Raw genomic sequence first — 46,997 nt, 5'->3', positions numbered from 1 at the left:
CTATCCGTATCTGCCACGGGCCAAGGTGGCGACGACGTCACCCTCCAGCTACATGTGCCTGACAACAGGTGCCTCGACATGACGGAGACACCACAGATCCTGCTGAACCACCAACTCAAAAAGCTGAAGCTGCCGACCATCCTGCGGGAATACGACAAGCAGGCCCGGCTCTGCGCTGCCGAAGGGAGAGATCACGTCCAGTTCCTGGCCCGTCTGATCGAGCTCGAACTCATCGACCGGGAACGGCGGATGATCGAGCGCCGGATCAAGGCAGCGCGGTTCCCTGCAACCAAAAGTCTCGACAGCTTCGACTTCACGGCGATCCCAAGCCTCAACAAGATGCAGGTGCTGGAACTGGCGCGCTGTGAATGGATCGACCGCTGCGAAAACGTCATCGCTCTCGGCCCCAGCGGCACTGGTAAGACCCACGTGGCGCTCGGCCTCGGTCTGGCCGCCTGCCAGAAAGGCCTGGCGGTTCGCTTCACAACCGCTGCCGCAATCGTCCACGAGTTGATGGAGGCCCGCGACGAGCGCCAGCTCCTGCGGCTGCAAAAGCAACTGGTGAAACAGAAGCTCCTGATCATCGACGAGCTGGGCTTCGTGCCCCTCAGCAAAACCGGCGCTGAGCTGCTGTTCGAACTGATCTCCCAAAGGTACGAACGCGGCTCCATCATGATCACCTCAAACCTGCCCTTCGATGAGTGGACGGAAACGTTCGGATCAGAGCGCCTCACCGGTGCCTTGCTCGACCGGCTGACCCACCATGTCAGCATCCTGGAGATGAACGGAGAAAGCTATCGTCTGGCACAGAGCAGGGCTCGGCAGAACTCCTAATACGCGGAAAAGATTGGTCCTGACGGACCAAGACGCCTTGGCAACCGCCAGCTATTTGGGAGCGCGTTTGCCAAGGCGTCGGCCACCCAAGCAATGGACGACTTTTGCTCCGCCCCGTGGCAGAATTTTACTCCGCCGTTGACACGCGAGGCTGCAGCGGGTTGGTATGAAATGGTTTTGGGCTTGAAAAGGTACGCCGAACTCGCCTCTTGGGCCGCGGACCCGATGGGTCCCTTGATAATGCAAGGGGGCGACGGATATCCCGCATTGTCGCTTTTTGAACGCGATTTCAAAGAAGTATCCCGCGACAGCACAGTTGCGTTCCGAGTTGAAGGCGGCACCTTTATCGATTTTCTCGATAGTATGGAATCTTTGGATTTGAAAACAAATACAGGTGGTACTTTAACCCGGCAAGATGTTGTCGATCATAATATGTCGTGGTCTCTTTACTTTCTCGATCCCGATAAGAACCGACTTGAGATTACGACCTATGACTATGAAGTGGTTGAAAAAGCGCTGGCCTGAATGGCAATGTCGTCCGTGATTTATGAAATCAGACTCTTCTTGAGTATGCGCTCGCAATGAATGTCAGCTTTGGCGGGTGCAGCCACAGCAGTCGAACAACCTAGTCAACGGCAGAGGCGGGCCGTTTTCGGAGTTAGGGTCTGTGCCGCTCCGGTAAGAACCCAAGGAGCTCATTCCATAGGAAATCAACACGGCAACTCAGAGTGGTTCTGTTATCGGCGGTTACGCCGTCCCAAGCTTAAGCGGTTTTTGCATCGTGGCACAAAGTGCGCCCACAAGCAGGACAGCAGCAGCCACGATGAGGCTATCTCCTATTTCTCCAGTTACATCGCCAATGATACCGGCCCCGATCGGGCCCAGAGCCTGTGAAACGGCGAACATCACTGTGAAAAAACTTATAGTTGCGCCCCAATCCCGTTGATCCACGTTCTGGCGGACGAAGCTGGTTACTGCAGTGGGCGGCATAAAGACCGAAAGCCCGAACACCAGCGCGGACATAATCAATCCATATCCGTTTGGAACGAAGATCGGCAGGGCTGAACCAAACGCGACCCCGGTCAGGATCAGTGCCAATGGCGTTCCAGAAGCAAATCGGGACAATACCCCGCGCCAAACAAAAGGAGACGCCATGATACTGAACCCAAGCACCATCCATGTTGAAGTGGTCAATAGTACACTGGAATTTTGCTCCTTCATCCAGACAGAAATAAAGGTGACGTACACAATATAACCCAATCCAAAGAGCGCGTATCCGCCGAGTTCGCCAAGCATTCTGCGGACCGGAGGGATGGAAGGAAGCGCAGCATCGTGCTTGGTTTCCTTCAACATTGTGGAAGCCCAAACCGAAAACGGGCAAATGACCAGGGCTGCAGACCCGACGCCGATCCACGCCCAGTCCCAAGATTGCGGCCCGAATACCTCTAACATGGTCGGAAGGGTTGCGCCGCATAGTGCGATACCCAATCCTCCGCCACCACCAAAGTACAAGGCGATGGCCAGCGCATTCCTTCGGGCACTGTCTTGGAACAACGATGCCGCCAGAACGCCGCCTGCCACAAAGGAAAGAGCGCCGAATAACCCCACTAAAAAACGACAAGCGGTTTGAAAAAAGAGGCCTTCATCAAACCCGGTCATCAAGAGACACACAGCGGTCGCCACTGTGCCACCCGCAAATAGCTGCGACGGCGAAGTACGCCGGATCAGGAAAAGTGTTAGGATTGAGCCCACAATGTAGCCAATTGAATTGGACGTGTTTAGCCAACCAGATTGGGTTAGATTCCAGCCGAGGCTACTTTTCATTGATGGTAAAATAAGACCATATGCAAAGCGACCAAAGGCATTGGACACGCTGACTCCGAGCGCAAGACCCAATAAGATGAGCCAAGGATTGGTTAGTTTTGTCGAGGTCATGAGTATCCCTTCAGGTTGAGCAAACACCGTGCCCTAGGGCGCTTGGAGGCGCAATCCCGGCAAATCCGACGCGGCCCTTTGTGATTAGCTCGGGCATCCACAGATTAGATATTGGCAATAGCTTGAGGTGCGGCTTGCGACCGCACTTGTGCGCTGCGCGAATCCATTTGATCCTCGACTTTCGAACCCAGCAACGGGCAGCATTGATGTGCCACAAAGCAACGAGATGCCTTCGCCTTCCAAGCACGTTGCAATTGTTGTCGTATAATGCTGACCTTGCTGAGCAAGACGCGTGCAATCTGCGCGCCTATCCGAAAGGACGTCTGATGGTCTATACCGGTCCCGCAAACTTGCCCTACGTGACGAACCCACTTTTGAACAAAGGCACTGCTTTTTCTCTGCATGAACGAAAAAAATTTGGGTTGATGGGCCTTCTGCCGCCGCACATTGAAACGCTCGATACTCAGATTGACCGTGCCTATGCCGCTTTCGAGCGCCAAGAAACCCAGCTGGACAAGCACATCTATCTACGCGGCTTGCAGGACGAGAACGAAGTTCTGTTTTACGCACTTTTGATACGGCACCTGTCCGAGATGATGCCGATTATTTATACACCGGTTGTGGGTGACGCCTGCAAGCAGTTCAGCGAGATTTACGATCACCCGCGCGGATTGATCATCCCGTTTCCCGAGCGTGATCGCATCGATGAAATGCTGGAAAATTCCATCTTGCTATCTGTCGAGGCCATTGTCGTCACCGACGGCGAACGGATATTGGGGTTGGGTGATCAAGGTGCCGGTGGGATGGGTATTCCGATCGGTAAACTGTCGCTCTATACCGCTGCTGGGGGAATTGACCCGTCTGTGACGCTCCCGGTGGTATTGGACGCTGGCACCAATAACCAGGAACGACTGGAAGATCCCCTCTATATCGGCTGGCGTCACGAGCGCATCAGCGGGGATGAATACTTCGAGTTTGTCGATCTTTTTGTAACGGCCGTAAAGCGCAAGTGGCCAGAGGTCTTGCTGCAATTCGAGGATTTTGCACAACAACACGCGGCTCCGCTGCTGGCGCGCTATCGCGATCAGCTATGCACTTTCAATGACGACATTCAGGGTACGGCGGCAGTAACGGCCGGCACCTTGCTGGCAGCTTCCGACGTCACTGATGTCCCGTTAAAGGACGCAACCATTGCGTTCCTTGGCGCAGGATCTGCAGGTGTGGGCATCGCCGAACAACTGGTGCAACTCATGGTCCGGCAAGGGTTATCTGAATCCGAGGCATGCAGTCGCATTTACCTGGTGGACCGAAATGGGCTGTTGACTGACGCAATGACAGACCTGCTGCCGTTTCAGAAGCGACTTGTACAGCCTGTCGACAAGGTGGGTGGATGGTCCGCAGGTAATATTTCGCTACTAGATGTGATCAACAAGGCCAAGCCCAACATATTGGTTGGTGTCAGCGGTCAGGCAGGTTTGTTCTCAGAAACGATCATTCGTGCGATGGCTGATCATAGTGAACATCCCGTCATTTTGCCTCTCTCGAACCCGACATCCCGGATTGAGGCTGTGCCTGCAGATATTCTGCGCTGGTCAGATGGGCGTGCCTTGGTTGCGACCGGCAGCCCGTTTGATCCGGTCACGATTGCTCGCAACACCCATTACATTGCCCAATGTAACAATTCCTATATTTTCCCGGGTATGGGATTGGGTGTGCTGGCGGCAGGTGCGCGACATGTCACTGATGGAATGTTCATGGCTGCCGCCGAAGCGCTGGCCGCGCTGTCACCTGCGAAATCGGATCGGACCGCCAGCCTTCTGCCCGATGTGAGTGACATTCGCCGAGTCAGTAAAGTCATCGCATATGCGGTGGGTAAGCAGGCACAGTTGGACAAGGTCGCGCCGGACACCAGCGAAGATGACCTGAAAGCTGCGATAGATAGGAAATTCTGGACCCCGCACTACGAGGAGATTGGCTAAAACAGGCACCTCTAGGGTGAGGACTCATAGCCAATAGATGATGGTTGCAGCGAGAGCGATTGTTGATAGGAGGACCTTTGGACACCTGTGGTATCGTGTTGCCACACACCTCCAGTCTAAAATCGGCAAACTGTCGAGCAGCCCCTTGCGTCGATTGGGTGGGTCGTGGCGATTTTGATTATCCCGATGATCGTCGCACCGGCAATGATGGGTCTAATGTACAGACTTGTTCTCCATGAATTTGCCGGAACAGTTCCTCACTATTTTTACAGCTGGCTGGGCTGGTCTCCCTCTTTTCTGGGACCTAAAAATGTGTTTGCTACGGTTGTCGTTGCAGAAACGTTCCAGTGGACACCCTTTGCATTTCTGCTCTTTATGACCGCTTTTCAGGCGATCCCACAAGAGATGCGCGAAGCTGCGGCTGTGGATGGCACCCGGCCATGGAGATTGTTCTGGAAACTAGAGCTACCTTTGATGATGCCCACTGTTTTTGTGGCGGTGTTTGTTAGGTTTATTGATGGGTTCAGGGTTTTCGACAACATCTACACACTTGTTGGGGCGGGTCCGGGTGGCTCTACGACCTCAATGTCGATTTACATTTACGAAACTTTTTTGCGCCGAGGAGAGATCGGGAAATCAATGGCGGCGGCAATTTTGCTATTCGCCTCGGCATTCATCGTTCTATCAGTTGCACAGTTTCTATTGCGGAGGGCTTCCCGATGAGACGCCGGATGGGGCCACGTTGGATTGTCTTTGCAGTAGCGGGATTTGTTTTGAACTTTCCGATCCTGTCTACATTGATGACCGCGTTCAAGGGGCCAAATGAGGTCAACCGAAACGCATCGCTTTGGGTCGAAGCCCCAACTCTGGAAAACTTTGCAACGGTGTTGACCATTAGCGACCGCCTGAATGTATATTACTACCTTTGGAATTCTCTCTCTGCCGTTCTCATCGGTGCAATTCTCCCGATGGTCGTCGCGTTTCCGCTTGCTTGGCCAATGGTGAGAAGAGGCTACGGTCGCAGTATTCTATTCCCGATTATTGTCAATCTCAGAGCGTTGCCTCTGATCGTTTTCGCAATTCCATTGTATATGATGTACGCGACACTGGGGCTTCTCGATACGCACCTTGGGCTTGGCTTGATTTTGGCGATCGTCAACCTTCCGCTTACTTTAATGCTTCTGGTCAATGCGATTGCTGATCTTCCGATTGAACTAGAAGAAGCCGCTCGCATGGACGGAGCGCGTACTGGTGGCCTATTGATCCGGGTTGTTCTGCCTCTTTGCCGCCCAGCCCTCATCACAACATTTGTGTTTGGTTTTATTACCGCTTGGAATGAGTTCCTATTTGGCCTCATGTTGACGACCAGCGAGGCCGTGCCAATGACGGTTGGCGCTTCATTGTTCTTTGCAACATCGGGCGGGGGGGTCCAGTGGGGTGTCGCCTCGGCAGTAATGATCGTTGCCGCTCTTCCACCACTTCTGCTTGGCCTTATCATGTATCGCCGGATCACCGGCTCGATGGTGGCTGGTGCTGTGAAAGGTTAGTCCATGTCCGAAATCCGTATCGAAAATCTACACAAATCCTTCGGAGCTCATGAGGTCATTCGTGATATATCTCTCACGATATCCGAGCAAGAAATCTGTATTTTCGTCGGGCCATCAGGTTGCGGAAAATCCACATTGCTCCGGCTGATCGCGGGATTGGAAGAAGCAACCTCTGGTAGCATCATGATTGGTGGCAAGGATGTAACTCACCTCGAACCCTACGACCGCAAGTTGTCGATGGTCTTTCAAAGTTATGCACTTTATCCGCACATGAACGTGCGAGACAATATTGCCTTTGCACTCCACACAGCAAAATTGCCAAAAGATCAGATTGCCGAAAAAGTTGCGGAGGCCGCGCGCATTCTTCGTCTAGAGGACTACCTAGATCGTAGACCCAACGCGCTTTCCGGCGGCCAGCGGCTACGCGTGGCAATTGGTCGTGCTATCGTTCGCGAGCCTGCCGCATTCCTGTTCGATGAACCTCTTTCAAATCTTGATGCGGCTCTTCGTGCCGACACCAGAGTGGAAATAGCTACTCTTCATCGATCCCTGAATGCGACATCAATTTACGTTACGCATGACCAAACAGAGGCGATGACTCTCGCCGACCGTATCGTCGTATTAAAGGATGGCCAGATCATGCAAACCGGGTCGCCAACCGAGCTATACGACAACCCCGCAAACGTTTTTGTCGCGCAATTTCTTGGTTCTCCGAAGATGAATATTTTGAATGTCCAACTTGGTGAAAATGTTATCACGATCCCGGGGCACAAGGAAATAATCTTTCCCGCAGAGGCCATGCCTCAAGATGTCCAACTGGGCGTAAGGCCTGAGGCCATTTCGCTTGTGGACCCAGATCAAGGGCAATTCACCGGAGTGGTCAAGTTGAATGAATATCATGGTGGCTCACGCACCGTTGTTGCTGATATCGGAGTGGAAAATCTGGTCACAGTGCAAGTTCCTGCCAATCAGTCGCCACATATCGGCGAGAAAATTAGACTAAAATGCAGCATTGAAAATTTCCACATTTTTCAGACCAATGGACAACGATTTCTGACAGACAGCGGCAAATTTCTTGAAGCAAAATTGAGCGATTTTGACAAGTGAGGGTTCTCATCGGTGGTGTCGCAAAGTCTCGGATTTCAGCTGCGTAGCCAGGCGCGTCGAGCCAGACCCCCGCACTTTCCCGAGACTCAGTCAGGATTAATCTCCTTCAAAGGCGGCAGCACCCGAAATCCGTGATCCTTTATGCCGTGTGTTCCTAAGTTCGCGATCTCGAAGAGATCATGGCAGAACGCGGCGTCGACTTGGATCATGCAACGCTTAACCGCTGGGTCAAGAAATATACGCGCACTATCGCTGCTGAAGCGCACCGTTGAAAGGTGCCACGGGGTTGTTCGTGGTGGATGGATGAAACCTTGTGAAAGCCATCTGCAACAACGGTTGGCCGGACAAGGTGTTATCGATAAAAGCGGATCGAACATAGCTGGTCTGTACAACATGAACTGGCTGCTCGTGATGTGCGACTGATGTTGGTTAATCTCTGTCCGGCGGACGAAACATCCTAACAACATCATTGAACAGGACCACCGTTTCACTAAGAAACTTACCCGACCTATGGAGACCTTCAAATCGATGAATTCAGCTTCGGCTACCTTGGCCGGGACTAAAGTCGCACATGTGGTCCGGGAAGGTCAGTTTGACCAGTCAGCGCGGTCTGGCTTCGCGCAGTTTGCGGCGCTCGCTGGATAAGTGTGTCCAGCGGAGGAGCTTCTTAGACATGCGGAAACCTTGCGATACTACCGCCGTAGGACACATTTTCAGGCGTTAACAGGGACTCCCTTTTACAGGTTACCGAACCCGACAGTTCGGCCATGTCCAGTGGCCTCTGTATCGGTTGGAAAAAGGATGCGGCGCGTGCCTTCTGTGAAGTTATCAAAAGACAAGTTCCAAACGGCACCCGGCCACATCAGTGAAATCTGGCCAGTGTGCCTGTAGACGGCGGTATAAAGCGTGCCGAACCCGGAACTAAACGCAGTGGAGTAAAGCGGTGGGCGCAGGAAAGCGTCGATGAACCGGTTCTCGCCCTCGGGATGCAGTGTGAGCCTCTGCAACAGGAAACGTTCGCGTTCTACCGTAGCGGTAAAGCGGGCATGGGTGGGCCATTCGACCTTTGACTGGTGGTTGGTGGCGACAGGCTGATCCGTGACTTCGGGCACGCGGTCCGGCGCCATGTAGACGGTTGCATATTTCCCTTTCGCGTCCAGCACGGTGACGTTGTAGCTCATGTGGCAAGGGATTCTGCACAGGCAGTCGACCGCTTCGGCAGTGGTCTCGCAAATTTGCAATACATACCGCAGGATCATGGGCACGCCAAAGCCAGGACCGACCTGCGTACGGCCGCCAAAGGTCAACGACACCATCAATCCGGCATCGTTGACGCCATCAAGCAGGCCCAGAATGCCATCGCTCATCCCGATCACGCCGCGTCCCAGCCACTGCGTTTTCAGGATCGCAGCATCGAAAGTTCGGGGGTGATAATCATAGTTGCGCACCAGAAATGGCGTGTCACCACGCCAGATCGCCTGACTGCAGCCCGAAAGGTATTTCGGCGGACAATACAGGCTGAGAAATCGCGCCTGGCTGTCACTGCCGCCCACAAGTTCGACCACTTCTTCGTAGAGCGGCATGATTTCGGGCATGTGCTCTAGCAGCGCGCGCAGGCATTCGCGATAAGTTGGGCGGGCAGAATAGCCCTCCTGCGCCCACCATTTACGGTAAGCGGGCCAGTATCCGGCAAACAGCCCGGCCAGTTTCGGGCCGGGCTGCGCCTCGTCTATTGAGCGAAAAACAAGCGCCATCGAACTTTCTACATGATTTTGAACGCGGGATCTTCCATCGGCTGTGCTGCAGGCAGTGGTTCAGCCGTATAGGCCGATGTGATGCCGTGAATCCACTTTTTCGACTTATCCGTCAACTTGAAGCCTTTGGTCATCGACCGTCCGCGTGTCACCAGAATACCCAGATCAGCGCCTTCATAACGATAATCGCCGACATTCGAAATGCGCAGGAAGAAGGCCTCATTCTCGCCAACCGCGCGGCGGTGATAGTCAAAACGATCAAACACGACGCGGCCGTCTTCAAGCATCTTATAGATGCCAGATTGTGGCGCTTGGGTGATGCGGTCAACGCTGTCATCGGTATGTTTGATCACCATCTGTGACCAACTGTCGATCATGTCCGGGTCAGCCCAGCGGGCGTTCAGCTCTTCGACATCCAGCTTGAAGGGTTTCTTCGAGAACTCGAGCAGGTGGAACAGGAACAGCGGCGCGTCCGCATGGGCAAAGGCCGCGTGGTTGGTCATCGAACTGGCTCCGGTGATGCGGGGGTTCAGCTCGCCCAACCAGAGCTCATCGGTTTTCTTGTCGATCAGGAAGTCCAACTCGAAATAGCCGCGATAGCCGGATTTGCGCAATTCCTCACCAAACTGAAAGGTCAGTTGCCGCGCCTGTTCGCGGGCCTTGGGCGGGAAGGCGGTCGAGAAGATTTCGTTCCCGCACCAGCCCCCGCGATACGGGGTGAGTTCGTTGAAGCCTACAAGCTCGGTCATCAGCGGACCAACGATAGTGCCTTCCGAAGTCGCACAGGCCTCAATCGCCGCGCCACGACAATCAATCCGCTTCATTATCTTGATTTCGCCCTCACCGACGATCTCGTGCTCATGCTTTTTGAAATCGGCCTCAGACTTGATGAAGAACGTCGTGTGGCCGCTGTCTCCGAATGCGGATTGCAGCACCAGATCATGGCCCAGCCCGGCCTTGTCGCAAATCTTGCGCAGGTGGTCATAGCTATTAACCACACTCAGCGTATTGGGCACCGACGGCACGCCCGCCTTGTTGCCGATGCGAACGGTTTCGATCTTGTTGTCACATTTCGTGCGCAACTTGGCCTTGGGGAACCACAATTGGCCACCCAATTCCTTGACCAGCTTCTCGGTGGTCTCGTCAAACATCAGGAACACGAATTTCGGCTTACCGCCGCGCCGCTTGATCAGGTCGATGACCTCTTTGTGCTGAAGCAGGTAGTTGTTGATATCCTCAATCGATTGGAACTCATCATGTGGCATTTCCGAGGGGACAAACACGTTCGGATGCCGCCCGTCGAAACAGTCCATGTAGCAGATATAGGTGAAATTCATCACCCATTCATCCAACCCTAACAGGTTGAAATTGGTCGCTGATACGAAATAAACCGGGTCCTTGTTGGTGTGGAAGTAGCGGCGAATTTCCGAGATGTTCTTCAGCACCTTCTTTGGCATGTTGTCCTCCCTGACCCCTTAGGGGTTCTTGATTGATTTCAAAGCGTCTTCGGTAAAAATGCGCAGGCCCAGATCGGCGCGGAAGCCGTGGATTTCCGACACGTCCAGTTCCTGCATGAATCTTAGAATTTCGGGGCTGATCACCTGACCCGGAACCAGAATGGGAAAGCCCGGCGGATAGGGGATCACGAAAGTGGCCGAAACGAGCTCTTCGCCCGCCTCCAGCCGACCGAGCATCTCTTTGTCCGGCTCGACGTAATCACAATTGTCCTCGTCATAAGACAGGAAAAACGCGGCACGGATGTCGCCTGCCTCGGTTCCCGTTTCACACCGAAACGCATCGTGGAAGCGGCTGAAATCGGGCAGCGGCGGAACGTTTTCCACCAGATTCTTGACCCGCCTGTCGAAGGCAAGCTTTTCCATTTTAGAAGCGTCGTCCATCAGATCGTCCAACTCTTTGGCGATCTCGACCAGCACTTCGATCAGGTAAGCCACGGAGCTGCGCGTTGTTCCAATATTGGTCATGAACAGCACGGTATTGCGTGAAGTCTTGTTGATCTGGATGCCGTATTTGTCCATCAGGATCTTGGTCTTGAAAGTATCGCCATCCCAGCCCGTTGCGCCCACATGCAGGGTGATCCGGGTGGCATCCAGTACGAACTCATCATTTGCCCAGCAATCCCAGACATCGGCCCACCCCTGATCCGGGTCGAAATAACTTGTCATGCCACTTTCGCGGTATTGCTCTGGGATCATGTCGCCCGCCGTGACCAGCCTGAAATACTTCTTCAGCAGCGGATGGGTCGACACCGCACGGCGGATCGCCATCGCGCTTTCGACCTGACGCTGGACAAATTCATACCCCTCGATCTCGACCTGCCTGCGCCCCACATCCAGCGAAGCGATGATCTGATAATTGGGCGACGTCGAAGTGTGGGTCATATAGGCTTCGTGAAAGGCCTCCTCCACCGCGCCTTTGAATTGCTGGTCGTTAACATGGATCATCGAGCCCTGCCGCAACGATGTCAGTGTCTTGTGGGTCGATTGGGTTGCATAGACCCGGACCCGCGCATCAGGCGGAGCTATCAATCGGGTATTGAGCCACATTTCGTCATCGGCGCCTTCCAGAGCCGCCTGCTGGGCCTTGTAAGCGCTGGCATGTTCGGGTGTCCGGAACTCTTCGCGCAGGATATTGGCCGACCTCATCGCGGTTCGGACGCGGGAATTGGGGGCAAATCTTGCGTAGGCGAACCAAGCCTCATCCCAGAGGAACACCAGGTCTTTCTTGATCGCCAGACATTCCTGCATCACCCGCTGGACGTTATAGACAATCCCGTCAAAGGTGCAGTTGGTCAGCAACACCATGCGCACCTGGTCAAGCTTACCCTCAGCGCGCAAGGTCAGTAGCTTATGCTTGACCTCGTGGATAGGCACCGCGCCGTACATCGAATATTCGTGCAGCGGATAGCTGTCCATATAGACCACGCTCGCGCCCGCCAGCACCATGCCGTAGTGATGCGATTTGTGGCAGTCGCGGTCGACCAACACGATATCGCCGGGTCTGACCAGCGCCTGCACCACGATCTTGTTGCAGGTCGAGGTCCCGTTGGTGGCGAAATATGTCTGTTTCGATCCGAATGCGCGGGCGGCGGCCTCCTGCGCCTCTTTGATCGGGCCGCGCGGTTCCAGTAGTGAATCCAATCCGCCTGACGTGGCCGAAGTTTCAGCCATGAAGATATTCGAGCCGTAGAACGCCCCCATATCCTGAATCCAATGGCTGCGACTGATCGACTTGCCGCGGCTGATCGGCATCGCATGAAAGACACCGGTGGGTTGCTTGGAGTATTCCTTGAGTGCGGTAAAAAATGGCGTCTTGTACCGCCGCTGCAAACCGCGCAGGATGTTGAGGTGCAATTCCAGAAAGTCTTCCTGATTGTAGAACACCCGCCGGCATAGACCCAGATCAAGCCCCGCGATATCTTCGGCCGAGCGGTCGGTGATCAGATAGGCATCCAGTTCCGGGCGCAACATGCCAATCCGGCGGCAGGTTTCGGGGCCGTATTCGGACGGTGTCAGTTTTCCAAGATCAGCACCTTCGCCGTAGAGGCTGATATAGCGGCCCAGAACGTTCGTTTCGTTCTTGGATTTCAGGCTCAGGCCGGGGCGGACGATGACGGCTTGCACATTTTGATTAAACAAGACACCAATCAGCGCATCTTCGACACTGGGTACGACGACAATTTCATAGATGAAGGGGTCTTCGCTGCGGCGCATGCGTTGCAGGCTGGATTGCAGGAACCTTTCCTGCTGCTCGTTGACGTTGTCGACGATCATTACCTCGAAATACGGGCGTCCCAATGCGCGGGCTTCATGGGTCTGGGTCGACTCGTCTTCGAATTCGTCCCCTTCCGTCTCATCCGCGATCAGTGGGATCGAACGGCGGCGATAGGCGCCAGAGGTCAGAGCGCGGGATACCCGGCGCACGGCAGTCGAAAAGTCGGTGAAATTCCCGTGTTCCAGCAGTCGGCGCAGATAGTCAAAAGCAGAGGCCCCAGGGAAGGCGAAATACATCTCGATCGGGGCCAGAGCCTGTAACAATTGCAGGGCCCTTGTGCGCTCTTTTTCACCGCCATCGTGGTAAAGTGCTTCGGCCGCTTCCCGTAGCGCGCTCCACCTGTCCGCCCTCAGTTGTGAAGCGCTGTAGTAATCTGAGATGGTAGGGAGCTTTTCGCTATCGGAAATGCCGTGCATGAAATCTGTGTCCTTTCTGCCGATACCGAAAAGCTGCCCCAGTATCAGTCTGTCCCTGAGCGCCCTTTGTAGAGATAAAGATTATCGGGCTTGGTTTCGGCGCTTTCGCTATATCCCAGCGCCGTTCTTGGGTCGGATGCGGCGACCCCGGCGACATCGCCTTTTTGCGGAATGCGCAGCGGCCCCAATGTGTGCAGATAGGCATCTGCCCCGCTGTTGCGGTCATAAACCGGGAAGTCTGCCTCGCGGTCGCGGAAGCTTTTCAGGACCTGCCCCAGACCTTTCAGGCCAACCTCGCGCTGACGGCGCACCTGATCGAGATCGATCTCGATGGGGAAAATATCTTCCTGTCCCGCCGACTGGTGCAACACGGTGGCTGAGGGGTCGACGACCAGCGAGCGGCCAACACCACCGGCAGCCAACCCGTTCACGTCGAACACGTAACACTGAAACTGCGCAGCAGTGGCCTTGGCGATGGACAGTTCCGCCTCGCGGTCGGTGGTGCCAGTCAGAACCGGGTGCAGCAGAACTTCTACCCCCTGACTGGTCAGGTGGCGGGTGGTCTCTGGGAACCAGATATCATAGCAAATCGACAGGCCGAACCGACCTACATCCGGAACATCGAAAATACAGAACTCGGTCCCGGATGAGATACCTTCCTCATAGGGTTTGAACGGGAACATCTTAGAGTATCTGGAGACAATCTCACCATCCGGATTAATCACCACGGCTGTGTTGAAAACCCGCCCATCCTCGAGTTTCTCAAACATCGAACCGGGGATCAGCCAGATACCATAGCGCCGCGCGGCGTCCTGAAAGCGCGGCAGGTCGTCATTAGGAAAAGGCTGGGCAAACCGATCGAGCGGGCCATAGGGGGCCAGTTCGCTGAACAGCGCCATCTGGGTCCAGGGAAACCGTGCCATCATCACATCGATCCGATGCAGCATCGCATCGACATTCGAATTCAGTGCGCCAACGTGCATCTGGATTCCGGTTATCGCAAAAGGGGTCATTTCGTTCTTCTTCTCATTTTCTTGCCGATTGCGATCGCCGTTGTGATCCGGCGTTCTTCATCGGAACATAAAACCGCGTGTCGGCGCAAGCCTGCTATCCACCGGCGGTTGATATATTGGGGCCAAGTCCCTCATCTGGCCTCTTCTTCGGTGGCGTCCTCGCCGAGTGTTTCCACAAAATCGATGTCATTGCGAACCCAGAAAAACCGGAACCCGCAACTGCGCAGCCATTTCTCCAGTCGGTCCAGGCTGGACCATTCCCGTCGCAATCCGCGCGTGGATTCGACCAGCGCCCATTGGCCATCGATCAGAAAGTAGACCGTCCAAGTGTTGGGATGCGCCGATTGGTTGGCAAATCCGCCGCTGACCACCTCGCGGGCGGTACGCACCGCGACCGGATAGTCTCCGATGCGGTTCTCGGCGGCCAGAACGGCCAGGTCGTTCTGGCGGATCGTGTAGGTCGGAAGGGGAGCGTCGGTCATGAATTGATTTTGCCTGTCATAGAACACGCCCACATCGGTACCCCACGATCCGTCCATTGTTCAACCTCTGACGGATCACGCGGCCTCGGTCTGCTCTGTGGTCTCAGCCGCCACGGCTGTGGCTTCGGAATCCTGATCCTGAATCGCGCGGAACATCGCTTTGCGGCGCTGGTTGATATCTTCGGATTTGAGGTTCTCGATGCGTGTCGCCAGCGTCCAGATATGTCCGAACGGGTCGGCAACGGTGGCACAACGCTCGCCCCAATAGGTGTCGTTTGCCTCGGCAATCAGGTTTGCGCCGTTTTTCAATGCAGTCGACAGGACAGCATCTACATCCTCAACATACATATACTGACCAACCGGCGTGATGGCACCCGAAACAGTGGGACCATGCGCACCCCATCCGGTCGTTACAAACAGCATCGAGTTGCCGATCTTGATGGCGGCAAAGCCAGGGACCTCATCCATGTCATAGGTCTGAACCTGTGCGCCAAAGGCGTTTTCATAGAACTTCAGCGCCGCAGGAACATCCGTAACGGCAAGCGATGCAGTGCAGGTGCGATACCCTCGGGGCAGGGTGGCAGGCTTCTTTTTCATATCCGAAATCTCCGAATAGGGCTGGGGTCGCCCAGTGAGACATGCAGGGAAATTCCTGCACTATGCACCATAGTGTGGATCAAGCTCCGGGATATTGCAACACTATGATGCATAGTGATGGCGTTTCTACCGGTTGCGGAGGGTTTTGGGTGGTCCACATTCTTGGGGCGCATCAGACCATCGGAGCCTATTGCGACTGACAAAAGTAATCCCACGCAAAACGCGCCTGTCATCAACCCTAGGCTTGCGATGGTCTGCGGAAAGGCAGGCCAAGTACGCTCCATCTTCTCGTCGGTCAGCCAGAATAGATTGCTCATGATATACCCATGAAACGCAGGGGCTCGAACCACGCAGCCGGATGCCAGTAACCAAACTGATGGGTCCAGAAATCTAAGTACCCAGACGCGACCCGATATCCATTTTCGACCATGCTTCGAGAAACCCGTGAAGATAATCTAGCAGGCCAGTCGCGGACACGGTGATCGGCGCATCCAGATGATTGTCCTCCAGCTTCAGATTGACGACGGCCAGACTGTCTTCTGGATCTGTCATCCGCCAACATTGGACCAGGCGAGGCTGTGCAGTTTTCCGGCCCGCACCAAATCGCCAAGCGTCACGACCGTTTCTGTAAATCTCGATGCCCTTGTCCCATGCGTGCGTGTAATAGACATCCGCTGTGTCGACAAAAGTCCCGCCGCGATCAGCAAAGAGATCCGGCTGACGGACCGTGTCTTTCTCGGGTGTTTCCGCCCCAAAGGTCATGGTGCCGGGCGCAAACCGCGACACAAAGGGGCCATTTCGCCCCAGTTTTTTGTAGGGCATGGGCAGAGCTCTGGCTTTTTGGGCGTTCATGTGGTGCGGCCACCGGCAAGTTTGCGGCGCAGAATCGGGATGATTGCCGCAAGATGAATACGTCGGATCCAGGATTTGGGCGGCTGGTATTCAGTATCCGTCAAAGAGGCGAGCCCCCAAAAGGGTCCGTGCGCCGGTAAGCCATATTCCTGCAGGAATGCCTCTTCTTCCATGAAGGCCTTGGATTTCCTTTCAAAAGGAAACGATAGTTGATCCGAACCGAACTGGGGATTTGGCTTGAGCATGTCTTGCTGCTGTTCTGCGAGAACTATGCCGCACGTAGCCGACTTGATTTGAGAGAAGGATACAGAGCGCGGCAACTCTGGGGCGGCGCATGCGCGCACTTGAGCGGTATTTGGGGCAGAAACTGTTCCTACGCCATGACTGGAAACATGTCCTGACATCGGAGGGAACCCGTTTGTTGGATCAACTCGCGGACCTCGAAACGCATCTGACCAAGATTGCCTCGCCTCGACCTTCGACGGCACAGCTGCTGGCCAAGATCTCGGCAGGCACCTGATCAACATGGCAATGCTCAACGTCGTTGGTCCGTGGGCCTGGCTGGTCGATGTGTTGGCCCGTATCGCTGGAATATCACAGAACCGGCTCGACGAATTGCCGCCGTGGGAATGGGATGCCTGCCGTCAAGCCGGAAACACGTGAATCATTACGGTGCTGATCGGATGCTTGCGTCATTCGAGTAAACCGCGGCATCTGTTTTATGAGTTCCAAGCTGACCTCGGAGCAAGTGCAGCATGCGCTCCGCCCAATATCAAACTGCTTCCGAGGACGGCCCAAGCCGACGGTTCACAATGACCAGCGATACTGCAGTGCATTTCTAACAGTGGACATTGGTTGGGGGCAGGACTCGTTCTTGCCTCATAGCTAGAAAATGACGGTTGCGGTGAGAGCGATTCGGACAGGAAGGCCTTCGGGCACCTGTCGTAACGGCTGGCGACATGTCGCCAGCCCTTTAGCCTACCGAACATGATTTCAATGCGATCACGGCGTTTGTTGCGCCGCTTGTCGTATGTCATGGGCGCCTTGTGTTGCTTACGCTTGGGATGCGGGCGCGTATCTCTCTGTTTCAAGGCATCTCGGAACCAGCCCGCATTGTAGCCTCAATCCCCGAGCAGCGACTCGACTTTGGCAAGCCGCTGAGCAGCGCTCGCGCCTCGTTGTAGTCGCTCGCCGGTCCGGCGGTGACAAAGAGGCTGAGCGGGCGACCGTGACTGTCACAGACGGCATGCAACTTTGTTCATTTCGGCAGCATGCTTTGTATGCGCCTGTCGGGCAATGGTTCATGACGCCTTTCCAAACGATGCCTCAGGCCGCACAGCGGAAAGCAATCGGTTCTGACCCTAGAACATTGCATTAGAGATGATACTTCAACGGGCGCAATTGCTTTGATTGTTGGGGTCCGCTTTGGGCGCTCCTGCGCGGACGGCCGATCCGGTCAAGGATTAATCACCCAACGGCTGCGGACCGGTTCTTCCGTGGTAAGCTGTTAATGATGCTCGAATTCGCCGCAGGTTTTCTTTGGTTTCATCGGTCATCTCCTGAGCTACGACCATGGCAAAGGCGTCGACAATAGCTAGATGTGCGTATCGGGATGCTGTTGGTTTGTAGATATCGCTGTCCTCGGGCAGGTCCGTCAGCAGAGAAATCTTTGAAACGTTCGACAGCCGGGTATCGGGTCGTGTGATACTTATAGTCGTCGCACCATAACCGTTGGCAACTTCGGCTGCTCCGACAATGGCGTCCGCTTCACCGCTGGCAGAGATAAGAAACAGAACATCTTCGGGGCCAAGTGCTGCCGCCCGCATTTGCAAGACGTAGCTGTCGTTGACGAAGAATGAGGGGATACCCAGTCGGAAAAAGCGGTTAGATGCCTCCTGAGCCACAAAGGAGGAGCCTCCGCCTATGCCCGAAAAAAGGATCTGCCTACGGTCCAGGCAGGCGTCTCTCGCGGCCTCTAGTTTCTCCGTATTGATCTGGCGTCGCATGATGTCCAGTGTCGCGAACACTGCCCCAAGGACCTGATCAACTGCCGCATCAGCGTCAGGATTTTGGTCGTTGGTGCCGCCATACAGATACTGTGCGCTTACGGCGATGTTTTGAGCCAGGCGAAGTTTGAAGTCCCGAAACCCTTCGCAGCCTAGGCTGCGGCAGAAACGTACCACTGTTGGCTTGCTGACCGAGCAGCGATCCGCGAGATCTCCGATTGTCATTGCGCTAATTTCGCTGAGGTTCTCCTTTACGTAATCCGCAACTTTTTGCTCTTGGACTGCCAGTTTAGTCTGTGAGTTATGAAGCGCTGGGATCAGATCTACGGCCCCAATCCTTCCCTTTTGAGGGGGCGCTTTGCTTGCTGGAAGGGGCGGTGTTTGGTTCGGCAAGCCGGTGGGTTTTGATTGTTCAGACATGAAACTTAGTTACACAATTTGATAAAATTGGGCAAGAAACTCTAGATAATCTCTAGATCTTGCCATCAATAAGAAACTTAGTTACACATATTTGTTGAAATCTGACTTCTAATCACCCATTGTGTAACTGGGTTACAGATTCGAGGCCTGGGGAGGACTAAGAATGTCAGACTGGTTTGCCGGTGCAAGTTCACGGATCAATTCAGTCGTCGAGGGCGTTGTCGCCGCTTTGATGCTAGCTTTGGTTCTGGACGTCTGGCTTGGCGTCATCGACCGTTACTATTTTCATTGGCAACTCCCCTGGCCAGAAGTATTGGCCCGTTATCTGATGATCTGGGCGGCGCTGCTCGCCGTTTCATCTGGAATCGCGCGCCGGGATCACATCGGTCTCACGGCATTTGTCATGCGGCTTCCGATCAGATTGCGACGCGCACTTCTGATCGCAATGGACGTGTTGGCGCTGGCTTTGTTTCTGTATGTGGCCTTTTTTGGGGTCAGCTTTGCTGAAAGCGGTGCGCCTCGGCAAGCGATGATCCTCACCATACCTTTGCTTATGAATTTTAAAGCCAGCAAATTTGAACCCACGCGGAATAAGGTATTCAGGTGTCGCACATGCTTCCCTAGGTGATGTCACATAAGTGGTGCTGCGAGGCCCCCCTTTTTGGTACATATGCTGGCCGTTACTTTCGCAGGTTGCCTGGGCGAGAGAGATAAAGGGAAACAGCGAGAGCAGAAAGCCGAGAGACTCTCTTCATAGTGTTAAACTACCTATGCGTGTGAAACTAGTTTTCACTCAACTTCAAACTTTTCTATTTAATGTCAACAGGTTCATGGGGCGGCGGTGAAAAAACCGTCGGTTGGCATCGATTGGAATGGCAGAGGGCATGCACCCGACCGCTTTGAGTTTGACGTGAAGTAAGATGGTAGCCTTTTTTAGCGAAACAGAACGGGGCAGCGCGTGGCCTTTGTGACATGTTCTGTCGCTAACTTTGAACCGAGATGGCGTAGGCTGCGTAGCCACAAAACACGTTTTGGTTCACGTTCAATTTCAAATAAGAACCGGAAGCTTTTGCAGGAAGCGACGACTATGGTTGGGCGAGGCTGTCGTGCGTGGGCACGCTTGTGTTGTATGGAATCGCGCTCGGGTCTACACTCCTAGGTGGTATTTTCACTTTTTTGCGACCCGTATTTTCGTCGCGGCAAGGTATCCAAGTGGATAGGGACGCCCGAAAAAAGCGCCAGATTCTGGTGCAAAGCCTTTTGAAAAGCGTCGAAGGCAGACTGCTGAGCATTCCCGGCGTGAAGACGGTGGCGGTGGGGTTGAAAATCAGGGACGGCAAGATGTCCGAAGACATCGTGCTGCGTATTGGGGTCGAGAAAAAGCGCCCGATAAGCGAACTATCGCCGGAAGAGGTGATCCCGTCCGAGATCGACGGAATCGAGACGGATGTCTTTGTGTGGACGCCGACCAAAGCGATGACCGACACCTCGCGGTATCGGCCGGTCCGGGGTGGTATTCAGATCGGCAATGGCACCGGCTCGGTCGGCACACTGGGATGCCTGGCGACGCAGAATTCTGGCGGCGCGACGGTCATTCTGAGCAATCATCATGTCATGTTCGCAGGAAAAAGTGCGACCGCCACGGGGATTGAAGTCGCCCAGCCGGATTTCAGCTGCTGCTGCTGCTGCCGGGCTGGCAAGGTTGGGGCGGTGCTGGCCGGGTCTATCGGCGGCACGGTTGATTGCGCAATTGCCTCGATTGATGCGGACATTCAGCATTTGCAGGAAGTGGTCGAGATCGGCGGTATTGCAGGAACGGACACGGCTGTGGTCGGGGATGCGGTTCGAAAGCGCGGGCGCACGACCGAATTGACGACCGGCACGGTGTCGATGATCAATTTTGCAACGACCAGTTCGGATTCTGGCCTGAGCTTCACCGATCAGATTTTCGTTACGCCGGATGCAGCGCATCCGAATTTCGTGGAAGGCGGAGATTCCGGTTCGGCGTTGTTGAATGAGGACAACAATGTGATTGGCCTGATCTGGGGGCAGAACGGCAATGCCGGTGTGGCCAACCCGATCGCCGATGTCGAAGCGGCGTTGGACATCACAGTGTTCGCGCAAAGCACCACTGCAGCGGCATTGCCTGCCGTGGCGATGATGCCGCAGCCGGGATCGGATGGTGTCATCCGAAGACGGGATTGGGAAGCGATGCTGTGGGCCGAAACCGACAGCCAGGACCCTTTGGGTCGGAAGGTCGGGCACCATTGGAACGAGGTGTGGAACCTGATCCAGACCAATCGCGAGGTTGGTCTGAGGTGGCAGAGAGGGCAGGGGCCCGCTTTTGCGGCTGCGTTCGAGCGCACCACCCGAGTCACAAGCTATCGGGTGCCAGACGACGTGGATGGCGTCAGTTTTACACAATTGCTGCTGTCGATGGCCACGGCGCTGGAACAGCACGGCAGCGAAGGGCTTAAGGCGGACATCCGGGCCGAGGGGATCGGTTGGATCCCCGCGCTACAGGGCTGTCGGACAGCCGATGAACTTTGGCTGATCTACCACAACATCAAGGCGGCCCAAGAGGCCGCGGCCCGGAACGCAGGCTAGACGAGGGAAAGGGGCAAGATGACATATGCAGACGATCTGATTGCCAAGCCCGCTTTGAAAATGCTGCGTGCCTTGCCGAATGTGACGGACGTGGGACTGGGATTGAGGCGGGTGAAGGGGCGTCTGACGCAAGAGCTCGCCGTGGTCGTTTATGTTGACAAAAAACGCAGCGAGGCCGAGTTGCCGAGGGGCGCCGTGGTGCCCAGGCTTGTGGGCAATCTGCGCACGGACGTGGATGAGGAACTGAACCCGGCCTTTCTGCGACCAAGCGATGGGCCACCCTTGCCGGAAGACAGCACGCGGGTGCGTCCGCTGCTGTCCGGCGTGTCCCTGAGTACCAGCCCCGATCACGCGGGTACACTGGGTTTTTTTGCAAGGCGCAACAGCGACAATAAGCCAGTTCTGGTGAGCAACTACCATGTTCTATACCGTGATCGGGATCTGCTGGACATCACCGGAGAGCCGCACGAGGCATTGCAACCGCCAAGGGGCAGTGACACCCGGGTTGGCGAGGTTGTGGATGGCAGCATTGGCGGCTCGGTCGATTGCGCGATTGCCTTGTTGGACGAGGAAGGCTCTAGCTGCTGTTGCAAAAGTCCGATCAAGCACGAGAACAAGACCCGAAACACGGAAACGGGCGACACCGACAATTCTGTCCAGATGACAGGGATCCGACGGGCGCAGGTCAATGATCTGGTGACCAAGACGGGTCGGTCCACGGACAGGACTCTGGGTCGCATCGTCAATGCCAGCAAGGATGTCACAGGCGCCGTCGATTACTCCGATTTTGATCTGCCTGCCGGGGACAGTTTCAACTTTACCAATCTGATCATGATCGTGACCTGGGACGATGCAGCGGGCGATTTTGATGACACGATCCCGTTTGGAACAAGCGGTGACAGCGGATCGGCAGTGGTAAATGAAGCCGGTGAGATTGTGGGCCTGTACTGCCTGGGTTTCAATGATCCTGTCAACAACCGGCATTTCGGGTTTGCCTGTCATATCGAGGATGTCGAGACAGCGTTGCAGATCACCGTTCCGGGAACTCGCGCCGGGCTGGGCGCTGCGCCCGGTGCACCGATTGCAGCGCTGGATCATGACATCGACACCGGTGCCGGAGAGGTCGCCATAGGCGATGTTACCTTCGCCCGCGCGAGTGTGGATCAGGTGGCCGAAGCGCTGGATCGGATGCTGGTTGCAACGCTCCAGGGCCGGGCTTGGCGAGAGATTTTTGAGCGGCATCAATACGAAGTGTTGAAACATGTGAACCGCAAGCGCGGTGTCACATTGGCCTGGCAACGCGGGGCAGGGCCAGCCTGGCTTGCCGCGCTGGTGCGCAGTGCGCAGAAATTGGAATACACTCTGCCTGAACAGGTGGATGGGGTCGATGCACTGACGCTGGCCAAAGCTATGCGCATGGCGCTGTGGCGTGAAGGCAGCCCTGAGCTGCGCGCCGACTTGGATCACTTTGGCGATCAGCTTGAAGCAATGATCGGTCGGGTCACAACGGCCGCGCACGGGGTGTGCCTGCTGACGAAACACGCACCCGAGGCCCAGAAACTGGAGACGCAGGATGGCTGATGACACCGGCACCATCGAAGCCCTAGCCAGTTGGCTGGCGCGGATCATTCAGCCGGTCCGCGAACGGCTGAGCGAAGGGCAGGTTGTCGAACTGCTGGCCGAAATGGGGTACGAGCCGCGCGCCGGGGTCGAAACCGAAGGCGCTCTGCAAACCGCGAGCGCGGCACTGGCGCAGGATGCTGCCGTACTGTTGCCGCGGTTGGAAACTTTGATTGGGCATATCGAGGCGGAAGACTTTGGCGCGATCCTGTCTACGGCCATCCAACTGGGTCAGGACGTCAAATCCTTCATCGAAAACGCAGACGACTTTGCCACGGCGCTGCAGGCTCTGGGACCTCATCCCGGGGCTAGCAATGCCGAACTGGCGGAATTGCCGCGTCGCTTGCTGGATGTTCTGATCATCCGTTATGCCGAAAACAGCCCCGGCGGGGCCGAGGCGCTGGAACTGCTCGGCCTGTTCGATCTGGAACCCGTCACCGTGGGCGGACAACAGGTGTTGCACCGCCGGATCGCGCTCGAACGGTTGGGCGATGTGCTGACCAATCCGGCGCAGGCCATGGCAGACAAATACGGCTGGGGTACACCGGGATTTGACGGATCTGTGCTGCTGCCAATCCTGCGCCGACAACTAACCCGCAACGGGTTGCCTGCCATTGTGGACACCGGGGTGAACCCGCCGATTCTGGATGCGGTGGTGGCCGAGATTTCGGCCGATACGTCGATGAATCCGCCGGGGCTGGAAATCCGCTTCAACGACACGATTGCCTTTGACGGGACACCGACATTCGACGGTGAAGGCTGGTCGGTCGCGCTGGAGCTGACCTCGGAAATTGTGCCGGATTTCAGCGCCACGATCAGTCCAACGGGCAATGTGACATTTACACCGCCCGCAGGGTCGGCAGCGGGCAAGGCAGCTCTGGTCTTTACCGCGGGCGCGGCGGATGGCCAGCCTTTCACAATTATTGGGCAAGCGGATGCCAGCCGGGTCGAGGCGCGCCAGTTCGAGGCTCGGATTGAGGCGCTGATGCAAGCCTCAGGCGCGGGCGCGGATGGCGAGGTGATTGTCGCGGGCGAGGTGCAGGGCGGCCGCGTCGTCATTGATTTCAGCGAAGGCGACGGGTTCATCTCGACGCTGTTGTCCGGGGTCGAGCTGGAATCCGATTTCGACATCGGCATGGGTTTTTCGTCGGAAAAGGGGCTGTTCTTTCACGGAAGCGCAACATTGGAAGTGCAGGTGCCGCTGCATGTGGATCTGGGCGTTGTGAAGATCGGCGCGCTGACGCTGAGCGTCGGGATCGACAACGGCTCGTTCCCGATTGGTATCGCGACAGACATAGAAGGTAATCTTGGTCCGCTGCAGATGGTGGTCGAACAGATCGGCATGACCGCCGATTTCGAGATCGCCGAGGACGGGCAGGGCAATCTGGGTCCGCTTGAATTCGGTGCTGGCTTCAAGCCGCCTGTGGGTGTGGGCGTTTCCATTGACGCAGGTGCGGTTCGCGGTGGGGGGTATCTGCGCATCGATCCTGACCGGGGTGAATATTCCGGTGTGCTGCAACTGGCCATTCTCGAGATGGTCGAGGTCACGGCCATCGGGATCATCAACACCAAGATGCCCGACGGATCGGACGGGTTCGCATTTTTGGCGATCATCTCGGTCGAGTTCAATCCGGGCATTCAGCTGGGCTTTGGGTTCACCCTTCTCGGGGTTGGCGGGCTTGTCGGGCTGAACCGGTCGATGGATCTGGATGCGCTGGTGGCTGGGGCCAGATCTGGAAGCATCGACACAATCCTGTTCCCGCAGGATGTCATAGCCAATGCACCGCGGATCATTTCCGATCTGCGCACGTTCTTCCCGATTGAAGAGGACGTGTTCCTGATCGGACCAATGGCCAAGTTCGGGTGGGGCACGCCGACGCTGATCAGCCTGTCCCTTGGGATCCTGATCGAGATTCCGGGCAATGTGGCGATTGTTGGCAAGCTGACGGTGGCGATCCCGGACGAGCGCGTGCCGCTGATCATCATCAACGTTGCCTTCATGGGCGCCATCGAATTCGACAAAAAGCGCGGCTGGTTCTTTGCGGCTCTCTACGACAGTCGCGTGATTTACATGACGCTGGAAGGTGGCATGGGGGTTTTGGCGGCCTTCGGAGACGACAGCAATTTCGTGGTCTCGGTGGGCGGTTTCCACCCGATCTACAACCCGCCGGCGCTGCCGTTCCAGGATATTCCCCGGATTGCCATCAACGTGCTGAACACGCCGGTGGCCAAGGTGATCGTGACCGCCTATTTCGCGGTTACATCCAACACCGTGCAGTTCGGTGCCCGCGCCACGCTGTATTTTGGCATCAAGATTGCCAGCATAGAAGGGCATATCGCCTTTGACGCGCTGTTCCAGTTCTCGCCCTTCTATTTCAACATCACCATCTCTGCCTCGCTGTCGGTAAAGCTGTTCGGTGCGGGGCTGTTCTCGGTACGCTTCCGCGGCTCGCTTGAAGGGACTTCGCCCTGGCATATCGAGGGGACGGGCAGCATTTCGGTCCTGTTCTGGGATGTGGACGTCGATTTCTCGAAAACCTGGGGCGACAAGGAAGACACCAAGCTGCCGCCGATCTCGGTCATGCCGATCCTGGCGGCTGAATTCGAGAAGGTGGAGAACTGGACCGCCAAACTGGAAAACGCCAATGCACTATTGGTGTCGTTGCGCACAGTCGATGCCCAGACCGAACTGGTGCTGCACCCGGTGGGCAGCCTGTCGATCACACAGCGCGCGGTGCCGCTGGGGCTGACGCTGGACAAGATCGGTAATCAGCGCCCTGACGATGCCAACAGGTTCAGTATCGAAACCTCCACAATAGGGATCGAACGGCGCGGCCGGATCGACGAGAGCTTTGCCATCGGGCAATTCCAGGATCTGAGCGATGATCAAAAGCTGAAAACCTCTGACTTCGAGATGGAAGAGGCGGGTGTCGAATTGTCGGTGACCGGCAATCAGACCAAGACCAGCCAGATGACCAAACGCGTGGTGCGCTATGAGACGATCATCATCGACAAGGCGTTTCGGCCGTTCCTGATGGGGATTGTCACATTGATCGCGGGTCTGTTCACCCATTTCCTGGGCGGCAATGCGGTGGCGCAGGCGCCGATGTCGATCCGCTCGAAGTCACGCAAGCATCTGCTGGATGAAAAGATTGCAGTTTCGCCCAACGCCTATGTGGTGGCCAATCTGGCCGATAACACACCGCTGGAAGACGCCGGTGAGGTCGTGTTCCTAAGCCAGGCACGGGCACAGGAGTTCATGAACCAGCAGGCCCAAGCTGATCCGGAATTCGCCGGCAAGGCCCATGTGTTGCGCGGCCATGAAGTGAGGCAGGCGGCATGAGCGACACGCTTGGCACATATTCCTTCCTGCCCTGGCTGCGGCTGGGTATGGCGAACAATATCTCCAGCGCGGATATGGATCCGTCCGTCACCGCCCGTGCAACGATGCAGGTCGCGCTGGAGCTGACGGGGGCGCCGGTTGAAGGCGACACGGACTTGACCAGCACAGTCGCCCGCGATGTCGAGCTTTATGGCCCAGGCGACGTGGTGGGTATCAATCAAAGCGCCATCGTCAAGGTCGAGCCGCGCGGCAACATCACCAATTTCGAACCTAATTACCTGCCGTATATCGAATTCTACGAGGAAGATTTCCCATGGCGCTACACCCCGGCAGCACCAGATCTGGCACTGCACCGGCTGCGCCCCTGGATTATCCTTGTGGTGCTTCGCGACGACGAATTCAGCGAGGCAGGTATTAATGCGGCACGCCCCTTACCCGCCATCGAACTGGGCGCTGCCACCGAGACCACCTTTCCACCTGAAGATCAGCTGTGGGGCTGGGCTCATGTTCATGTGAACCGCGACCTGATCAAATCGGATGGTACAACGCGCTCGACGGATGGGGATATGGCGGGTACGCGGCTGGAAAACGTGTTGAAATCCAATGCGGACCACGCCTATTCACGCATTATCTCGCCGCGCCGCCTTGCGCCTGATACCAGCTATCACGCGTTCCTGATGCCCAGTTTTGAAAGCGGCCGGCTTGCCGGGTTGGGCTTGCCGCCTGATGATGGCAATGCCGAACGCTTTGCCACGCAGGCCGCCTGGACCAATTATACGGATCGGCCGGTGCCGGGGCTTTACCCCTTCTATCACCGTTGGACTTTCAAGACCGGCGAGATCGGCGATTTCGAATACCTCGTGCGTCTGTTGAAACCGCGCCCGCCGGACCCCCGGCTGGGTCGGCGTGACATGGATGTGCAACGCCCGGGTGCAAACCTGCCGGGCATTGCGATCCCGGAACTGGACGGCGTGTTGCGCCTTGGCGGTGCACTGAAAGTGCCGGACGAAGCGCTGGATGATGATGAAGAGGCGGAACGCCAGGCTTTTGAAGATTGGGACCAGCCATTTCCACACGCGTTCCAGACCGGGTTGGCTGATTTCATCAATCTGGCTGACGACTATCAGCAGAACGGCGATCCCGATCCACTGATCACACCGCCTCTGTATGGGCGGTGGCACGCGTTGCAGGATCGTTTGCTGGAAGAGGCCGATGGCGATCCGATCACACCCGATGAAAACTGGTTGCACGAGGCCAATCTTGACCCGCGCTTCCGCGTCGCGGCGGGGTTTGGCACCAAGGTGCTTGAGAAGAACCAGGAAGAATACATGGACGCCGCCTGGGAACAGGTGGGCGATATCATAGCCGCCAACCGGCGCATTCGACTGGCGCAGATGGCACAGGTCGCCACCGGCGCCTGGTATGGCAGCAGCCTGGGCGGCGTGCGCGACCTGAGTACGCAGCGCGCGCTGTACATGACCGCTCCGGTGCAGCGGCGGGTATTGTCTCAGGGGGTGAATGTGCGGCACCAGCTGCGGCAGAGCACGGTACCAAGCGCGATCCTGTCGCCCACGATGCGGCGCATTCTGCGCCCGCGCGATCACGTCGCCGCCGAGCTGGGTTTTGACAGCCCAAAAGGCCCCGAGGATTTGGTGGACCGGGTCAACAGCGGCGAAATCAGCGCCGCGCCGCCGCGCGTCACGCCAGAAGATTTGCCTACCATCGAAGAGCTGGCCGAAGAGCTTGAACAGGACGGTCCACTAGGCGGGTTGCCAATCCCCGAAGACGTGTTGCGAAACCCTTGGCTGAAATGGATCGTTCTGGGGGTTTTTGCGCTGATTGCGCTTTTGTTCCTGCTGCTGGCGCTTTTGATACCGGCGCTGCTTGCAGTGGTGCTCGGCGTGGCGGGGTATTTCCTGATTGAGCGGCTGCAAAAGGCGCGCGAGATCGCTGATGCGGTACTGCCCGAGGGCAATACGCCCGAGGTGATCGACGCGCTGCCCGAATATCCCGATTTCGAACTGGCGGATGTGCCACCCCTGACCGGGCCTGCACCCGAATTGCCGGAACCAGTGCCCGGAGGCGTGGACAGCCCCGAGGCCATCCGCTTCAAGGGGGCGCTGAAAGACGTGCATACCCTGCTGGATGTCAGCGCCAGCATAGGTCAGTTCCCGCAGCGTGACCCGATTAACATTCCGGCGATCGTCGGATCGGTTTATGCCGGGCTGGATCCAAAGATCACGATCCCGGACTTCACCTATACCGGCATCACCTTCCCTGCGCATATCGTGGCGCTGAATTTTGAAATCTTCCGCGAGGCGATGGCCTATCCGGAGTTCGACATCCCCATGTACGAGCCGTTGCTGGCGCTGCCGGGGGACAATTTCCTGCCCAATATCGACAAGATTCCACCCAACACGATCACCCTGCTTGAGACCAATCAGCGCTTTATCGAGGCCTATATGTTGGGTCTGAACGTTGCCATGGGGGCCGAGCTTTTGTGGCGCGAATACCCAACCGATCAGCGCGGCAGCTATTTCCGTCAGTTCTGGGATCCGTCGGGCGTTCTGGACCGCGACGGGCTGAGTGCCGAGGAATTGCGCGAGAAACTTAGGGATATTCCACCCATTCACCTATGGTCGCGGTTCAGTGATCTGGGTGATCACGATCACCGGGAGGAACCTGGAGATGACGAGGAAGAGGTTGTTCTGGTGATCCGGGGCGAGCTTTTGAAGAAATACCCCAACGCAGTGATCTATGCGCAGCGCGCCCGCTGGCGGTTGACCGAAGAGGGCGAGATTGATCGCTTCAACCCGCGCGAATTCGAAACGGTAGGCAGCGAGGAGGATCTGGTCCGAACGCCGCTCTATGAGGCGAAAGCGCCACCTGATATCACCTTTGTCGGGTTTGATTTGACAGCCGCAGAAGCACAGGGCGGCACGGGCGAAGAAGGCGACGAAGATCCTGGCTGGTTCTTCGTGATCAAGGAACGCCCGGGCGAGCCGCGTTTTGGTCTGGATATCGAAAGCGCGGGCGATCTGGTGACGTGGAACGATCTCGCCTGGCCCGACGTCTTTGATCCAGCGGCCGATGACGGGTTTCTGCAAATCGGCGCGGGTACGCCAACGCTGAATCTGAGCACGCCGCCCGATGACGCCAACACATTCGTCGTCACCCAGCATCCCGAAGATCTGCAGATCGAATGGCGCCCGCAGATGAACGCCGCCGAACTGGCCTATATCCTCTATCAGGTGCCCGTTCTGGTGGGTGTGCACGCTGCCGAGATGTTGCCGGAATGATCGGACGGGTTGGCATAACACACAGCGCTGACGCGCGGAGGAGGGGCTATGGCTGAGTTCGAAGACCGACAGGCCGAGCTTGCCGCCGCCCGTGCCGAGGTTGAAAGTCAGGATCGCGCGCTGCGGTCCGCCCGCGCAGCGTTGGAACGCAGCGGACGCGCGCGATGGCAGCAGGGTCGCGGCGGCGATGCCCCCGACGCGGTGGCTGAGCTGGACGCGCGTATTGCCGAACGCGAGGCGGTGGTAACCGACCGCCGGGCGCGCCTGTCTCAGGCGCGCCTGATCGAACGGGATTTAGTGGTGCAATTCGCTGCTGTGCACCCGCGCGAGCGGATCGGTAACTTGAATGATCGCATTCCGGTCTGCCTGGTGCCGTTGCGCATCGAAACGCGGTTCAAGCCGGCGGATGAGACCGATGGCGATACCGGCCAGCTTTGGGTGCGGGTCTACCCGGACGATTTCTCGGTCGACAGTTTTGAAGACACGCCATCAGACACCGAAGCGCAAAGCGCGCGCGCCTATTGGGCAGGGATCTGGGCTGCAGGCGGTGTCGAAGCACAAGAGCGTGGCGCCTGGGCTGTGATGATGGCCGGGCAGGGCGCCGGCCGGTCACACTGGATCACGCAGGCCTACAGGCCGCTGAACGAAGCCGACCGCCCGGATCCGCCGGAAAACGGCGCGTGGATGGTCCTGACCATCCCGACGCGCGCTCCGCTGGCCGCCGCCGAGGTCGATGCGCTGGGGGCGTATTGGGCTGCAACCTGGACCGCAGGCGAAGACCTTGCCGGGCAAGCCGCCGCGCTGGCTGCGCTGGAGGCTGAAACAAATGCAATACGCGCGCAGGAGTTACGCGAAAGTTACATTCCAACCAACCTCGCCGACACGCCGCCCGAAGGCGTGGCCCGTGAGGATGTGCAGGTGCAGGTCGCCTTTCTGCACTTCCCCACCGACGAGGATGCCGGGCTGCGCTTGCAGGGCTGGGCCACAACGCCGCGCGCGCGGCTGTTGCCGGATCGGCTGGTATTCATGGGCTTCAACGATGGCGAAGTGACCGAGGAACACTTGGGCGCACCGATCCAGCCGGATCTGGCTGTGGCCCCGGACCCACAGGCCGAAGAGGATGAACAGATCCGCCCCGATGGCGATGATCTGAAGGTAGGCGATGAAATGGAATGGCTCACCGATTTCGACCGGGCCGTTTCGGTTGGCATGGGCTTTCGCATCCCGCTGGATCCGGTGGCCTTTCGCCGTGGATTCGACAAGGTTCTGATCTTGGGCATGCGCCTGCGCGATGATGCCGAGGAAGGTCGCGCCGGGATGGAAGACCTGATCAGCCGTCATCACCGGTCCAAATCCGGCTTCACGATCCTGCCGCAGGGACGACCCACCAATAACGTGGAAAGCGCTGCCTCGGATTATAACTGGCGCGAAGATCCCGATGTCAGCTTTGATCACTATTTCGGCGCGGCCCCGCCTGATCCCGCGGGTTGGTTCGACAGAACCGATGGGCGTTGGCTGGCCGAGATGCTGGGGCTTGATCCGGCGGCGCTGCGTACGATCCCGCACTATGGGCGGACCGATATCTGTGATGCCAAGGCGATGAACGTGGCGCTGTGGCCTGCAACGCTTGGCTATTTTTGCGACACGATGCTGCAACCCGTGCTCGAAGATGCCACGATCCGGCGGCTGCGCAATTTCTTCAACCGGCATGTGTCGGCGCGCGGCAATATCCCGGCGATCCGCATTGGGCGGCAACCTTATGGTATCCTGCCGGTCACACCCCGATCACGCCTGCGATGGATGGCACCGCGCCACCGCGACCCCATTGGTGCGGCGGGTGTGAACACTGGTGCGCTTGGGGGCGATCCGTTCCTGCTGCGCCTCTATGGTATGATGCGGCAGTTCGAGGGTGATCTTGAGCCGCTTTTGGACCGCGTGTCTTTTATCGGCAAGCCCGGCACCACAGACCCGCAACAGGTTTTGCTGGATGTTCTGGGGTTGCATCCCGGTTCCGTCGAGTTTCAGCAGCGCTATGCCGAGAGCTTGCAACAACTGTATAACCGGATGCGGTTGAGCGGGGCAGGGGGCGGATTGATCGCGGTGGTCATTGCATTGGGATACGCCACCAGTGGTTTGAATTTGCTAAAGGAATACGGCTATGACCCCGAGGCCGACGACGCAGAAATCCCGTCCATTCTGGAAAAATACTTCACCCGTGCGCCCAACAATTTAAGCGGGCCGCTGATCGATGATGTGGCGCTGTCCGAAACGGATGCCATCCGGGCTTATACCGAAACCGGGCAGAATTATCTGGCCTGGCTGCGCGAGGCGGCGGCGACCTCACATGACACGCTTCGCAAGCAGGAGGGCTTTGCCGATGGGCGGCCGCGTGCGTTGTTGTATCACATGATGCGCCATGCGCTGGACCTAAGCTATGTTGAAACCAGCGTGCAATTGTTCGTCAATGCCGGGTTGATGACCTCGGTTGAGGCGCGACAAGCCCGGCGCGAGCCAGAGTTCATTCAGGTGAGTGAGGCGGCGCTGGCCGATCCCGCGCAAGAGGCGGCAGGCAATTCCCGTTGGACGCGGTTGTATCAGCGCGAGGCAACAATCACAGGAGTCGCCAATCGGCGCATTGGCGATTTCATCCCGACTGTGATCAACACGATGACGGCCACAGCCTATCTGAGCAGTCAGTTGCGCGCGCTGGATCATCTGAGCGGGCGGCCCACCGCCGCACTGGAACGGTGCTTTGCCGAGCATTTGGATTTGTGCACCTACCGATTGGACGCCTGGTATGGCGGGTTGATGAGCGCGCAGCTTGAGCAGATGCGCTATTCAACGCCTGTTGATCTGGATGGCGACGGGCAGCCGGACCGGGGCGAAACGGCCGTGCAGACCGGGCTATATGTTGGCGCTTGGGGATATCTTGAAGACGTGCGGCCTGAGTTCAAAAATCTGGAGCCCGTTCGGTTGGACGGCGAGTTGGGTGCAATCTTCAACACGCCGGACACGCCGCCATTGGCGCGCGATGCCAAGAACCAAGGTTATATCCACGCGCCATCGTTGAATCATGCGGTGACGGCGGCGGTTTTGCGCAATGGCTATGTGTCCAATGCAACTCCGGGCAACCCCGAAAGTCTGGCGGTGAACCTGACATCTGAGCGGGTGCGTATGGCGCTGTCGATTATAGAAGGGATGAAGGCCGACCAGAACCTCGCCGCGCTGCTGGGGTATCAGTTCGAACGGGGCTTGCACGACCGCCACGATGTCGAGGTGGATGAGTTCATCTACGATTTGCGCAAAGTGTTCCCGCTGGCCGGGGATCGTCTGCGACCGACCCGCTCCGGCAAGGCTATCAGCATTCGCAAGGTCGAGGCACGCAACGTGATCGATGGGCTGGAATTCGTCGAGCACCTGAAAGAGGGCGCGGAGGATTACCCCTTCGGGCTGGGCGATGATCTGCCCCCCGCAACCCCGGCGCAGGCCGCCGCAATCAGTGAAGAGGCAAAACGTCTTCTGGATATTGCCGATGCCGTGGCCGATCTGGCGATGGCCGAAAGCGTGCATCAGGTTGTGCAGGGCAATTACGACAGGGCAGGCGCTGTTCTGAACACCTATTCCAAGGGCAAATTCCCGGCTACCCCCGATGTGATCCGCACGCCGCGCACCGGTGTGAACCTGACGCACCGCGTTGCGCTGCATCTGCCTGTGGGCTTGGATCCGACCGATGCGGCCCGCATTTCACCGCGCGCGCGCTGCGAACCGGCACTGGATGCCTGGCTGACCGGGGTGCTGCCCGACGCGGCACGGGTGGCCTGCATCGTCGAGCTGATCGGACCGGATGGTGCTTCGTTGGCTGAACACGAGGTCAGTCAGGCCGATCTTGGGCTTTCCCCACTGGACATGCTGTATCTGCTCGACCCCGATGATGATAGGGCGGGCAAGGCGTTGGATGACATGATCGAGGCGCATGTGGCCCGTACTCATGGCCCGCGCCCGGATGTGGCAATGACGATCCATTATCGCCGTCGCATCGGTACGCTGGCCGGGCACGTGCCGTTTTTCGAGGTGACCGCGATGATCAAACCGCTGCGCCGGATGCTGCTGGAATCGCGCCCGCTGCGGCCTACCGACATGGCCCTGCAGGATGAGGCGACCGAGACACAGGACATCAGTGTCTCGCTTGATCAACAACGCATCGATCTGAACCGCACAGCAATGGCTGCGGCGCGGGACGATCTGGACGCTTTCGCAGTTGCTCTGTCGGCACAGCTTGGGGCCGATCCGCAGCCCATTGCGCAGATCGTGACGCAGGTTGACGCCACCGCTGACGATTTTGTAAGCGCCGTTCTTGCCGCGCAGCTCTTCGCGCAGTTGGAGGCAGGTACCGGAGTGATCTTTGGCGATCGCGGCCGGATATTTGCTGGCCTGCAGGCCACGCTGGATGACCGGGTGCAGCGGCTGGATGACCGGCTGGCCGAGTTCGATGCGGCCATTGCCACTTTTGACAGTGATCCTGGCGCGGGCGACAATGCTAAATTCGAAACGCTGATCCTGGCCGAGCGGCTGATCGCAGCCACCAACACCGACCCGCAGCCCGGCGACCCAACCACTTATCGCAATGATCTGGTGAACATCGCACGCACCGCTTTTGTCTCCGAACGCGATGCGCTTGCAGCGATTGGCGCGGCTCAGGACACCGTTTCCGGCCTGCATGACGCCATCAAGGCACAGCTTGCGACCTTGGCGGATTTTGACACCGAACCGCTGGATCTAAGCAACCATGTCACCGGCATTGTCACGCTGGCCACTGACATGGCAAGCCGTGCGGCGAGCATGGCCGCTGAAATGACGACGCGCCTGGAAGCGGTGGATGCCCTGATGACCCAGGCGGATGCGCAGACCGATCCTCGCCGCCAGGTCGAAGACCGGACCAAGGCGGCGCAGACAATCTTTGGCGACGATTTCCAGATGGTACCCAGTTTTGCTCTGCCGCCCCTGCAAGGGGCGGAATGGCGTGCAGCCTGGGGGCTGGGGGCCACTGCCGACCGCTCAATCCTGTCCTATCAAGAAACCACGCTGGGCCGCCCCTTCCCGGTGGACGATTTTGTCGCCGGTTTTGCCCGGGTCCGGGACAAGATAGGCGCCCTCGAAACCGTCACCCAACTGACCGAGGCCTTCGGTACCGCCGATCCGGCCCTGCAACCGCTGCAATTTCCGCACCGAGCCGATCTGCCGTGGCTGGCGTTGGATTATCCGCAGACCTTGCCGGATGGCAGTGATCTTGTGATCGACGAAGACAAGCTGCTTTATACCGCCCACTACGCGGTGCCCTTCGACGAAACGCAGGATCAGGCCGGGCTGTTGCTGGATGAAATGACCGAGACTATTCCCAGCCGGACAGAAGATACTGGCCTGACCTTCCACTATGACCGGCCAAACTCTGAGCCGCCGCAAAGCCTGTTGCTGGCCTTGCCTGCCGAGTTCACCGGGGCGTGGCGGTGGGACGATCTGGTGGACAGCGTACTGGAAACCATGGATCTGGCGCGTAAACGGGCGATTGAACCGGACCATATCGATACCACTGGCTATGGGCGGTTCCTGCCCTCTGTGATTTCAGCCGTGACGCTTTATCCGCTGACCGCGGCGCTCAACTTTGCGGAAAATAACAACTTTTCCGCCGTCATGGCCAATATTGTGCAAGGAAACAGTGATGAATGATTTCGTTGCCCTTTCGAATATCGAGGCGGTGTTCACCGCTAAGCGTACGTTGCCGACTGTCACACTGTGGAATCGTCTGGAAGGGCGTCCGCGCCGGCATGATTTCGACCGTGCGCTTCAAGCCGAAGTACGCGATGCGCTGTGGATGCTGACCAAGCAATGGCAGATGGGCGAATTCAAGGGCGACGACGCGGGATCACCGATCACGGCCAAGGTGCATTTTGAAACCTCTCAGCTGACCAAGTACCGCCCGCGTGGTCATGATGCCGAAGCTTTCGACGATGATGTGCCGCTTGAGGCCAAGGTCGAGCAGCGCCCGATCCCCTTTGAGGCGGGCGCGCAGACCATGGCAATCGATATCCGCGCCGAAATGGGCCGCCGCTGGTTGAAGCTTGTAGACGGGATCGAGGCCGGTCTGCGGCAGAAGTTCATCAATGAATTTGGCTTTGACGCGCCAGACCCGTCGGCAGCGGCAGACGCCGCCATCTGCGCGCATCTTGACAGTTGGCAAGCGGTCTCGGCCTTGGCGGGCAGGGCGATGGACGGCTATGAACTGCTGCTCTGGCTGCGCACGCCCGGCCAGCACGCGCATGACAGGATTACGCTGGACAATGCGGCAAGCGCCGGACCCATCGAGGATGCCGAGGCGGTGTTCCTCGCCTGGTATGAACGGTTGTTTTATCAGCCTGACGAAGGTGTCGGTGATGCGTGGCAACCGCCCAAGCTGGAATATGCCTTTGACACCTCGGCACCGGTACATGGCGGTGGTGAGGCGCATCTGACTGCGGATGAGTATTTTCACGGCCATCTGGACTGGTACAATCTGGATTTCGAACCGGGCGGTAACGGACTTGGCCCGGTTGCGGATGCTCCGGCCCCCGCCGATGTTTTGGACGCTACCACGTCCAGCTTCCTGCCCACTCCGATCAGTTTTGAAGGTATGCCGCACACGCGCTGGTGGCGGTTCGAGGACGGCAGCACCAATTTCGGCGACGTGGATCCCGATACGACCGAAATCAACAAGCTTCTGGTGATGGAGTTTGCGCTGGTCTACGCCAACGACTGGTTCATGCTGCCGCTGACGATGCCCGCAGGCACCTTGTCCAAGGTGCGCGGGCTGAGCGTGACAAATGTCTTTGGCGAGCGGCTGTGGATCGAGGCGGCGGGCAAAGGCGATGACGAGGATTGGCAGCGTTGGTCGATGTATAATCTGGCGACGCGCGGCTCGGATGACATTCCAGCTGATACCAGTCTGCTTGTGATTCCCTCGGCACCGAAAATCCACGAAGGCCGCCCGCTGGAGGCCGCCGAGCTGATCCGCGACGAGGTAGCGAACATGGTCTGGGGTATCGAAACCCGGGTGCCGCTGCCGCATGGGCAAAGCCGCTTCGGACGCCGCACCGGGCACGAAACCCGACGCTATTTCAAACGGTTGATCGAAGAGGGTGGCCCCTTGCCAGATCCACCGGATCCGCTGGAAAACGACGCCGCATGGCGTTACCGCGTGATGACCCGCGTGCCTGAAAACTGGATCCCCTTCGTGCCGGTGCATGTGCCCGGCAGCACCCGGGAAATCCAGCTGCGTCGCGCCGCTATGCCCCGCCTGATCGACGGCGATCCGAATCCGCCTGAACCGATCCGCCCGCGCACCGCCCTGTTGCGTCACAACCTGGGCAGTGGCGATCCATACGACGTGCATGAAGAAGAAGTGCCCCGCGCCGGTGCCAAGGTCAGTCAGAGCTTTCAACGCACAAGATGGTATGGTGGCGAGGTCTTCACCTGGCTGGGCGTGCGCAAACAGACCGGCCGCGGCGAAAAGTCCAGTGGCCTGCGCTTTGATCAGCTGCGGCGCAAGAAACGCTGAAGCCAATCTTTGTCGTAACGAGTCGGCACATGCTACGGGTTTGCTGGACATACGTAACTGGTTCAATCAGCGCACCTACTGTGCCGAAATTTCCGCGTCGTTTTCACCCAAGTGTTTCTACACCGTTGTCTCGTGCTTCCGTTGCCGGGCCAGACGCCAGTTCAGTTGTGTCTGTAGTGGCAGTGTTCGCAGAAGACACCTAAAGTGATGCCGGGACGATTAGCGAAAGCCCAAGTCGGCGGGTGGAAACAAGTTATCGGTGATCGCGGGCAAGCGCGTGAATTCCCGAAACAAACAGCTGAAGCGGAAGTTAACGTAAAAGCGCTCAACCACATGACAGCTCTCGGTCGTGCGGCGTATGAGCGTGTCTTCTGAAACAAGTGGGTTTGGGACCATTCCGTCTCGATCCTGGTCCTTGCAACGCGGTCAACTGCAATCATCCATACGGCAGGTCGATACCCGGGACACTCAGTCGATGCGATCAGGTATGTCAGTCACGGTTTTCGAAACTCAGAAAAATCAACGTGCGTTTCTCATGACCCTTATCTTTCATTGCGACTCGGTAGGTGCCAGTCTCCGTTACCAATTCCCGCTGGAGATAGCTGTCAGGGTGGTTAACGGGATTAGAGCCAGAGTTTAGGTCGCCGTGTTGGCAGCTTGTTACTTCGGTCCACGCATCGTGGAAAAATCTCGTAGCTTCATTGCTTCTGAACGCAAACTCCCAATAACAAGAAACACCTGAATGTTTGGCCAAGCCTAAAAACGTCTCGCAGATCGATCCCTCTGGCGCCTTACCGGTGGTTTTGTAGGCTTCTACCGCATCTATTCGATTACAATCACCAGCCAAACCAATAGCTGGGTAAACCGCAAAAATTGTGCATAGTGCGAGCTGAATGAGCAGCAGAACACTTTTGTCTGCTGCAGCTGGCACCACCGGACCGGAAGTCAGCAGAATCTTTGAGGCTTTGCAACTAACCCGCACAGCAACCTCGACAACGGTAATCCTCTTGCCTCTCGTGATTATTCCGCGGCGTCTGAAACATTCGTGTCTGTGTACATTCCCTTCACACGCTCCTTTGTCGGATCAAAATGTGGGAACGGAACGATCATGGCTTTCAGGCGCTTTTGCTGACCATCCAATTGACCGATCTCAATAGTGCTACCAAGAACGGCATGGGTGGTTGCCACGCGACCCAAAGCAATGACCTTGCCAAGAATGGGCGACTTCATTGCGCTGGTAATTTCCCCGACCTGCGCTTTCCCGACGCGCACGCAATCGCCGGGAGAGGGGATGGTGCCGCCCTCGATTTCAAAGCCAACCAACTTTCGGTGGGGGTGGGCTTTGCGTTCTTCAATCGCCACCCGCCCGATGAAATCGTCGGTTTTTGACTTCAGCGGAACCGTGAAGCCGATGCCAGCCTCGAAAGGGTCGGTTTGGTCATCGAATTCAGACCCGGCAAAGATCAAGCCACCTTCGATCCGCAACATATCCAATGCCCCGAGACCCAGCGGAACAATCCCGTAGTTCTGGCCGACCTCCCACACACGGTCAAATATTTCCACGGCATCTTTAGGATGGCAGAAGATTTCAAATCCAAGCTCACCAGAGTACCCGGTCCGAGAAATCACGACAGATTTTCCCTGCACATCGCCTACCCGGGCGACGGTAAGGCGGAACCATGAAAGTTCATCGATTGTCGGTTGCTGGGGCGGTGTCCAGAATATCTTGGAAAGAAGATCGCGGCTGTACCGTCCTTGGACTGCGATGTTGTGCAATTGATCCGTCGAGTTGCGCACCCAGACATTCATGTTGCGTTTGCGTGCCTGTTCCTGCAGCCATAAACCACTGGTGTCGTTGCCGCCAATCCAGCGGAAGTTGGTCTCACCCAGACGATAGACGGTACCATCGTCGATCATGCCGCCATGCTCATAGCACATAGCCGTATAGACGACCTGACCAACGCTCAGCTTTTTCATGTTGCGGGTCACGCAGAGCTGCATCAGGTCTTCCGCGTCCGGCCCCACAACCTCGTATTTCCGCAGGGGACTAAGGTCCATCACTGCAACCTTGTCCCGACAGGCCCAATATTCGGCAATTGCACCGTGATTGGTCATTGTGTTGGGTAGCCAATAACCATTGTATTCGACAAAATCACGGGTGTGCCGGGCAAAGCAGTCGTGAAATGCAGTTTTCTTGGTTTCTTCCACGTCCGCCTCCGCAGATTTTCTGTAGCCTGAGGATCGTTTAAAATCCTCGGTCGCTTTGTAGGTTCGCACCTGAATATCGGTTGGGTTCCAGCCATTCGCCGGGTCTATGTCGCAAGGACAGCCGGTGCTGACACAGACAAGATCAGTCAGCGCGCGCAGCAGGACGAAATCGCCGGGCCGCGACCATGGATCATCCATTCCGATAGCGTTGGTGTCGTCCAGCATCGTGTTGAAAAAGAAGTTGATCGCGGGCCAGCCGCCGCGCGGCTTGATGCCATATTGGTTCAAGTCTTTGTTAATATTGTCCGAACAATTCACATGACCGGGATAACCAAGATCTTCGTAGTATCGGGCCGTACAGGCGAGGCCAAAGGTGTCATGTCGCCCGCAGGTGTCCTGCACGATTTCGATCAAGGGTTCCTGATCCACTGACCAATATTTCGAGAAAATCCCCGGCTGCGGGTAAAGGCTGCCCATCAGGCTGCGGGTGGTGGTGGGATCAATCTCGCGTTCGATCCCCTGATCCAATGCGCGGCGGCTGAAGGCCTGAAAGTCCGAACATTCACGCCCTCTGATATCCACGATCTGGATGAATTCGCCGGCCTTAATCTCATAGGATTGAGCGTTTCCCGGCTGAATATTGATGTCCTTAAGCGGATCGGCCAGCGGGTCGGGTGGGCTGACATCGGGCTTTTCCAATCCGGGCGCGGCGCGCTGGATGTACAGGATGATCTCTGTCGGTGGATTGTGCTCTTCCGGGCGCATGGCTTCACCCGGCGCGGCGACGATCAGAAAACCGTCGTTTTCCGCTACAAAATGCACCATGTCGCCGGGTCGAGACCCGTCTGCGAAAGCCCGAATTGCATCGCCCTGACCGATATCGAATCCCGCAATCTCCAACGCGCGCAGCACTTTCTTGCCCGATGCAGATCCATTCGCCAGCGTCGCAATCAAACCTTCCGGTCGCCCATGGCCTGACGCGCCAAGCATGCCTGCGTCGGAACTCCGGTCAGGGGCAAAGAAAACCATCTCGGCCTGCTGCAGCCCGTCGCGGTCCAGCAGGGTTATCGTATCGCCCTTGGACACCGGAACTGCGCGCGATCCTGCCCCGGGGACGGGATGGCGCTCTGTTCCATGCGGCAGGATCGGAAGGCCGGGCGCCAGAACCCCACTGCGTTCGAACGGAACTTCGAATACTGGCTTCACATTCATAGTGCACCTTCCTGAATGGATTCGGTTGCACCTCGGTGGGTAACAACCAAAAGACATCCCGTCTTAGTGCGCGAATAATGGCTGGACCCGGGAGCAAGGCTAACGAAATCACCGCTGCGATAACGAAACCCATCGTGATCTGTCAGATCGCCCTCAAGCACGAAAAACTCTTCCGCTCCGCGGTGAATATGCGGGTTCGAGCGGGTGCCTGGCGCCATTTTCATTAAGTAGCTTCCTTGCCCGGTTTCCTCATCAAAGCTGACATTCTTCCACCAGACCTGTTCTTCGCACAGGCCTTCCATGTGCATCCGGACAAAACCTGAGTCGTCGAAACGGGCAACGGTGCGTGGATTTTCCTGCTGTGTCATCTCAATCAAGCCCCAGTCTCTTTTTGCGCTGGTCTGCCCAACTGCTGATTGCCATGTCAAAGGTCAGCGCCATCAGCGATACGTTCAGGCCCAGAACGAAGTTCTTGCCTAATTGGGTGCCTGCAAGCGTACGTTGTAACTCCTGACCCAGATCCTGCGTGCCGATGAAAGCCGCGATAATGACCATGAAGAAGGCGAACATGATTGCCTGATTGAACCCAACGGCCATCGTCGGCAGCGCCAGCGGGAACTGGACTGACATCAGCTTTTGGCGCCGGGTCGAGCCGGACATATCTGCTGCTTCGGTCATTTCTGGCGGTACGCTGCTCAGGCCGATAATGGTGTACCGGATCAACGGCACGGCAGCGAAGATCAGGATCGAGAACACAACGGCCACATCGTTGACGCCGAACAGCATGATCGCGGGGATCAGGTAAATGAAGCTGGGGAACGTCTGTGCGGTGTCACAGGCCAGCAGGATACTCTTGGACCACCGTTCCGACCGAGCGGCAACAACGCCCAATGGAATCCCGATCAACGTTGCCAATGCCACCGCTGAGATCACGGTATAGAGCGTGATTACCGACCGGTCCCACCAGCCCGAGAAGGCAACGATCGTAAAGAAGATCGCCGCATAGATACCGGGCTTGCGACCGCCGACCCAATAGGCAAAGGAAACAACCAGCAGGATGAAGGCGGGTGTCGGAATGGCCAACAACGTGTTGCGGAAGGGGATCAGAACCTTGACGTTCAAGAACCAGCGCAACCATTCGGTTGTTCCCTTGATCGCATCCAGGGCCAGGAACGACTTGATAACAACGTCGATTTCCTTGCCTTGGCTCAGGTGCTGTTTGCGGCCAATTTCGGCAAGGATCGGGAACACCTGCGACAGTAGGGTAAACCCGACGAACAGACCCAGTGCGACCAATGAAATCCGATGCCGTTTCCACCAGGGTGTGCCGCGTTCGAAATGAACAGGCTGTTTGACGACCCAGGCTTTGGACATCCGATCAAGCGTGACGGCCAGAAGCACGATGGTCACACCGATCTCGAAAGAGCGCCCCAGTTTGAAGCTACCCATCATTGCCAGTAGTTTGGCCCCGAGGCCGGGCATACCGATGAACGCGGTCAGAACCACCATTGCCAGACACAGCATGATCACCTGATTGACGCCAACCAGAATTTCGGTGCGCGCCGCCGGAACATAGACATTGCGCAGCATCTGCCAGCGGGTGCAGCCAGACATCTGGCCCGCCTCGATCACTTCGGGGCTGACTTTTTTCAGGCCCAGAGTGGTCATCAGGATCATCGGAGGGATGGCAAAGGTAATCGTTGCCACGGCCCCTGCGGTTGGGCCGACCTTGAAGAAGATGACCGCCGGCAAAAGATATGTGAAGAAGGGCAGGGTCTGCAGTACAGACAGCATGGGTTTCAGCATCCGTTCAAACCAGCTGTATTTCCAGGCAGCGATACCCAGAACCAGACCCAGCAGAAACGCCAGAGGAGCCGCGACCACGATGACCGACATGGTCTGCATGGCGATCTTCCACTGCCCGATCGCTGCGGTCCAGATAAAGGTTCCCGCACCCAAGGCGGCCAGCCTCCAGCCGCCTACGGCGTAGCCAACGACAGCCGCAACGGCTGCGATTGCCGACCAGGGGATGGGGCCAAGATAGGGCCAACGACGCTTGCCTTCGAGCAGGTTCGCTGACGTGTCCAGCAAAAACTCGAGCGGGCCTTCTGCGATAAAGCGGGTCACATAGATTAGGCCGAGGTCATTCTGAATGAAGCTGAAAATCGCATCCAACACTTGTGCCGTCGGAGGGATCGCCGCTTCCGGAATGCGGTTCAGCCACTCAGGCAGAATACCGACTGCCTTTGCCAGTATCAGCGCGAAAGCGGTGACCAGCAGCACCGTCAGAACTTTGGTGCGCCCCCACGGCTTGCCTGATGTGTCCGGCAGATCGGTGGACAGGGTCGCCATCAGTCGGCTCCAAGAAGAACGTTCAATGCGGTGTCGCGTTCCAAAACACCGGTTACGGTGCCTTTGTCATCGGCGACCGGCAACAGGATACGGCTGTCATTGACCAAAACCCGGGCCAGTTCGTGAATAGTGGCACCCCCATCGATTGGCGCGCCTTCCAACGCGTGCCCGTTCACCGGCTTTGCCAAACCTCGCGCATGAACGACCCGGGCTTTGTCGATGTCTTCCGTGAACTTCGCCACGTATTTGGTGGCGGGATTCATCACGATCTTGTCGGGCGTATCACATTGCTCGACGGCGCCGTTGCGCATGATCGCAATCCGGTCGGCAAGGCGCAGCGCCTCGTCGAAATCGTGGGTAATAAAGACGATGGTTTTGCCCAGTAACTCTTGCAGGCGCAGGAATTCGTCCTGCATTTCACGGCGGATCAACGGATCGAGCGCTGAAAAAGGTTCATCCAGAAACCAGATGTCCGGTTCGATGGCCAGTGACCGGGCAATGCCGACACGCTGTTGCTGACCGCCGCTCAACTCGCGCGGAAAGTATTCTTCGCGTCCCTCAAGCCCGACAAGCTTGATAACTTCCAACGCGCGTTCGCGTCGGTCGTGGCGATCTTGCCCGCGCATTTCCAGAGGGAATGCCACGTTTTCCAGAACCGTACGATGCGGCAGCAAACCAAACGACTGAAACACCATACCCATCTTTTTGCGACGTAACTCGATCAGTTCACGCTCGCTCAGGCTCATGACGTCCTGACCGTCAACTTCGATCGTACCGCCAGTAATGTCGTGCAGGCGCGAGAAGCATCGCACCAGTGTCGACTTGCCCGACCCCGACAATCCCATGATAACCAGCATTTCTCCGCGCGCCACTTCGATCGAGACGTCTTTGACACCGGCGATGTATCCATCCGCCCGAATCTCATCGAAACTGCGACCTGCGGGCAGAGACTTCAGATAGCTCTCTGGCGAGGGCCCAAACAGTTTCCAGACATTTTTAGCTGAGATCACCGGCGCTGCGACGGACATGGCTGCTTTTCTTTCTAGTTAAACGCGGCCTTGCGTCACTTAGACAAACAAGGCCGCGTCAATTTCGTTGAGATTGACCAGATTAGCCGCTGCAGGCGCTGATCCAGGGATCAACAACGGCGCGATTGGCATCCAGCCATTCTTCAGCCGCTTCTTCCGGTTCAAGCTCATCCGTGTCGACCAACTTCGCCATCTCAGCAATCTGAGGGTTGGTGAACGAGATCTCGGTCAAAGCGCAATACGCGGCCGGCCATTTGTCTTTCATACCATCCCAAGCGGCTTTTTTCAGGTATCCGCTGGCCGGGTTGCCACAATCATACAGGGCGTCCGGGTTCGGACCCTTCGATGGGTCTTTGTCGCAGCCATCTTCCCAAACCGGAAACTCAACGAACTCGCCGGGCCAGACGGCTTCGGCAAAGTTGGGTGTCCAGTTGAAAACCAGGACAGGTTTCTTGTCGGCCTCAGCGGCGCCGATTTCAGCCCACAAAGCCGCAGCAGAGCCAGCATTGATCACGGTAAAGTTCAGATCCAGCGCCTCGGCACGTTCTTTACCATGCTTCAGCCAGTCGACCGGACCATCCAGATATCGACCCTTGTCGCCGGTTTCCGCCGTCGCAAACAGATGCGCGCAATCATTCAGCGCCTGCCAATCTGGCAGACCCGGGCAAGAGTCCTTGGTCCACATCGGATACCACCAATCCTCACGCGTGACAGCGTCATGATCGCCTGCGTCGTGCAGGCCACCTTTTTCCAAAGCCGCGCGGTAAGACGCGCCAAACGCACCTTCCCAGACTTCCATTTCCAGCGCCACGTCACCCAGACGCACGGATTCATAGACTGCCTGACTGTCGGTGGTGACATATTCGACATTGTTGCCCATCTCTTCAAAGATCAGGCCGACAACGTTCGACATCACGATCTGGCTTGACCAGTTGTGAATGGGAATAACGATCGGATCACTGCTGTCTTCCGCAATCGCACTGGTTCCCGCTACTGCTGCCAATGTTGCAGCAGAAAGTAGGTTTGTAAGTTTCATGTTCGCTCCCTGTGTGACAAATATTTTCAGCGTAAGGACTCTTCCGGTCCTGGATTTTTGCATTCTGCCCATAATTGCTCTGAACACAGAACAGAGATTTGAGGGGCTTTGACTATAAAATCTTGAGGCAAACTGGAAATTTTGTTATTTTAACAATTGGTTGTCTGGCCAAATGTGTTTTGACCCGGGAACAATAATACTGATCGTAAACACATTCATCTTGGGATTATGCCGCCAAATGCCAAAGAAAGCGCCAGCCACAGGGAAAGTTCTGCCGCCGCTCGACTATCTTCTGGCATTCGAGGCCGCAGCCAAAGCGCAGAGTTTTGCGCAAGCGAGCAAGGTTCTGAATATCTCAGAGACAGCAATCAGTCGAAAAGTGCGATTGCTGGAACAACACTACGACGTGCCTTTGTTCGTTCGGGGGCATCGGTCGGTGTCCCTGACGCAACAAGGTGCCATTTTGCTTGCGACAGTGGAACAATCACTTGATCTGATGCGGGATGTCAGCCGGGATATGTTAGCCAAACATCAGGCCAATACGGTCTCGATTGCTGCGACCAATTCCGTGGCTTCACTTTGGTTGATGCCGCAATTGCGGAAGTTCAACAAATCCAATGGGCGGATACGGATTTCGCTTGTGTCCTCAGACAGCGACGCCGAGTGCTTATCCGAAGCCATGGATCTGACCATACTGCGCGGAGATGGCGATTGGCCCGGCTATGAGGTTCAACTTCTGTTCGGCGAAACCGTGTTTCCCGTGTGCAGTCCCGAATACTTAAAAAGTAACGTGTTGGCGGCTGATCTAACTGCATTGCCGCAGCTGGACCTGATCGAAGTCACAAGCAGCCATGCAGAATGGATGACATGGCGCACTTGGCTCGGTGCGAACGGTGTTGCCACGTCTCCTATGGAGCGCGCGGTAGCTTTCAACACCTATCCATTGTCTGTCCAGGCCGCGGTTGATGGTTTGGGTATCGCATTGGGATGGGCACATCTCGTCGACCCGCTGCTTGAGAGCAAAGCATTGGTTCGACCAATAGACGGCGCAGCGGTGAGGACAAAGTCAGGATATTACCTGCTGAAAAGCCCGACACACAAAGCGTTTCCAGAGCAGCGTATTGTTCAAGACTGGCTTTTAGGGCTAAGCGCAGGGCGAAAACGCTACGCATAATCTTTCGGTTCGATTTCAAGTATAGCCCCGCCGGAGCCTGTGTTCGATCCAGTCGCCGTTCAATTCAAACATTGACCACAGGGAATATTTATTTACTTTAAAGAAATAATTTGATTCTGCATCCGGCCTATCAGACTGCCGGGTCCGGACGTGTTTGGCCTATTCTGCAGGGAGGCAATAGCCCACATGAGTTATAAATCTGACATTGAGATTGCGCGTGAGGCGCAGAAGCAACCGATTCAGGAGATTGGTGGTAAGATTGGCATTTCCAGCGATGATCTGCTGCCTTACGGGCATGACAAGGCGAAGGTGAGCCAGGAGTTTATCAACTCGGTTCAGGGTCGTGAAGACGGCAAGCTGATTCTGGTGACGGCGATCAACCCGACGCCTGCGGGTGAGGGCAAGACGACGACGACGGTTGGTCTGGGCGATGGTCTGAACCGCATCGGCAAGAACGCGATGATCTGTATTCGTGAGGCTTCGTTGGGTCCGAACTTCGGGATGAAGGGCGGCGCTGCGGGGGGTGGTTATGCGCAGGTTGTTCCGATGGAGGACATGAACCTGCACTTCACCGGGGATTTCCACGCGATTACCTCGGCGCATTCGCTGTTGTCGGCGATGATCGACAACCACATCTACTGGGGCAACGCGTGTGAAATCGACACCCGCCGCGTCGCGTGGCGTCGTGTGGTCGACATGAACGACCGGGCGCTGCGTCAGATCACGGCGTCTTTGGGCGGTGTCAGCAACGGCTTCCCGCGGGAAACCGGCTTTGACATCACCGTTGCGTCCGAGG

The 46,997-nt window shown here is 57.0% G+C and carries 33 protein-coding genes and 4 pseudogenes; 18 read left to right on the top strand and 19 right to left on the bottom strand.

From position 1 onward, the window contains the following. The first annotated feature begins 78 nt into the window (after positions 1-78). Together istB and D9K61_RS15815 are read left to right on the top strand one after the other, a co-directional pair. Positions 79-834 carry an IS21-like element helper ATPase IstB gene (gene istB / locus D9K61_RS15820; protein WP_120631352.1) on the top strand — a complete coding sequence of 252 codons (756 nt, stop codon included), beginning with the start codon at positions 79-81 and terminating at the stop codon, positions 832-834. A 93-nt stretch (positions 835-927) separates the two neighbouring features. Then, positions 928-1,359: a hypothetical protein gene (locus D9K61_RS15815; RefSeq protein WP_120634168.1), complete on the top strand. Its 432-nt coding sequence runs from the start codon at positions 928-930 to the stop codon at positions 1,357-1,359. Positions 1,360-1,581: 222 nt separating this feature from the next. Here D9K61_RS15815 and D9K61_RS15810 read toward each other — a convergent pair whose 3' ends face one another. After that, the gene (locus tag D9K61_RS15810) at positions 1,582-2,769 is read right to left on the bottom strand and encodes a YbfB/YjiJ family MFS transporter (RefSeq protein WP_120634167.1); all 1,188 of its coding nucleotides are present in this window, start codon (positions 2,767-2,769) and stop codon (positions 1,582-1,584) included. A 326-nt stretch (positions 2,770-3,095) separates the two neighbouring features. Here D9K61_RS15810 and D9K61_RS15805 point away from each other — a divergent pair, with 326 nt between their 5' ends. After that, a complete protein-coding gene (locus D9K61_RS15805) occupies positions 3,096-4,748 on the top strand; it encodes an NAD-dependent malic enzyme (protein ID WP_120634171.1) in 1,653 nt (550 codons plus the stop codon). 24 nt (positions 4,749-4,772) lie between these two features. On the opposite strand, the pseudogene D9K61_RS15800 reads toward D9K61_RS15805, so the two are convergent. Then, positions 4,773-4,865: pseudogene (locus D9K61_RS15800) on the bottom strand (IS5/IS1182 family transposase); the annotation flags it as partial. Positions 4,866-4,913: 48 nt separating this feature from the next. On the opposite strand from D9K61_RS15800, the gene D9K61_RS15795 reads away from it, so the two are divergent. From D9K61_RS15795 to D9K61_RS15780, 4 genes and pseudogenes are all read left to right on the top strand, one after another. Continuing rightward, positions 4,914-5,471 carry a carbohydrate ABC transporter permease gene (locus tag D9K61_RS15795; RefSeq protein WP_216825817.1) on the top strand — a complete coding sequence of 186 codons (558 nt, stop codon included), beginning with the start codon at positions 4,914-4,916 and terminating at the stop codon, positions 5,469-5,471. 77 nt (positions 5,472-5,548) lie between these two features. After that, a complete protein-coding gene (locus D9K61_RS15790; protein ID WP_216825816.1) occupies positions 5,549-6,295 on the top strand; it encodes a carbohydrate ABC transporter permease in 747 nt (248 codons plus the stop codon). A 3-nt stretch (positions 6,296-6,298) separates the two neighbouring features. Next, on the top strand, positions 6,299-7,402 hold the full coding sequence (locus D9K61_RS15785; RefSeq protein ID WP_120634165.1) for an ABC transporter ATP-binding protein: 1,104 nt from the start codon (positions 6,299-6,301) through the stop codon (positions 7,400-7,402). A 95-nt stretch (positions 7,403-7,497) separates the two neighbouring features. After that, a pseudogene (locus D9K61_RS15780) lies at positions 7,498-8,047 on the top strand (DDE-type integrase/transposase/recombinase). 92 nt (positions 8,048-8,139) lie between these two features. Here the strand turns inward: D9K61_RS15780 and D9K61_RS15775 are convergent. From D9K61_RS15775 to D9K61_RS15735, 9 genes and pseudogenes are all read right to left on the bottom strand, one after another. Beyond that, complete coding sequence (locus D9K61_RS15775) at positions 8,140-9,156, bottom strand: C45 family autoproteolytic acyltransferase/hydolase (protein ID WP_120634164.1); 1,017 nt, start codon at positions 9,154-9,156, stop codon at positions 8,140-8,142. A gap of 8 nt (positions 9,157-9,164) precedes the next feature. Next, positions 9,165-10,613 carry a biotin carboxylase gene (locus D9K61_RS15770; protein ID WP_120634163.1) on the bottom strand — a complete coding sequence of 483 codons (1,449 nt, stop codon included), beginning with the start codon at positions 10,611-10,613 and terminating at the stop codon, positions 9,165-9,167. 18 nt (positions 10,614-10,631) lie between these two features. Beyond that, a complete protein-coding gene (locus D9K61_RS15765; RefSeq protein ID WP_120634162.1) occupies positions 10,632-13,364 on the bottom strand; it encodes an aminotransferase class I/II-fold pyridoxal phosphate-dependent enzyme in 2,733 nt (910 codons plus the stop codon). Positions 13,365-13,408: 44 nt separating this feature from the next. Then, positions 13,409-14,377, bottom strand: a complete 969-nt coding sequence (locus D9K61_RS15760; RefSeq protein WP_120634161.1) for a carbon-nitrogen hydrolase family protein — start codon at positions 14,375-14,377, stop codon at positions 13,409-13,411. 131 nt (positions 14,378-14,508) lie between these two features. Next, positions 14,509-14,859, bottom strand: a complete 351-nt coding sequence (locus D9K61_RS15755) for a hypothetical protein (protein ID WP_120634169.1) — start codon at positions 14,857-14,859, stop codon at positions 14,509-14,511. A gap of 75 nt (positions 14,860-14,934) precedes the next feature. Continuing rightward, a complete protein-coding gene (locus D9K61_RS15750) occupies positions 14,935-15,456 on the bottom strand; it encodes a VOC family protein (protein WP_120634160.1) in 522 nt (173 codons plus the stop codon). A gap of 129 nt (positions 15,457-15,585) precedes the next feature. Next, positions 15,586-15,773, bottom strand: a pseudogene (locus tag D9K61_RS15745) (transposase); the annotation flags it as partial. 73 nt (positions 15,774-15,846) lie between these two features. Then, a complete protein-coding gene (locus D9K61_RS15740; RefSeq protein ID WP_120634159.1) occupies positions 15,847-16,308 on the bottom strand; it encodes an aldo/keto reductase in 462 nt (153 codons plus the stop codon). Further along, entirely contained in the window at positions 16,305-16,481 is a 177-nt protein-coding gene (locus D9K61_RS15735; RefSeq protein WP_162946922.1) for a hypothetical protein, read from the bottom strand. Before D9K61_RS15735 ends, D9K61_RS15740 begins: the two co-directional genes overlap by 4 nt. Positions 16,482-16,642: 161 nt before the next feature. Between D9K61_RS15735 and D9K61_RS15730 the strand changes: the two genes are divergently transcribed. Then, a complete protein-coding gene (locus D9K61_RS15730; RefSeq protein ID WP_120634157.1) occupies positions 16,643-16,828 on the top strand; it encodes a hypothetical protein in 186 nt (61 codons plus the stop codon). Positions 16,829-16,833: 5 nt separating this feature from the next. Next, positions 16,834-16,971 (top strand): transposase domain-containing protein, encoded by a 138-nt coding sequence (locus tag D9K61_RS15725; protein WP_120634156.1) that lies wholly within the window; start codon positions 16,834-16,836, stop codon positions 16,969-16,971. 222 nt (positions 16,972-17,193) lie between these two features. Here the strand turns inward: D9K61_RS15725 and D9K61_RS15720 are convergent. Together D9K61_RS15720 and D9K61_RS15715 are read right to left on the bottom strand one after the other, a co-directional pair. After that, a pseudogene (locus D9K61_RS15720) lies at positions 17,194-17,566 on the bottom strand (transposase); the annotation flags it as partial. A gap of 205 nt (positions 17,567-17,771) precedes the next feature. Then, positions 17,772-18,734, bottom strand: a complete 963-nt coding sequence (locus tag D9K61_RS15715; RefSeq protein ID WP_120634155.1) for a MurR/RpiR family transcriptional regulator — start codon at positions 18,732-18,734, stop codon at positions 17,772-17,774. 163 nt (positions 18,735-18,897) lie between these two features. Between D9K61_RS15715 and D9K61_RS15710 the strand changes: the two genes are divergently transcribed. From D9K61_RS15710 to D9K61_RS15680, 7 genes are all read left to right on the top strand, one after another. Further along, entirely contained in the window at positions 18,898-19,362 is a 465-nt protein-coding gene (locus D9K61_RS15710; protein ID WP_254055799.1) for a TRAP transporter small permease, read from the top strand. Positions 19,363-19,946: 584 nt separating this feature from the next. After that, entirely contained in the window at positions 19,947-21,341 is a 1,395-nt protein-coding gene (locus D9K61_RS15705; protein ID WP_120634154.1) for a hypothetical protein, read from the top strand. 18 nt (positions 21,342-21,359) lie between these two features. After that, the gene (locus D9K61_RS15700; RefSeq protein ID WP_120634153.1) at positions 21,360-22,922 is read left to right on the top strand and encodes a hypothetical protein; all 1,563 of its coding nucleotides are present in this window, start codon (positions 21,360-21,362) and stop codon (positions 22,920-22,922) included. Further along, a complete protein-coding gene (locus D9K61_RS15695) occupies positions 22,915-26,304 on the top strand; it encodes a DUF6603 domain-containing protein (protein WP_120634152.1) in 3,390 nt (1,129 codons plus the stop codon). Before D9K61_RS15700 ends, D9K61_RS15695 begins: the two co-directional genes overlap by 8 nt. Beyond that, positions 26,301-29,603, top strand: a complete 3,303-nt coding sequence (locus tag D9K61_RS15690; protein ID WP_120634151.1) for a hypothetical protein — start codon at positions 26,301-26,303, stop codon at positions 29,601-29,603. The genes D9K61_RS15695 and D9K61_RS15690 overlap by 4 nt, the downstream gene beginning before the upstream one ends. A gap of 48 nt (positions 29,604-29,651) precedes the next feature. Further along, the gene (locus tag D9K61_RS15685; RefSeq protein WP_120634150.1) at positions 29,652-35,327 is read left to right on the top strand and encodes a hypothetical protein; all 5,676 of its coding nucleotides are present in this window, start codon (positions 29,652-29,654) and stop codon (positions 35,325-35,327) included. Next, positions 35,320-37,191, top strand: a complete 1,872-nt coding sequence (locus D9K61_RS15680) for a hypothetical protein (protein ID WP_120634149.1) — start codon at positions 35,320-35,322, stop codon at positions 37,189-37,191. Before D9K61_RS15685 ends, D9K61_RS15680 begins: the two co-directional genes overlap by 8 nt. A gap of 490 nt (positions 37,192-37,681) precedes the next feature. Here the strand turns inward: D9K61_RS15680 and D9K61_RS27320 are convergent, their stop codons facing one another. The 6 genes from D9K61_RS27320 to D9K61_RS15650 all read right to left on the bottom strand — a co-directional run bounded on the left by D9K61_RS27320 (position 37,682) and on the right by D9K61_RS15650 (position 45,027). After that, a complete protein-coding gene (locus tag D9K61_RS27320) occupies positions 37,682-38,125 on the bottom strand; it encodes a hypothetical protein (RefSeq protein ID WP_120634148.1) in 444 nt (147 codons plus the stop codon). Between the two features lie 86 nt (positions 38,126-38,211). Beyond that, complete coding sequence (locus tag D9K61_RS15670) at positions 38,212-40,611, bottom strand: DUF1989 domain-containing protein (protein ID WP_120634147.1); 2,400 nt, start codon at positions 40,609-40,611, stop codon at positions 38,212-38,214. Further along, entirely contained in the window at positions 40,608-40,979 is a 372-nt protein-coding gene (locus D9K61_RS15665; protein WP_120634146.1) for a cupin domain-containing protein, read from the bottom strand. The genes D9K61_RS15670 and D9K61_RS15665 overlap by 4 nt, the downstream gene beginning before the upstream one ends. A 1-nt stretch (position 40,980) precedes the next feature. Continuing rightward, on the bottom strand, positions 40,981-42,963 hold the full coding sequence (locus D9K61_RS15660; protein WP_120634145.1) for a proline/glycine betaine ABC transporter permease: 1,983 nt from the start codon (positions 42,961-42,963) through the stop codon (positions 40,981-40,983). Beyond that, the gene (locus tag D9K61_RS15655) at positions 42,963-43,991 is read right to left on the bottom strand and encodes a glycine betaine/L-proline ABC transporter ATP-binding protein (RefSeq protein ID WP_120634144.1); all 1,029 of its coding nucleotides are present in this window, start codon (positions 43,989-43,991) and stop codon (positions 42,963-42,965) included. Before D9K61_RS15655 ends, D9K61_RS15660 begins: the two co-directional genes overlap by 1 nt. Positions 43,992-44,073: 82 nt before the next feature. Further along, positions 44,074-45,027 (bottom strand): ABC transporter substrate-binding protein, encoded by a 954-nt coding sequence (locus D9K61_RS15650; RefSeq protein ID WP_120634143.1) that lies wholly within the window; start codon positions 45,025-45,027, stop codon positions 44,074-44,076. Between the two features lie 238 nt (positions 45,028-45,265). Between D9K61_RS15650 and D9K61_RS15645 the strand changes: the two genes are divergently transcribed. Together D9K61_RS15645 and D9K61_RS15640 are read left to right on the top strand one after the other, a co-directional pair. Next, positions 45,266-46,201: a LysR substrate-binding domain-containing protein gene (locus D9K61_RS15645; RefSeq protein WP_120634142.1), complete on the top strand. Its 936-nt coding sequence runs from the start codon at positions 45,266-45,268 to the stop codon at positions 46,199-46,201. Positions 46,202-46,387: 186 nt separating this feature from the next. Beyond that, positions 46,388-46,997, top strand: a 610-nt coding sequence (locus tag D9K61_RS15640; RefSeq protein ID WP_120634141.1) for a formate--tetrahydrofolate ligase, incomplete at its 3' end; no start/stop codon positions are given.

Origin of the sequence: Ruegeria sp. EL01, from assembly GCF_900313035.1 — a bacterium.
Lineage (GTDB): Bacteria > Pseudomonadota > Alphaproteobacteria > Rhodobacterales > Rhodobacteraceae > Ruegeria.
This window is presented reverse-complemented; position numbering and strand designations above follow the sequence as displayed.

What these genes read in the sequence shown, in the direction of transcription:
- istB (WP_120631352.1), top strand. Translation starts at nt 79, where the DNA reads ATGACGGAGACACCACAGATCCTGCTGAACCACCAACTCAAAAAGCTG.
- D9K61_RS15815 (WP_120634168.1), top strand. Translation starts at nt 928, where the DNA reads ATGGACGACTTTTGCTCCGCCCCGTGGCAGAATTTTACTCCGCCGTTG.
- D9K61_RS15810 (WP_120634167.1), bottom strand. Translation starts at nt 2,769, where the DNA reads ATGACCTCGACAAAACTAACCAATCCTTGGCTCATCTTATTGGGTCTT.
- D9K61_RS15805 (WP_120634171.1), top strand. Translation starts at nt 3,096, where the DNA reads ATGGTCTATACCGGTCCCGCAAACTTGCCCTACGTGACGAACCCACTT.
- D9K61_RS15790 (WP_216825816.1), top strand. Translation starts at nt 5,549, where the DNA reads ATGACCGCGTTCAAGGGGCCAAATGAGGTCAACCGAAACGCATCGCTT.
- D9K61_RS15785 (WP_120634165.1), top strand. Translation starts at nt 6,299, where the DNA reads ATGTCCGAAATCCGTATCGAAAATCTACACAAATCCTTCGGAGCTCAT.
- D9K61_RS15775 (WP_120634164.1), bottom strand. Translation starts at nt 9,156, where the DNA reads ATGGCGCTTGTTTTTCGCTCAATAGACGAGGCGCAGCCCGGCCCGAAA.
- D9K61_RS15770 (WP_120634163.1), bottom strand. Translation starts at nt 10,613, where the DNA reads ATGCCAAAGAAGGTGCTGAAGAACATCTCGGAAATTCGCCGCTACTTC.
- D9K61_RS15765 (WP_120634162.1), bottom strand. Translation starts at nt 13,364, where the DNA reads ATGCACGGCATTTCCGATAGCGAAAAGCTCCCTACCATCTCAGATTAC.
- D9K61_RS15760 (WP_120634161.1), bottom strand. Translation starts at nt 14,377, where the DNA reads ATGACCCCTTTTGCGATAACCGGAATCCAGATGCACGTTGGCGCACTG.
- D9K61_RS15755 (WP_120634169.1), bottom strand. Translation starts at nt 14,859, where the DNA reads ATGACCGACGCTCCCCTTCCGACCTACACGATCCGCCAGAACGACCTG.
- D9K61_RS15750 (WP_120634160.1), bottom strand. Translation starts at nt 15,456, where the DNA reads ATGAAAAAGAAGCCTGCCACCCTGCCCCGAGGGTATCGCACCTGCACT.
- D9K61_RS15740 (WP_120634159.1), bottom strand. Translation starts at nt 16,308, where the DNA reads ATGAACGCCCAAAAAGCCAGAGCTCTGCCCATGCCCTACAAAAAACTG.
- D9K61_RS15735 (WP_162946922.1), bottom strand. Translation starts at nt 16,481, where the DNA reads ATGGAAGAAGAGGCATTCCTGCAGGAATATGGCTTACCGGCGCACGGA.
- D9K61_RS15730 (WP_120634157.1), top strand. Translation starts at nt 16,643, where the DNA reads ATGCGCGCACTTGAGCGGTATTTGGGGCAGAAACTGTTCCTACGCCAT.
- D9K61_RS15725 (WP_120634156.1), top strand. Translation starts at nt 16,834, where the DNA reads ATGGCAATGCTCAACGTCGTTGGTCCGTGGGCCTGGCTGGTCGATGTG.
- D9K61_RS15715 (WP_120634155.1), bottom strand. Translation starts at nt 18,734, where the DNA reads ATGTCTGAACAATCAAAACCCACCGGCTTGCCGAACCAAACACCGCCC.
- D9K61_RS15710 (WP_254055799.1), top strand. Translation starts at nt 18,898, where the DNA reads ATGTCAGACTGGTTTGCCGGTGCAAGTTCACGGATCAATTCAGTCGTC.
- D9K61_RS15700 (WP_120634153.1), top strand. Translation starts at nt 21,360, where the DNA reads ATGACATATGCAGACGATCTGATTGCCAAGCCCGCTTTGAAAATGCTG.
- D9K61_RS15695 (WP_120634152.1), top strand. Translation starts at nt 22,915, where the DNA reads ATGGCTGATGACACCGGCACCATCGAAGCCCTAGCCAGTTGGCTGGCG.
- D9K61_RS15690 (WP_120634151.1), top strand. Translation starts at nt 26,301, where the DNA reads ATGAGCGACACGCTTGGCACATATTCCTTCCTGCCCTGGCTGCGGCTG.
- D9K61_RS15685 (WP_120634150.1), top strand. Translation starts at nt 29,652, where the DNA reads ATGGCTGAGTTCGAAGACCGACAGGCCGAGCTTGCCGCCGCCCGTGCC.
- D9K61_RS15680 (WP_120634149.1), top strand. Translation starts at nt 35,320, where the DNA reads ATGAATGATTTCGTTGCCCTTTCGAATATCGAGGCGGTGTTCACCGCT.
- D9K61_RS15670 (WP_120634147.1), bottom strand. Translation starts at nt 40,611, where the DNA reads ATGAATGTGAAGCCAGTATTCGAAGTTCCGTTCGAACGCAGTGGGGTT.
- D9K61_RS15665 (WP_120634146.1), bottom strand. Translation starts at nt 40,979, where the DNA reads ATGACACAGCAGGAAAATCCACGCACCGTTGCCCGTTTCGACGACTCA.
- D9K61_RS15660 (WP_120634145.1), bottom strand. Translation starts at nt 42,963, where the DNA reads ATGGCGACCCTGTCCACCGATCTGCCGGACACATCAGGCAAGCCGTGG.
- D9K61_RS15655 (WP_120634144.1), bottom strand. Translation starts at nt 43,991, where the DNA reads ATGTCCGTCGCAGCGCCGGTGATCTCAGCTAAAAATGTCTGGAAACTG.
- D9K61_RS15650 (WP_120634143.1), bottom strand. Translation starts at nt 45,027, where the DNA reads ATGAAACTTACAAACCTACTTTCTGCTGCAACATTGGCAGCAGTAGCG.
- D9K61_RS15645 (WP_120634142.1), top strand. Translation starts at nt 45,266, where the DNA reads ATGCCAAAGAAAGCGCCAGCCACAGGGAAAGTTCTGCCGCCGCTCGAC.